35 protein-coding genes, 1 tRNA gene and 3 pseudogenes are annotated in these 44271 nt (G+C 43.0%); 21 read left to right on the plus strand and 18 right to left on the minus strand.

Translation table 11 applies throughout. The annotated features are described in order from the left end of the window. The 9 genes from ACGF7G_RS16180 to cynS all read left to right on the plus strand — a co-directional run. The coding region (locus ACGF7G_RS16180; RefSeq protein ID WP_387466810.1) for an HNH/endonuclease VII fold putative polymorphic toxin at positions 1 to 449 on the plus strand (449 nt) is incomplete at its 5' end. 9 nt (positions 450 to 458) lie between these two features. Beyond that, positions 459 to 839 carry a hypothetical protein gene (locus ACGF7G_RS16185; RefSeq protein WP_036814391.1) on the plus strand — a complete coding sequence of 127 codons (381 nt, stop codon included), beginning with the start codon at positions 459 to 461 and terminating at the stop codon, positions 837 to 839. A gap of 973 nt (positions 840 to 1812) precedes the next feature. Next, the gene (locus tag ACGF7G_RS16190; RefSeq protein WP_387466811.1) at positions 1813 to 3159 is read left to right on the plus strand and encodes an ISNCY family transposase; all 1347 of its coding nucleotides are present in this window, start codon (positions 1813 to 1815) and stop codon (positions 3157 to 3159) included. Between the two features lie 1276 nt (positions 3160 to 4435). Continuing rightward, on the plus strand, positions 4436 to 7705 hold the full coding sequence (gene pulA, locus ACGF7G_RS16195) for a pullulanase-type alpha-1,6-glucosidase (protein ID WP_387466812.1): 3270 nt from the start codon (positions 4436 to 4438) through the stop codon (positions 7703 to 7705). 308 nt (positions 7706 to 8013) lie between these two features. After that, entirely contained in the window at positions 8014 to 9474 is a 1461-nt protein-coding gene (locus ACGF7G_RS16200) for a DUF3375 domain-containing protein (RefSeq protein ID WP_387466813.1), read from the plus strand. A gap of 60 nt (positions 9475 to 9534) precedes the next feature. Continuing rightward, positions 9535 to 10443, plus strand: coding sequence for a DUF4194 domain-containing protein (locus ACGF7G_RS16205; protein ID WP_387466814.1), 909 nt, complete (start codon positions 9535 to 9537; stop codon positions 10441 to 10443). After that, entirely contained in the window at positions 10436 to 13834 is a 3399-nt protein-coding gene (locus tag ACGF7G_RS16210) for an ATP-binding protein (RefSeq protein ID WP_387466816.1), read from the plus strand. The genes ACGF7G_RS16205 and ACGF7G_RS16210 overlap by 8 nt, the downstream gene beginning before the upstream one ends. Beyond that, on the plus strand, positions 13831 to 15027 hold the full coding sequence (locus ACGF7G_RS16215) for a DUF3322 domain-containing protein (protein ID WP_387466818.1): 1197 nt from the start codon (positions 13831 to 13833) through the stop codon (positions 15025 to 15027). The genes ACGF7G_RS16210 and ACGF7G_RS16215 overlap by 4 nt, the downstream gene beginning before the upstream one ends. 471 nt (positions 15028 to 15498) lie before the next feature. Next, positions 15499 to 15969 (plus strand): cyanase, encoded by a 471-nt coding sequence (cynS, locus tag ACGF7G_RS16220; protein WP_387466820.1) that lies wholly within the window; start codon positions 15499 to 15501, stop codon positions 15967 to 15969. An 81-nt stretch (positions 15970 to 16050) separates the two neighbouring features. On the opposite strand, the gene ACGF7G_RS16225 is transcribed toward cynS, so the two are convergent. Both ACGF7G_RS16225 and ACGF7G_RS16230 read right to left on the minus strand, forming a co-directional pair. After that, complete coding sequence (locus ACGF7G_RS16225; RefSeq protein WP_387466821.1) at positions 16051 to 17577, minus strand: flavin-containing monooxygenase; 1527 nt, start codon at positions 17575 to 17577, stop codon at positions 16051 to 16053. A gap of 26 nt (positions 17578 to 17603) precedes the next feature. Then, a complete protein-coding gene (locus ACGF7G_RS16230; RefSeq protein ID WP_387466822.1) occupies positions 17604 to 18479 on the minus strand; it encodes an alpha/beta fold hydrolase in 876 nt (291 codons plus the stop codon). A gap of 886 nt (positions 18480 to 19365) precedes the next feature. Here ACGF7G_RS16230 and ACGF7G_RS16235 point away from each other — a divergent pair. Beyond that, the gene (locus ACGF7G_RS16235) at positions 19366 to 19863 is read left to right on the plus strand and encodes a hypothetical protein (RefSeq protein ID WP_387466823.1); all 498 of its coding nucleotides are present in this window, start codon (positions 19366 to 19368) and stop codon (positions 19861 to 19863) included. After that, complete coding sequence (locus ACGF7G_RS16240) at positions 19863 to 20336, plus strand: hypothetical protein (RefSeq protein WP_133814494.1); 474 nt, start codon at positions 19863 to 19865, stop codon at positions 20334 to 20336. The genes ACGF7G_RS16235 and ACGF7G_RS16240 overlap by 1 nt, the downstream gene beginning before the upstream one ends. 785 nt (positions 20337 to 21121) lie before the next feature. Here ACGF7G_RS16240 and ACGF7G_RS16245 read toward each other — a convergent pair. Continuing rightward, positions 21122 to 21343 (minus strand): helix-turn-helix transcriptional regulator, encoded by a 222-nt coding sequence (locus tag ACGF7G_RS16245; protein ID WP_133814493.1) that lies wholly within the window; start codon positions 21341 to 21343, stop codon positions 21122 to 21124. A gap of 289 nt (positions 21344 to 21632) precedes the next feature. On the opposite strand from ACGF7G_RS16245, the gene ACGF7G_RS16250 reads away from it, so the two are divergent. Then, positions 21633 to 21911: an NIPSNAP family protein gene (locus ACGF7G_RS16250; RefSeq protein ID WP_387466825.1), complete on the plus strand. Its 279-nt coding sequence runs from the start codon at positions 21633 to 21635 to the stop codon at positions 21909 to 21911. A 9-nt stretch (positions 21912 to 21920) separates the two neighbouring features. Here ACGF7G_RS16250 and ACGF7G_RS16255 read toward each other — a convergent pair. Both ACGF7G_RS16255 and ACGF7G_RS16260 read right to left on the minus strand, forming a co-directional pair. Continuing rightward, positions 21921 to 22687, minus strand: a protein-coding gene (locus ACGF7G_RS16255) for an IS5 family transposase (protein WP_387466826.1) whose coding sequence is annotated in 2 segments (ribosomal slippage) — positions 21921 to 22312 and positions 22312 to 22687 — 768 coding nt in all. Because the reading frame shifts where the segments join, the coding sequence is not laid out codon by codon here. Positions 22688 to 22839: 152 nt separating this feature from the next. Further along, the gene (locus tag ACGF7G_RS16260; RefSeq protein ID WP_387466828.1) at positions 22840 to 23151 is read right to left on the minus strand and encodes a hypothetical protein; all 312 of its coding nucleotides are present in this window, start codon (positions 23149 to 23151) and stop codon (positions 22840 to 22842) included. A 479-nt stretch (positions 23152 to 23630) separates the two neighbouring features. Here ACGF7G_RS16260 and ACGF7G_RS16265 point away from each other — a divergent pair, with 479 nt between their 5' ends. Together ACGF7G_RS16265 and ACGF7G_RS16270 are read left to right on the plus strand one after the other, a co-directional pair. Continuing rightward, positions 23631 to 23924 carry a S24 family peptidase gene (locus tag ACGF7G_RS16265; protein WP_387466852.1) on the plus strand — a complete coding sequence of 98 codons (294 nt, stop codon included), beginning with the start codon at positions 23631 to 23633 and terminating at the stop codon, positions 23922 to 23924. Beyond that, on the plus strand, positions 23925 to 24416 hold the full coding sequence (locus tag ACGF7G_RS16270; RefSeq protein WP_387466829.1) for a hypothetical protein: 492 nt from the start codon (positions 23925 to 23927) through the stop codon (positions 24414 to 24416). Here ACGF7G_RS16270 and ACGF7G_RS16275 read toward each other — a convergent pair. From ACGF7G_RS16275 to ACGF7G_RS16300, 6 genes and pseudogenes are all read right to left on the minus strand, one after another. Continuing rightward, positions 24409 to 25140 carry a metallophosphoesterase family protein gene (locus tag ACGF7G_RS16275; protein ID WP_387466830.1) on the minus strand — a complete coding sequence of 244 codons (732 nt, stop codon included), beginning with the start codon at positions 25138 to 25140 and terminating at the stop codon, positions 24409 to 24411. The two genes, ACGF7G_RS16270 and ACGF7G_RS16275, sit on opposite strands and share 8 nt — an antisense overlap. Further along, entirely contained in the window at positions 25140 to 25832 is a 693-nt protein-coding gene (locus ACGF7G_RS16280; protein WP_387466832.1) for a VUT family protein, read from the minus strand. Before ACGF7G_RS16280 ends, ACGF7G_RS16275 begins: the two co-directional genes overlap by 1 nt. 526 nt (positions 25833 to 26358) lie before the next feature. After that, positions 26359 to 26457, minus strand: coding sequence for a hypothetical protein (locus tag ACGF7G_RS16285; protein WP_387466833.1), 99 nt, complete (start codon positions 26455 to 26457; stop codon positions 26359 to 26361). A 303-nt stretch (positions 26458 to 26760) separates the two neighbouring features. Continuing rightward, entirely contained in the window at positions 26761 to 26946 is a 186-nt protein-coding gene (locus ACGF7G_RS16290) for a hypothetical protein (protein WP_387466834.1), read from the minus strand. 786 nt (positions 26947 to 27732) lie between these two features. Further along, positions 27733 to 28404 (minus strand): annotated as a pseudogene (locus tag ACGF7G_RS16295) (IS5 family transposase). 32 nt (positions 28405 to 28436) lie between these two features. Next, a complete protein-coding gene (locus ACGF7G_RS16300; protein WP_387466835.1) occupies positions 28437 to 30722 on the minus strand; it encodes an amidase in 2286 nt (761 codons plus the stop codon). Positions 30723 to 31176: 454 nt separating this feature from the next. Here ACGF7G_RS16300 and ACGF7G_RS16305 point away from each other — a divergent pair. Further along, positions 31177 to 31464: pseudogene (locus tag ACGF7G_RS16305) on the plus strand (XRE family transcriptional regulator); the annotation flags it as partial. 312 nt (positions 31465 to 31776) lie between these two features. Here ACGF7G_RS16305 and ACGF7G_RS16310 read toward each other — a convergent pair. Further along, on the minus strand, positions 31777 to 32961 hold the full coding sequence (locus ACGF7G_RS16310; RefSeq protein WP_387466836.1) for an NAD(P)/FAD-dependent oxidoreductase: 1185 nt from the start codon (positions 32959 to 32961) through the stop codon (positions 31777 to 31779). Between the two features lie 299 nt (positions 32962 to 33260). Here ACGF7G_RS16310 and pitA point away from each other — a divergent pair, with 299 nt between their 5' ends. After that, positions 33261 to 34751 (plus strand): inorganic phosphate transporter PitA, encoded by a 1491-nt coding sequence (gene pitA, locus ACGF7G_RS16315; protein WP_387466838.1) that lies wholly within the window; start codon positions 33261 to 33263, stop codon positions 34749 to 34751. Positions 34752 to 34805: 54 nt separating this feature from the next. Here the strand turns inward: pitA and uspB are convergent, their stop codons facing one another. From uspB to ACGF7G_RS16330, 3 genes are all read right to left on the minus strand, one after another. Further along, complete coding sequence (gene uspB, locus ACGF7G_RS16320; RefSeq protein WP_133814485.1) at positions 34806 to 35141, minus strand: universal stress protein UspB; 336 nt, start codon at positions 35139 to 35141, stop codon at positions 34806 to 34808. Between the two features lie 510 nt (positions 35142 to 35651). Beyond that, positions 35652 to 36029 carry a type II toxin-antitoxin system VapC family toxin gene (locus ACGF7G_RS16325; RefSeq protein ID WP_387466840.1) on the minus strand — a complete coding sequence of 126 codons (378 nt, stop codon included), beginning with the start codon at positions 36027 to 36029 and terminating at the stop codon, positions 35652 to 35654. Next, the gene (locus ACGF7G_RS16330) at positions 36029 to 36232 is read right to left on the minus strand and encodes a type II toxin-antitoxin system VapB family antitoxin (protein ID WP_387466842.1); all 204 of its coding nucleotides are present in this window, start codon (positions 36230 to 36232) and stop codon (positions 36029 to 36031) included. The genes ACGF7G_RS16325 and ACGF7G_RS16330 overlap by 1 nt, the downstream gene beginning before the upstream one ends. Before the next feature lie 425 nt (positions 36233 to 36657). On the opposite strand from ACGF7G_RS16330, the gene uspA reads away from it, so the two are divergent. Both uspA and gdhA read left to right on the plus strand, forming a co-directional pair. Next, a complete protein-coding gene (gene uspA / locus ACGF7G_RS16335) occupies positions 36658 to 37089 on the plus strand; it encodes a universal stress protein UspA (RefSeq protein WP_387466843.1) in 432 nt (143 codons plus the stop codon). A gap of 259 nt (positions 37090 to 37348) precedes the next feature. Then, positions 37349 to 38692: an NADP-specific glutamate dehydrogenase gene (gdhA, locus tag ACGF7G_RS16340; RefSeq protein WP_133814481.1), complete on the plus strand. Its 1344-nt coding sequence runs from the start codon at positions 37349 to 37351 to the stop codon at positions 38690 to 38692. 35 nt (positions 38693 to 38727) lie between these two features. Here gdhA and rsmJ read toward each other — a convergent pair whose 3' ends face one another. Together rsmJ and prlC are read right to left on the minus strand one after the other, a co-directional pair. Then, positions 38728 to 39471 carry a 16S rRNA (guanine(1516)-N(2))-methyltransferase RsmJ gene (gene rsmJ / locus ACGF7G_RS16345; protein WP_387466845.1) on the minus strand — a complete coding sequence of 248 codons (744 nt, stop codon included), beginning with the start codon at positions 39469 to 39471 and terminating at the stop codon, positions 38728 to 38730. A gap of 5 nt (positions 39472 to 39476) precedes the next feature. Next, positions 39477 to 41519 (minus strand): oligopeptidase A, encoded by a 2043-nt coding sequence (gene prlC / locus ACGF7G_RS16350; RefSeq protein ID WP_387466847.1) that lies wholly within the window; start codon positions 41517 to 41519, stop codon positions 39477 to 39479. 232 nt (positions 41520 to 41751) lie between these two features. Between prlC and ACGF7G_RS16355 the strand changes: the two genes are divergently transcribed. Together ACGF7G_RS16355 and ACGF7G_RS16360 are read left to right on the plus strand one after the other, a co-directional pair. Beyond that, a tRNA-Sec gene (locus ACGF7G_RS16355) sits at positions 41752 to 41846 on the plus strand. A 236-nt stretch (positions 41847 to 42082) separates the two neighbouring features. Next, the gene (locus ACGF7G_RS16360) at positions 42083 to 42418 is read left to right on the plus strand and encodes a hypothetical protein (protein WP_387466849.1); all 336 of its coding nucleotides are present in this window, start codon (positions 42083 to 42085) and stop codon (positions 42416 to 42418) included. Here ACGF7G_RS16360 and ACGF7G_RS16365 read toward each other — a convergent pair. Further along, positions 42404 to 43372: an IS30 family transposase gene (locus tag ACGF7G_RS16365; RefSeq protein ID WP_387466851.1), complete on the minus strand. Its 969-nt coding sequence runs from the start codon at positions 43370 to 43372 to the stop codon at positions 42404 to 42406. The genes ACGF7G_RS16360 and ACGF7G_RS16365 overlap by 15 nt on opposite strands. Positions 43373 to 44149: 777 nt before the next feature. On the opposite strand from ACGF7G_RS16365, the pseudogene ACGF7G_RS16370 reads away from it, so the two are divergent. Continuing rightward, positions 44150 to 44271 (plus strand): annotated as a pseudogene (locus ACGF7G_RS16370) (IS630 family transposase); the annotation flags it as partial.

Below are 44271 nucleotides of genomic sequence, written 5' to 3' on the forward strand. Positions count from 1 at the left end.
CCGAAGACCCCACGGGCCTCTGGGGTGGTGAGAATCCGTATGCATACGTCAAAAATCCCACAGGATGGATTGACCCACTCGGGTTAGCCGGATGTCTAGGGACTAAGAACAAGAAAACGACCTATGAAGGGAAAAGTCGTCGTGATGCGCTACGGCAGGCCAAGAGAGATTCGGGAATCCCTAATAGCCAGCATCCATTTGAAATATCCAAAGCTAAATTGAAAGATGGTTATGGTGATTTTATTCGTGATTCCAAAGGCGTTGCGATTGAAGCACGGCAATATCATTTTAAAGATAAAAATGGTTCTACGGTAATTATTCAAGAACACAGCTTAGGGCACGCAAAAGCAACACCTTTACATGGAGCAGAGCCTCATTTTAACGTCAGGCCACCCGATAACTTGAATACAGGTGATGTTCCGGGAACTCATGGTCACTATAACTTTTAGGGAAATAACATGAACATTATTGAAGTCATAAATAACAAATTCTTAACTTCACTTTTTCCTGAAGGATTAAAAGATGACATTCTTCTTGGACAAGTTGGACTCGATATAGCAGATCAGGTATCACTAAATATCCATGTAACACAAAGACCAGAAAAAGAAGTCGCTAAATGGGGAGTATGGGGGAAAGATTATAATGTCATTGTTATTAAAATCATTGGTCAGTTTTTGAGAAAAGTTGAAATAGTTAACTGGCAAAAGATCACTTCATCCGAATTAATTTTTTTAGAAAAAGGTGATTTTTACTCTTTCAATCTCAAAGGAGACGAGTGGAGTGTTTCTTTGGAGTTGGAAGCCTTAACGTTCCAACGATGTGATATATATAGTAAATAATGTTTAAGCCGGAAAGATCTCCATGATCTTCCGGCTCTTTTATCTAGTTCCCATTCAGCACATTAAACATTCTGTCTTTATAGTTACGTTCATAACCCGGTAAACTGGATAGATCGGTCGCGGTAGGAATAGCCGTTACCGGCTACCCCCCGCACAGATCCGGACGTGCGCGACTAACGCATCCGGCTCCTACCTCGGGTGTTTGGCGTAAAAGCGCTGAAAGGATAAGGATGCACAATTCGGGGGGACGGTATCCATTTATTCACCAGTGACGGGCCGGTGCTGACTCTGGGCTATAACCTGAGCGGGCAGCTGACGGAAATTACCTGTACCGATGAAAGTGTACGTAAAAGAATATTATCCAAATAGATGGGTATCAAACGTTTTATCGTCAGTTATTTAACAACGTCAGGAAAGATAATAAATGAATATAATCCGCGTTCGTTAAACATAAAACACGATATCCGATGATGATTAACCTTAAAAAAAGCAGGTGTTAAAAGGGATAAAAACAACGGTTAAAACTTTATACCCATTAAATCCATCAAGTAAAAAAACGATTTCCGATAACAGGTTAACTGTCATCATCATTTAAAAACGCGAATACCAAATCATTAAACCTTTTATATCAAAAACGGATTTAACGCAATAAATGTAACTTTTAAAAATAACCATTAATGGCATTTAATCTAAAATCATTAACCATTAATCCAAAGTTGAAAAGAAATCGCACGTAAAATAACATTACCCGAATAAACGGATATTAAAGCGCTTTCCCAGCAGTTATTTAACAGCATCATAAAAGATAAAAAGTGAATATAATCCACGTTCGTTAAACATAAAACATGATATCCGATGATGATTTGTAGCAGCAATATAGTAATGTCACTTTTTAGCCATTTAGAAATGTCACTTTTTGCGGCATAAAGGATAAAACCTTTTCTGCAACAAGGACATTCGGATGTTGGTGACTATGTCAGATAAAGAATTACGCCGTATTAATGTCATTCAAGCCGTTTGTGAAAAACGGCTCAGGCGGCGCGACGCTGCCGGACAACTGGGATTGACCGAACGACAGGTTCAGCGGCTTGTTAACCGCTATCGGGGCTCAGGCGCAGCCGGACTAACCCACGGCCACAGAGGAAATCAGGGCAACCGTTGCCTGCCGGAGTCTTTGAAATTGCGGGTACTGGCTCTGGTACGGCAAAATTACAGTGATTTCGGGCCGACACTGGCCGCTGAAAAACTCAGAGAACGTCATGATATTGTGGTTTCCGTTGAAACTCTCCGCAAATGGATGACCGCTGACGGCCTCTGGGTGCCTTACGTCAGACGCAAGCCGCGCATTTACCAGCCACGTAACCGGCGTGATTGTCTTGGTGAGTTGATCCAAATCGAGGGTTCCCCTCATGACTGGTTTGAAGGTCGTGCTCCGAAATGCTGCCTCCTGGTCTTTATTGACGATGCGACCGGTCAGTTGATGCACCTGCGCTTCGGGGAAACTGAATCTGCATTCGATTATATGCTGGCAACCCGTGAATACATTAACAAGCACGGTAAGCCTCTGGTGTTTTACAGCGATAAACACGGCATATTCCGGGTCAATCACCCGAACGGCGCACTGACGGGAACAACTCAGTTCGGACGGGTACTTCATGATATCGGTGTCGATCTTATCTGTGCCAACAGCCCGCAGGCGAAAGGCAGGGTCGAACGGGCTAATCAGACGCTTCAGGACAGGCTTATCAAAGAAATGCGCCTGGAAGGTATCAGCAGTATTGAGGAAGCCAACGCCTGGGTTGAATCCTTTATCAGTGACTTTAACCGCCGTTTTGCCCGCGCGCCCCGCTACCCTAAAAATCTGCACCGGCTGGTGACTGAAAGTGCTGAAGAGCTGGATGATATGTTCGCCTGGCAGGAAACCCGGAAACTCACCAAATCACTGACCTTCCGTTATGACAAAATGATTTATCTTGTTGACCCGACAGAAGAAAACTCACGTATTGCCGGTGAAAATATCATGGTCTATGACTATCCGGACGGCACCTTAGCCTTTAAATACGGCCACCGCGCACTGAGCTGTCAGGTCTTCGATAAACTGGACTGTATTGACCAGGGGAAAATTGTCGATAACAAACGCCTCGGTACGGTACTGAAACTGGCACAGGACAAAATGGACGAGCTGGAGCGTCAGGATAAGCGGAGCCGGAGTAAATCCATGCCAAGACGCAGGGCACAGGCCAGAGTTCAGGAGCAACTGAGAGCCGTCAATCCGGTACTGGCCAATCCTGAGGAGTTCAGAGCCAGCTTACGGAGATAAAATCCTTGTTCTTCAGAATAAAAGTGACATTACTATTTTGGAGAACAAGGTGACATTTTAAACTTGCAATAACATGATTAAACTTAACAAAAAACAGGTGTTAAAAAGGATAAAAACAACGATTAAAACTTTATACCCATTAAATCCATCAAGTAAAAAAACGACTTCCGATAACAGGTTAACTGTCATCATCATTTAAAAACGCGAATACCAAAGCATTAAATCTTTTATATCAAAAACGGATTTAACGCAATAAATGCCATTTTTAAAAATAACCATTAATAGCATTTAATCGAAAATCATTAACCGTTAATCCAAAGTTGAAAAGAAATCGAACGTAAAATAACATTACCCGAACAAACGGATATTAAAGCGCTTTCTAGCCAGTTATTTAACAGCATCAGAAAAGATAAAAAATGAATATAATCCACGTTCGTTAAACATAAAGCACGATATCCGATGATGATTAAACTTAATAAAAATAGGTGTTAAAAGGGGTAAAACAATGGTTAAAACTTTATACCCATTAAATCCATCGAGTAAAAAACGATTTCCGATAACAGGTTAAATAGGTTTTCATAATAGTGATACACCCATTTTTACTCTTCCCGATTTTTGCTGTTGTCATGATGCGGCGTTCCATGAATACTTTTACATGTTGAAGCCATTGCCACATAAATTGACATCGGACTGAGTTCCCTCCAGTGATCTACTCTTTTGAAATCTTATTTACATGAGAAATAACTTTGGTTTTAATATTGAAATTGTCCAGGCTGAAACATTTAAGCATGGGATGTTGAGGTTTTTTAGGTAACGAACTTCGCATTTGGTAATGATAGGCGTTTTTAATAAACTGCGTCAACGGTAGGTTTTAATTAATTTTTAGAAAATAGGTTCTGGCTTCCTTTTGGGAAAATTAGTAGAGAATTTTTTATGACATTCTCTATTAATGTTAGATACGAAATAGTTCTTTAAAGGAAAAGTGAGCATTGGTAGCGAGGGTAAAAGTAAAATAAAACCGGGGCGAAATAATATCATCAGCATGGAAAATACATGGAGTAATACATATAAAACTCACATCAGCCTTATGTAATAAAAGATTATTACATTATTATTGTGCGCGATATCACGAAAAAGCGTCTCCTCCTAACTCCTACTCCCTATCAGTATCAAAATTAGGAGGATGCTGCTTTATCTGAGACGTTATTTAATATTTCCAATTTAATTCATTCACAATAATATCGTCGATAATTTCTTACAATTAAAAGGTCTGATTATGGTAGTTCACTTCTTGAAAAAGGCTTACTCGGCCATATTAAGTGGTTCATTCGTTTTGCTGGCAGGCTGTGATAACAATGGTTCTTTACCTAATCCCCCTAAAGAACCGATAGCACATCTCCCTATCAAGATACCGGATGAAGCCGCCCGTGCCGGCGATCTTCAGGCCGTGATCCACTTGGTGGACATTGATAAATTAAGTCAACGCGATCCAACAACAAACCGTGATTACAGTACCAATACCCTCTACCTATGGAACGATGAAAGCTGTGATGCTCTGGCTTCTCCCTCATTGAGTTGGAATGATTTCAGTGCAATTCCTACAGGCAGCGATAGTTATGGCCCTTATTGGGTTGTGCCGTTAAACAAAAACGAGGGTTGTATTAATTTTATTGTGCGTGATGGCAACAACACTAAATTGATCGACAGTGACCTGAGAATTTCCTTCTCCGATTTCAGTAACCGTACCATTTCTGTGATACCCGGCAGTGATCAAATCTATAGTAGTCGGGCGGAAGCCTTTGAATCTGTGTTCGGTGTTTCCCAGGCTTCGGCACACTGGATCGACAATCAAACACTGTTGTGGTCAGGTGGAGCAGATAAGCCTTATGTCCGCTTATATCATAGCCGGAGCAAAGTCGTAGCCAATGACCAAGGAAACTTCACCGATAGCTATTTGGCATTAACACCGACCACCTTGAGCCAGAAAACGGCTGAACGATTCCCGCACTTGCAGAAATTAACCGCGTTCCGCCTGCCAGAAGAGACAGATATCGAGACATTACTCGCCGGTGATCTGGTCGCGTTAGCGACCAATAAAGAAGGTTTGTTATTATCGGCGACTCAAGTACAAACAGCCGGCGTGCTGGATGATCGTTTTGCCGACACAGCTGATACGCTGGAATATGGTGCGTTGATCAACGATGCAGATGTGACCTTCCGTTTGTGGGCACCTACTGCTCAGAATGTCGGGTTGGTTATCTATAATGCAGATAAACAGGTAATCAACAATTACGCAATGAACCGAGATCCTGCTAGTGGCGCTTGGTCATGGCAAGGAGATAAGGCGCTGGTTGGTGCTTACTACCGTTATGCCCTAACGGTGTTCCATCCACGTTCCCGTAATGTGGAACACTATGAGGTCACTGATCCCTATTCCCACAGTTTATCCACCAATTCAGAATACAGTCAGGTAATCAACCTGAATGATGAGGCACTGAAACCACAAAACTGGGATAGCTTGATCATGCCACGTTCGCAAAGTACACAGGCGGACATTGCGCGCATGGCCATATATGAAGCTCATGTCCGTGATCTCTCCGTTGCAGATAGCACGGTGCCAGAAGACTGGCGTGGTAAATATCTGGCTCTGACCGCTAACAACAGCGATATGTTCAAGCATCTTAAGGCACTGAGCCAGGCCGGAGTCACTCATATGGAGCTGTTGCCAGTATTTGATTTGGCTTCCGTTAATGAATTTAGCGACCAAGTGGCTGATCTTAATCATCCATTCAGTCGTTTGTGCCAGGTCAATACAATGGTGAGAAACAGCCGCTTTGCTGATTACTGTAATAGTTCACAAACCGTGGGTGAAGTGTTGCAGGAGTTACGGAGCGGTGATAGCGCCAGTAATCCACAGGTACAAGAGCTGAATGCGATGATTGCAGAAACTGACTCCTACAACTGGGGCTATGATCCGTTCCATTACTCAGTACCGGAAGGCTCTTATGCCACAGATGCGGAAGGTTCGGTACGTATAAAAGAGTTTCGCGCCATGATTCAGGCCATCAAGCAGCAACTGGGAATGAATGTGGTCATGGACGTAGCGTACAATCACACCAATGCTGCTGGTCCAACAGAAAGATCTTCCGTGTTGGATAAGATAGTCCCTTGGTATTATCATCGCTTGAATGAAATCAGTGGTAATGTTGAGTCCAACACTTGTTGCCACGATACGGCGCCAGAGCACCGCATGTTCGCTAAACTAATCGAAGACTCATTGGTTACTTGGGTTAAGGACTATAAGATCGACGCGTTCCGATTTGACTTAATGGGCTTTCATCCCAAGGTACAGATGTTATCGGCGCTGGCAAAAGTGCGTGCGATTAACCCATCGGTCTACTTCTTTGGTGAAGGTTGGAATTCCGGGCAGGGCGACCGTTTCGAAATCGCTTCACAGATTAATCTTAAGGGGACTGGGATTGGTACTTTCTCTGATCGACTGCGTGATGCAGTACAGGGTGGTGGACCGTTCGATTCCGCTGACAGCATTCGTATAAACCAGGGAGTGGGTAATGGTGCCGGAACGTTACCTAACGAACAGACTTGGTTAAATACTAACGAAGTGCGTCATCTGGCGGATCTGGTACGTTTGGGTATGGCGGGCAATCTGGCTGATTTCGTGTTGATCGATAAAGATGGGGCGGTGAAAACCGGCAGAGAAATTGACTACAAAGGGGCTATAGCCGGTTATGCTGCCGATCCAATTGAGGTGATCAATTATGTATCTAAACACGATAACCAAACATTATGGGACATAATCAGCTACAAAGCTGCACATGAGGCGGATCTGGCAACCAGAGTTCGTATGCAGGCAATATCCCTCTCTACGACATTCCTTGGGCAGGGGCTGGCCTTCGCTCAACATGGATCGGAACTATTACGTTCTAAGTCTTTTACCCGTGATTCTTATAATGCCGGCGATTGGTTTAACCGTGTCAGCTACGCTTACCAAGACAATAACTATGATGTTGGTATGCCGGGCCGGCGTGATGATGGTGAAAATTACGCATTGATTGAACGAGTAAAAAATGTAGTGGATAAACCAGGCCAAACTGAGTTATTGCAGATGACTGCTTTTTACCAGGAACTGTTGCGCCTGCGTCAATTTTCACCACTGATGACGCTCGGTGATGGTGCATCGGTTAAGCAACGTGTTGATTTCCATAACACTGGGCCGCATCAGCAGCTTGGGCTGTTCGTGATGACTATCGATGACGGTTCTGTTACCAGTGATGACCGCGATTTACGGTTCGACGGCCTTGTCGTGATGATCAATGCAGCACCACATACGGCTACAGTGAGAGAGTTTAAGGTCAGAGGATTAAAGTTGAACGATATTCAAAGCGAGCTGGGCAGCACCTCGCTGGCGGCCGGTATCAGAATAGCAGAAGATGGCGTGGTCACGTTGCCGGCTTGGTCGGTAGCGGTGCTGGTTTTACCACAGGATGGCGTTCGCGGTACTGGTTTACCTGTCCGCAGGAAGTAACGCGGAATTTTCTACTGTTTGCATCGGGGCGGTTTGTCCAGACCGCCCATCTTTAGCTTGAAAGGCTACTCCTACCGCTTTCTTCACAAAATGGATGGCTTTTATAAGCTTAATTCTTTCGCTGATCACCGCATTTAATCGTTTTAAGAGTCAATAATAGGCGTTGACACAATAAAAAATATGATGATATGGTTTTTATTTGATTGTGAATCATACAAAATTCTTAGTGGTGGCTTTTTGGAAAGGGTGATGACGGGCCAGTACTCATTTAATCGCTTTTTACTCATAATCACACAGATGGAGGCAAGTTGAACTTCCAAGGGTTACAGGCAAAGTACCGCCGTCTATTTCAGGAAAGTGCAGCCTGGAAACTGTTAAGAGCTGATAATTCCCCTTTAATTTTGGCATTTTTTGGGGAGTTATTTTCGGAGGATAGTGAAGTCCCTTTTAGTCGTGCCCGCGTGTCACTTGATGCAGAGCTGGTACGCTGTCGTGAACTTGGTCTTTGGGAAACGGAAACGGGTGCTGGCACTTATCTCAATAAATGGATTCGGGAAGGCTGGTTGCGTGAGATGGATGACACATTAACTAAAACGGATGCCAGTGAAATTGCGCTCCGTTTTAGCCAGGGACTTGATGAGCGCAGTTCAGGAACTACTGCGTCTCATCTTCGAATTGTTCAGGAAGCGGTCAGGGACTTTGCGGTGGCGATTAGCCCAAATATCGATGAGCGTGTCACGCTTTTGGAAGATAGAAAATCCGAAATTCAAAGAGAGCTTGATGCCCTGAAGGCAGGCATTGTAACCGAACTGACCGAGGTTGAGCAGCGGGAAAGAATTCGTGAGATCTACCAGTTGGCTTCTGTTTTAACGGGTGATTTCCGCCGTGTTGAAGATGAAATTCGTCGGTTAGATCAGGAAATTCGTATTCAAATTATTGAGGGAGACTCCACCAGAGGAGATGTTCTTCTTGCTGTTTTAGAAAAAGAAGCGCTGCTGGCTAAAACGGATGCCGGTAGTGCGTTTGAAAGCTTTTTTGATTTGTTATGTGATCAAAATAGAACTATGGAGCTGCGGGATCAGCTTCGAAGCATTTTAAATCGCCCGGTCGCAGAACACTTAAGTACCCCGCAACGGCAATTCTTAAGTCAGCTCATGCGAGAATTGAGCCGCGAGAGTGACAGAGTTTTTCAAATCAGACGAAGAACGGAAGAGAGCTTGCGTGCTTACATAGAGAGTGGCACTGCTCAAGAAAATCGTGCTGTTGATAGATTGCTTGGTCAATTGGAACGACTTGCTGTTGAATTGAAGAATGCTGATTGCGACTTGCAAACAACAACAGCTCTTTCATTGCCCGTTGGGGCGGCAAGTATTAGCTCTCCCGAAAGCATGCTCCTTAAATCACCTGATGAAAAGCTGGATACCTCAGGTGTTGAAGAGCAGCTTAACTCTCGAGAACCGAGTATACAGATGCTGGATTGCCTTGATGCTGTTCAAATCCGATTGATCGCTGAGAGGGCGCTAGAAACGTTAAAAGAGTTTGGTCCAATGACGGTTGCATCTATTGCACATTATCACCCGCTTAATTCAGGGCTGGAAGAGCTAGTTGCCTATTTGCGGGTTGCGAAATCTGTCGGAGCTGCATTATTGGAAGAGAATGAATCAATTGAAATTAGTGACAAACAGGGAGTTAGCTTGCGGGTGTCTATCCCCACTTTTCTTCTGAGTGCCGACCTGTTTCCAGACAGTTTGGATGAATTAGTTCTGTAATGGTGAATAGCGTAATGGTGAATAGAAAGTGGCTGTAGATCTCATAGTGTGGGGGTTGGAATGCATAAAGACAAAAAGCTGAATAAAGATAATGGTACCCCTGCAACCCTCGGGAAGTCTGATTCAGATCCTCAGAAAGAGCAGCAAACAGGGTTCTTCGATCAGTTGATAAAACATCATACTCAATCAGGGTATAACCCACTTACAGGCACATCCGCCGTTGAATCTGATGTTGCTACCAATAAAAGTTCATCCGTTGAAGTTGATGATGTGTTAGTCAGTGATCACTCTGAACGTTCAAATAGTGGTATGCCGCCTGATGCGCGCCGGGTGCTGGTTAGCTTGCTGCGTCAGGGCGTTATATTATCTTCGCAGAAAGCCAAGTTGTTTGAATCGCTTTGTCGATACCAATGTGCTGTACGCAAACATCTGTCAGAAGTCTATTTGAAGCTGGTTTTAGATGAGAAAGCGGGTGTTGCCTTTATAGCCGGTTTTCAAAATGAGGAAGATACCGAATCATTGGGTATAGATGATGAAGAGGTTGTATCTCTGATTAGCCGAAGGACGCTCTCTTTATACGATACGTTGTTGCTGTTAGTGCTGCGCAAACACTACCAGGATCGGGAAACATCGGGTGAGCAAAGGATTATCATTGATATCGAGCGTATAGAATCCCATCTGACACCGTTTTTACCGCTGACAAACAGTACTAAATCTGATCGGCGAAAACTCAAGGGGGCTCTTGAGAAAATGGTGACGAAAAAAATATTGAGTTCGGTGCGGGGAAGTGAGGATCGCTTCGAGATTACACCGGTGATCCGCTACGTAGTCAGTGCTGAATTTCTCGAAAGTATGCTGAATGAATACCTGAAAATGGCGGATGAGAAGGGTATTGAGCTAAATAAAAATGGCAGCAACGCTGTTGATTATCAAGACGAAGAGGAGGAAGCAGGAGATGAAAATGACTGATCAAACTCTTTCGGCTGATTCATTATTTAATGTTGGTCAAATCAGATTAGCCGAACTTTCAGTTTATAACTGGGGGTCATTTAACGGCTTGCATACCGCGTTGATCGATCCTATGGGAACTTTGGTCACTGGAGATAACGGCGCGGGAAAATCGACGTTTATTGATGGCCTTATGGCTTTGCTCCTTCCTGCCGGAAAGGCAACCTTTAATGTGGCTGCGGCGCAGGGTGATCGTTCTGACCGGACTTTACTTTCTTATATGCGTGGAAGTTTTGGATCTGCCCATGATGGAGCGGGTACGAGAGTCAGAAGTAAGCGTGAATCTGGAGTGGTGACTGGGCTTAGAGCTTTATATCAAGGGGATGACGGCTCAAAAATCACGCTTGCGGCACTTTTCTGGATCACTAAATCGACGAATGTGCTTGCGGACGTGACGCGAGTTTATATTGTTGCCAAAAGAGACCTGACTCTTAAAGAAATGCTTAATGCCTTTGGGGAAGGTAATGCCCGATCATTCAAGCAATGGCTCCGTGATGACCCGGCAATTACATGCTGTGATGATAATTTTTCCGATTATCAGGAGCTGTACCGAAAGCTTCTGTATATGGACAATAAGAATGCGCCTGCATTGTTGTCGCGGGCGTTGGGTTTGAAAAAAATTGATGATTTAACCGGGTTGATTCGTGAATTGGTACTTGAACCGAGTACAGTCAAAGATGATGCCAAAAAGGTAGTGGAAGAGTTTGCTGATCTGGTGGCAATTCATAGTCAATTAGTGGATGCAAGAGCCCAACAGGTGCATTTATCTAAATTACCTGAACTCAGCTCAATTATCGAAAAAACAACGAAAGAATTTGAGAAGCTGACGGTCGAAAGAAATAGTCTTCCGGTCTACTTTGGGGAAATCTTCGCACAATTGTGGAGTGAGAAAATTGCCGATATTGAGGCTGAACTTGAAGCACTATCCCTCGAAATTAAGCAAGCTGAAGGGCATAAAGTCGATGCGGATAAGCTGGTTGAACGAAGACATGAGGAATATCTTCAGTTTGGCGGGGATAAAATAGAGTCGCTTCGAAAAGAAATGGGTCATACCCAAGATCAATTAAATCGGGTGGTTCGAATTTCGTCGCAATATCAAACTCATGCCAAAGATCTGGCTCTCCCTGTTGTATTAGAGGAGGCTGTATTTCTCAAAAATCAATCCGAAGCATCAGCCAGGCTTGCCAGTATTCAGCGTGACGAAGAAGAGTATCAGGATAGGTTTGCCACCATCAGTGCCAAATTCAGTGAGTTGCAAGCAAATATCCATGATATCTCTCAGGAAATTCGGGAAATCGAGGCAAGGCCGGATTCTAATATTGATGTGAAATATCAGCAACTGCGGGATGAACTGGTTAACTCCTTAGAATTAAGTAAAGACCAATGTGTATTTATCGGTGAGCTTATCGACGTTGAAGATCATGAAAAGATATGGCAAGGCGCGATAGAGAGGGCGTTAGGCGGGTTACGAACAACACTGGCTGTGCCATATGATTGTTATTCGATGGTGACTCGCTGGTTAAATGCCCGGCATACGGGTTTACATGTACGTGTTCAAGTTGTGGATGATGCTGCGACTCACCGGGGTAAACCAGCGGAGTTTAGGCCTGATGGTTATCTAAGGAAATTAGTATGGCGCACTCACCCTTATCGGGAGTGGCTCAAGCATCACTTGCAGAGATTTGACCTGCAATGTGTTTCGAATACGGAAGAATTGGATCAAACCCCGTTTTCGATGACACAGCAGGGATTAATGCACATGGATAAGGGGCGCTTTGAGAAAAAAGATCAGCACCGGATAGATGATAGAAGACGCTGGTGTCTGGGTTTTTCAAACAAGTCACGTTTAGCCATTCTTAATAACGATAAAAAAGATTTAGGCTTGAAACTGGAGGAAACCGGAAAAAAGGTGAGCCAGGCCCGTCAGGATTTGAATGCTGTTTCTGATCGTAAAATACTTTGGGAGAAGCTCAAAAGTTACCGTTGGGATGATATTAATGCTCCTTATTGGCATGAAAAGCTTTCTGATTTGCAGGCTGACCTTAAGGTGTTAGAACAGTCAGGCGGTGATCTGGATAAGGCCAGAGAGCGTTGGGAATCGGCTAAAGAGCAATTGGCTCAAATTCAATCGGCATTAAATCAACTCAACTCTGATTCTGGTGGCGTTAAAAATACGCTGAGAAATGCACAAGAAGAATGGAACAAAGCGCAGGCAAAAGCGGAGAGGGGATTACCTGATTCAGCCAAGCAGTTACTTGCGATTCGGGTTGGCGTGCTTAATACAAACGATTTAAGCCGGATGGCTGAATTGGTGTCGAAAGTTGAAGAAGATTTGGATCGTCTATTAGATTCTAGCCGGAACAATAAAGACAGAGCGGAAAGATCAGTCATCAGCATTATGGTTTCGTTCAGGTCTAACGATAAATGGCAAGTCTTCACAGTTGACTGGCAAAGTGATATTGGCAGCTTACCTGATTATCTTAATCATTTACGACAACTGGAAGAGGAAGGGCTTCCCAACCTTGTGGAGCAGTTTATTGAACGTTTGAATAAGCATGCAACGCAGTCGCTGGCGCGGATTAAAACTAAGCTTGAATCTGAACGGGAAGATATCCTTGAGCGGATTGACATTATTAACCGGGTCCTCAAGCGTACAGAGTTTCGATCAGGTACACATTTAAAGCTGGGCTCAAAGAGGGAGAAATTTCCGCATGTTAATGAGTTTGAACAGCATCTGCGTAAGGTGCTTAGTCAGGTAACCAGTGATGACCATGAAGCACGGTTCCGTCAGTTGGCTAAAGTCGTTGAGATCCTTGGGAAAGCCAGTGCGCCAGGCTCCTCAAATACATTGGAAAGTTTAAGGCTGCTTGATCCCCGTTATCAGATGTCATTTTATGCCGAAGAATTGGATATCAATACGGGTGAGATTCGTGATGTATTGGAGTCATCCAGTGGAAAGTCTGGAGGAGAAAAAGAGTCATTCGCGGCGACTATTGTCGCGGCAAGTTTGGCCTACGTTTTGACGCCGGTTGGCTATGATCGGCCTGTTTACTGTACTGTTTTTCTGGATGAAGCGTTCTCGAATACGGCCGAAACGGTAAGCCGGCGTGTGCTTAGGGTGTTTAGGGAACTGCATATTCACGTTAATTTGATTACACCTTATAAAAACCTGAATTTGGCGAGAGAATCGGCCCGCTCGTTGCTCATTGCAGAAAGAGACCAGGAAAACCACGACAGCCATTTATGTGAAGTCACCTGGGAAGAAATTGACCGGAGAATGGGGGAAGAGAAGGAGAAAAAGTTAGCTGCCGAGGCTGCTGGTTTAGGTATCGAACTTGAGAAACGGGTATGAAAAGGGAGCAGAATGGGGTGCGCTGGGGGTTATTACCGGCGCAGGTTAACAACCTCATTAGGCAACGTGAGTGGGATAATCTTTCCTCACTAAAGGCTCGATTACTGGGCAGCAAAGCATTCCCTGTTCGCGTTGGTTTGAAACCCCCCAGAGGCAGTTCTGCCATATCAGATATGGTTCATTTTCAGCGATTTGTTGAAGAGTGGAAATCATTTCCCTATCAAGACGTTGTGGAGTGGTCTTCTAAAAATTTCCGGGATCTGTCTGAGCAGCGAATTCCGACTTTTGTTGTCATTGAATCGATGCAAAATTTGATTCAGTTTTTAGGGAATAATGCCCTTTCCCGAAGTAAGTTGTGGGAAAGAAATATGAAGCCATTCTTGCGGGTTGATAAAGATCTCTATCCTGCATTGGTTAATTGTATAGATATTGTGGAAAAACTCTCTCTGAGAGATGCGGAATTATTGGCAAAGCTTCTCCCGCAATTAAAGCAAGGCTTGGGGGAAGGGCAATATTTAAGGGCATTACCCCTCATTGGTATTGATACTAAGTTTCTTGAGAACCACCAAATCCTGATTGAAGAGCTGACCGATGTGATTCACAAAGGTGCCGTTTCAGCATTTGGAGGTCTTACTGCTTGGTTGGGTTGTTTAACAAATCCCAAGGGCTGGTTAACCATCAGACCGCTTTGCCATACGGCGACGGCTGCGCTTGGTGGAATTCCGATACTTCAAATACCGGGTGAATTACTTAAACAGCACGAACTTCCAGCATCGAATATATTAGTCGTCGAAAACTTACAGTCTGGTTTGGCGTTACCCGACATGCCTGACACAGTAGCGGTGATCGGAGGAGGGAAAAACGTTGCCTGGATGGATGCGGCATGGTTGAGAGGCAAGCGTGTAGGGTACTGGGGAGATATTGATACCTGGGGTTTGTCTATTCTCAGTGACGCCAGAGACAAGTTTGTGGATATTGAATCTTTGATGATGGATGTTGAAACCGTTAAAGTTCATGAAGATAGAATGGTTCCTGAACCAAATCCAGTTGAATCCAATCCTTCATCGCTAAATGAAGATGAAGCAAAGTTGTTTAATTACCTCATCTCTGACCGGTTCCAGTCTTCACGTTTGGAACAGGAGCGTCTTTCATCTGATTACATTAGAAACAAACTTATAGATTGGCTGTCTTAACTCGGAAGCGACCAAGCGCACTGTGTTTTCTGTTTATCAGGAATTATCACTTTCCTGGCGTATGTCGAAACGGTGCGTGATCAGATTGGCAAACACCTGACTTGCAGCGCTTCGATATGCGCCGCTGCGCCACAACAGCACGGCGTTGCGCTGCGGCAACGGAGGTTGAATGGCAATTCAACTATTGGAAAATACTATAGAGATGATAGTAATTCGATCTTTGACGCTATAGAAAAATTCGTTCATTCTTCATCCATCAGCTTTCTTATCGATCACGATGGAGTGAAGACATGCAAGATATTATTGAAGGCTTTTTACCATTCTAGCGCGAGATATTCCCGCAGCGTTGTGAGCTTTTCAAGCGGCCAGCTCGGCCAATTTGTTTCGCTTGCGGACTATACACAGGTTTTTGCAACCCAATCCATGTCTTACCACGGCATTTAACTAGCTCATTAATCCAAAGGAATCATTATGACACAATCTCAATACTCTCAAACTCCCCGCCAGATCCTTACCGATGCTATCATTGACGCCAAAACACACAAAAATTTGACATTTGAGGACATTGCACAGGGAACGGGTCTGAGTCTTGCATTCGTCACTGCTGCACTGCTCGGCCAGCATCCATTGCCAGCCGACGCTGCGAGAATTGTGGTTGACCGGCTTGAACTTGATGAGAATGCTTTCATTCTGCTACAAACTATCCCTGTGCGCGGTAGCATCCCAGGTGGTGTACCGACTGATCCGACTATTTATCGATTCTACGAAATGGTGCAAGTTTATGGCTCAACGCTTAAGGCGCTGGTCCATGAGCAGTTTGGTGATGGCATTATCAGCGCGATTGACTTCAAGCTTGATATCAAGAAGGTTGATGATCCTAATGGTGGTTCCCGTGCCGTGATTACCCTCGACGGGAAGTATTTGCCGACCAAACCATTCTAAAGTGATTGTTGGTATCGGCAAGGGAGATAAGCTCTCTCCCTTGCCATCTCAAAGAATGAATATCCAATCGCTGCTTAGAGCTTATGGGTTAGTGATTTCGGTTGTCGTATGAGACATATAAGGAGCAGGATCAAATTTGCTATTGTTCTGCCTGAAGGTATGAGCAAAATCAGGCCATATCAGTGTTAAACGCTTATTTCGGGAATCACGGTACCAGCTTGTACAATTATCTCCAACCCATACTGTGCCATTAACCTGTTCTTGTAATTCGGTTACATAACGATGTTGAGCTTCGGGAGAAACCTCAAGTACGCAGTTGTTATTTTTCGTGCTGTATTCAATAGCACCGAGAATGTACTCTATTTGAGACTCAATCATATAAATCATTGAATTATGAGTAAGAGTCGCATTCGGTCCGTTGATAATAAATAGATTTGGAAAACCTGTAACAGTGGTTGATGCAAATGCTTCCATACCCTGGGCCCAGTGATCTGCAAGGCTAAAACCATCACGGCCATGAACCAGGCGGGTATAAGGTGGTTGGGTGGTTTGAAAACCAGTACAGAAGATCAATACATCAAGTGGATAACTGTTGCCGGCCACTGAAACTGCATTTTGCCCGTCTATACGCTGTAAAGCTGATGTTTCGAGTTTAACGTTATCTCGTAGAAACGTAGGATAATAATTGCTTGCAATCACAAGCCTTTTACAACCCGCTTCATAGCTAGGGGTGAGTTTTGCACGTAATTCCGGATCGGGGATTTGCTGTTTAAGATGATCTGAGGCTATGCGCTTGAATTCTGCAAGATATTGCGGAATAGAACGACGGGCCGGATACAGAGATTCAAAATGCCAGAATATATCTGAACGAAGTGCGGGAATAGACTCTGGATCGCGTCGGAAACGCTGTTTTTCACTATCTGAATAACTTCGGTCAGGACGTGGAATGATGTAGGATGCGCTTCGCTGGAAAACAACAAGTTCAGAGACACTTTGAGCCACTTCTGGCACTATCTGCGTTGCTGAAGCACCCGATCCGATGATACCTACCCGCTTACCTTGAAGAGAGACATCATGTTTCCAGCAGGCTGAATGAAAAACTTCCCCAGTAAAGCTGCTCAAACCTTCGATCTGTGGAAGATTTGCATCTGTTAAATGCCCGGTGCCTGTTACCAAGAACCGCCCACTGAAAACACCTGCGGTGGTGATAATTATCCAACGCTCTTTTTGGTTATCCCAGTAGGCTTTTTCAACGTTGGCGCCAAAGCGGATATGAGGCAATAGCCCTTCATCCCTAGCTGTATCCTGAAGATAAGTGAATATTTCATTCCCTGGTGAAAAAATATGAGACCAGTCAGGATTGGGGCGAAATGAGTAAGAATAAAGGTGTGAGGGGATGTCACAGGCTACACCGGGATAAGTATTATCGCGCCAGGCGCCTCCTACATCATCGGCACGTTCGAGAATGAGGAAATTGTGCTGAGAACGGCGCTTAAGTTGGGCTCCCATACCAAGGCCGGCAAAACCTGCGCCGATGATAATAATCTCTGCATCTGTGACCTGCGATATATCTGCTTGTGGACTATGGTCTGGTGTACTTTTATTCATAATAGCTCTCCAAAGCGTAAAAGGGATTATATCTGGTCAGCGGGAATAATGGTCCCGGCAGGGTAAAGTGAAGGTGCCGCGCAGAACTGGTCAATAACCAACATTAATTGGGCAGGGCGTTCATAAATGACAGCGTGCCCGGCTTCTATCTCTATATAGCGTGCGTCCGGGATTGCGCCGAGAAGTGCTTTGCTGTGGTAAGTGGGGGTTATTTTATCGTGTGTACAGCCAATAATCAGCGTTGTGGCTTTTATCGTAGGAACAATCTGAGTGATATCAACCCGGGCATCAAGGTCTAGTTGCAATATATCGAATTCCCCCGAATTGATATTTTCAAATCCAGTTGGAGGTGGGTCTGGATACATATCCACATGACCAGGGACACCACCAACACAATACATGACAAATTCGGTAATAACCGGTGAGTTGGTCTCATATAAATGACGCCAGACAGCAACGAATCTTTCCATCTGTAAATCTGTTTTCATCCATCCTGCGAGCAGAACCAAATTACGAATCAGATCCGGACGTTTAGCGGCGACAGAAGCAGCAACGACAGAGCCCAGAGAATAACCTATCAGTGTGACAGATTCCCCCGGTGCAGCTGTTTCAATAACGGCTTCGACCTGTTTTCCAAGATGTTCAGGAGTCAGAATTTCGCCCGCTTTCACAGGTTGAGAAAAATCCAGTGATATAACAGAGTGTTTTGTGGCAAGTAGTGGAAATAGATGACTGAAATGCAGCGTTGTATTTCCGCTTGTACCATGCACTAACACTACAGTATTACTCTTGGCATTATCCTTAGTTAGGCTTGGAGGTTTAGCTGTGAAGAACCTGACATCCTTTCCATCTACCTTTACAGTACTTTCGTTAACATTAAATTCTTGATCGGATTTATTCATGGCAGTTATATATCTCCCTATAGATATGGGGTAATAGAATCTCAATATTGAGCTTTATTGGTTATCATGGTTGTCATTATTCTGTCTTGATAGTAATTAGTTCATTGAATAATTATCTTGTTGCTTCTTAAATAAAGTCATAACTAAGTATCAGGTTATTGTCAAATCCATAAGGTTGAAATTATGCCTATGCTTGAATATTTTTATTATAAAATTAAATGCTCTGAATTATTTATTCTATTTTAGCGATAAATAATCAAATCGCAAGTTATTAACCAGGATGAAATAATTATGATGCTAAGTATATCCGGGAATTGAGAGTTCAGAAATGAAAGTTATTGTTTCTTATAACAATAAATGACATCACCTTTTTTATCATTTGAAAGCCAATTCTTTGAGTGGGACAGTCAAGTTGGCAAGACAGAATAGGCGTGGCATTGTTTGCCAACTCAAGTTCAGTGTTTATTCCTGCTATTTATATCTGGAGATCAATATGATAATAACGCAAGGGCTCTGTCAAGCTGGCCGGAGAAAATATCAAAATATTAAGTCCATATATTGGACTGTTTTCTTAATTTCTTCTTTTACATTGACAGGTTTTCATCCTCATACCATAGTAATTACATCATATATGGTTTTTTTCTTTGACCTGTTGATTTTCTTGTATTCTCAAATAATTCATTTGATCTATTATTCTGATTTTATTCAGTAATAGTTAATACAATTAAGCGAAACTAATGATTGAAGCAAATTAGAGGTAATTTATGAAGGAAATACAATTTCCTCTGTTTTGGAAAAAAACAATTTGGATTCAGATTTAAAAAACACTATCAGACTATTTTCCGTAGTATTTTGTGATACTTAACGCACATTAAGGAGATGAAAAATGTCTAATCAAACTGTGAATGAACAATATCCGCGATATGCGGTGGCAGAAGGAGAAAAACGTGCTATACGCACGATTAAGTTATTTATCTCTCTGGGTTTTATCGCAGAGGCTGGATTTCTTTTAATGAGTTTTATTTTATTTCCCGACAATGGCCCGCTGGTATGGCGTCTGGTATGGGCTCTTGGTTTATGCGGTATTGGCATGGGGGCCGCGGTTGGGGGATTGACCTATCTGCTCTCAGCCCGTTTTATGCTTGGAAGCATTGGAGCTTATATCATGACCGCAGTGAGTAGCGCTCTGTTTTTCAGTGTTTGCCAGACACTTTGCTGGGGGCTGGATCACAACGTGGGGCTGAACTATTGGGGTTCAATAGAAATGCCGTTGTTATTCCTTATTAAGGGATACACTGCTGCACTCATTGCTGGCATTTTGGGCAGTTTTCTTCTTAACTCGATAAAAGGTGCAAGATTCCTTGACTGTCTAAAGGTGTTTTAGTGAATAAAGAATCGAGTTTGCCCAACAGCTTTGCTATTTCCGTATTTCTGGCTGTGCTGGCTGCGTGTCTGAATTTTATATTGTGGCGTGCCGATATTCTGGAAATGGCGCACAACACTGCGCTGAAAGGGTTAATGGCTGTTTGGTATATATTGGGCTGGGGTTTTGCTCCAGGTTGCCTGACCGCTCTCACCATCAATTCAATCAGAACAAGATTATCTCAGATGGTAGGGGCGGTGGTCGCCATGCTGATAAGTTTTCTGCTGGTGACGGGGATTTGCGGCCTGGTTTATGCCTACCTGACAAACTCTGCTTTCATGCAGATTGCTATGGGTGGCGAGGCTCATCATTATTCCCCGGTAAGCCAGGGAACTATTCTTGGTTTTATTGCGCAGTTGCTACCCAGTTTATGTGCGATCGTTATCTCGATAATAAATGCTTTTTCAATAAAAGTGGGAAAGCGGTTCAGGTGATAAGATTTGAATTTCTGGCACCGAAATTGTTGTTTTGGATTTATAGGTTATATAGGTCTATATATATTTCTCAAGCCAACTTCTGAAGCTCCATACAGTGAGCTTCAGGTCCTCCGACGTTTCTTTCCTTCTCTGTGTATTGAATATCATTTTGAATGTAGCCGTCATTCCGCACCTAATTCCTGATTTAAAAATAGTGTGATCTTTCGCATGTTTTGTGTATTTATTCTGGCCATCAACGAAATGGATAATGATGTGCTTGATATGGCAGCATTACTTTCCACTTACAAAGCCCAACAAAAGGTTGAGCGGGGCTTCAGCGCGTTGGGTGTTTTTAACCTTCGAAGGAATTAACACCTTTGAATTTCAAGAACACCGGATGGTGACGGGAATGCAGCCATACCAGAATGCATTGTTGAAAATATTGGGTCAATTATATGAGTCTTTTTATTCCCGAATGACAAAATCAGAAGGTGGCTGGATTGTCGCGATTTAGGTTTGGATGATGACACTTTGCAACGAGCCTTAACTACAAAAAGCCAAAATAGTCGTTTCAATGGGATGGAGTTTTGACGATCAGGGGAAAGAGTTTATCAGAATAAACTTAGGTTGTCCTCGTCAATATCTTGAAAAAGCAATCACTGGTTTAGTTCAGCTAACACCACTCGACAACAAAGCAGGGCGTTAATAGCCCTGCGTTAATTCTATTATCATACCTAAAGCTTCATAATAAAAGTTTCAGGTAATGCATTTCCTCTCATTGATTTTTATATGAGAAGTTCATGTTAATCTTGAAAACTAAGATATCTGCTCGGCCATATTTCGCAAGGCTCGCAATCCAAAGCAGTAGCAATGAGCCGTTCACCTTTAGGCCAAGGGCGGTGCATCGCATTACTTAAGGTGGATGATGCAAGCCCCGCTTCTCTTGAAACAGCAGATAATGACGTTCCCCGTTTTTTAAGCTCCGCAATAATATCCGCTGGGTGCCAGTCGTCTTTTACAATCATTCCTTTCTTTTCTCCTCAGTTTGGTTATTCAAAGTGCTATATTCATACTTTCTTCAAATTGATATTTTTATATTTCTCAAGCAGCATTAGATATGCTTAACCACTCATAATGAATAGATATTCATAATAATTTGAACGTATTTAAAAAAAATTTATAAACAATGTATTAACGTTTCATTCTTGTTTAAGAATAATGCGTATATCGAACATAATCCCTCTCTCAAAATCGTTACTTCAGGCTGTAGTATTCTTGGTTTTTCTGAAGGTTAATTTGCGAGGCAAGAACAGTATGGGGGCAGTGATAGAAGTGCTTCAATACATACTAAAACCTGGTATGGAAATAACATTTTACTCCGTCATGGAAAATCAAAGTGTTCCACTTCATCAGCAGTGTGGGATGAGGGGGCTGAGGTTTGGTAACTCTCTGCATGATGTTGATAGTTACTACCTGGCGCGAACATTTCAAAATATGTCAGACCAATTAAAACATTTTTATGATGATCTACGTTGGAAAAAAGGGCCGCAGGCTGCCATCATTGAAATGACCAATGATAGTCACTGTGTATAGATAGTATCGTCATAAAATGCTTAACCAAAGAGGGAGACAGCGGATCTGAACGCCAGCAAGAAATGAGCCACTATTTTTGGCATAACGGGTCGCTATACCACGCCAGCGTTTAAGATGCAGGAAAGCATTTTCAACTAAATGCCTGAGCCGATAGAGTTCCCGGTCATATTCTCGTCTCACTTTGCGATTTTTACGGCTGGGAATTTGCGCTTCCATACCTTGTTTTTCTGCTTGTTCAACAACGGCATTGCTGTCATAGCCCCGATCCGCCAATAAATGTGCCGCATCTATTCCTTCAATTAAGACCTCAGCTTGTGAGCAATCCGCTGTGGGACCGCTTGTAATAAGTACTCTGACCGGCATACCATGCGCATCCACGGCCAGATGTATCTTGGTATTGAGCCCCCTTTTGTACGCCCCATATCCTGATTGCCACCTTCCGCCCCTGCGGCATGGGGATGAACCTTAATGTGACTGGCGTCAATCATCAGCCATTCGAAATCCGGTTCAGAGATGAGTTCTTCAAGCAATCCTTCCCATACGCCTTTGTCACGCCACCGACAAAAACGGCGATGCGTATTTTTCCAATCGCCATAATCGGGGGGTAAATCTCGCCAGGGGGCCCCTGTCCGTAAAATCCAGAATACCGCATTAATAAATAGTCGATTATCATAAGCGACACGTCCCCAGGCGCCCTGACGTCCTGGTAAGTGAGGCTCAAGTAAATGCCAAACACGATCAGAGATATCGTGACGACGGTGTGCGGGTGTGCTCATGGTTAAGTCATCCATTCGTGTGATCAGGCGTTATTATGACATAAATTAATTCATGACGACACTATCTAGTACTACAGCCGTAATTCCCTTTTTCGACGAAATATATTCTCATAAGAAAACTTAATTCATGCGGTTTCTCAACGTTGTGAGCATCAGGAAAAATGCAGATTTCTGGCATCTACGGCTGTAGTACTAGTGATGTTTGACAACGAGAGCATAAAAAAGTGTGGAGCAATTACCACAAAATGAGTCCCGCTAACGATAAAATCTCTGACCCCTAAAGCAGCCAGAATAAGGGAGATATCGAAAGAAGACGGCAGTAAACGGCCATTGGCTATTTCTTGCATAGAGGACAAACTGCTCCAGCTCGCTACCAGCGATATCCTTTCAACCGAAACCCCAATAGTGCAGTGTGCATGTTTGCTACACTTCGAGATAAACACATAGTCCTCTGTGCTAGCCATGTGAACTCGAAAGAGCAGGTACTGATACAGTGGTAGCCCGATCCATATTTTTAAAGAGTGGTAGCTGGATAACGAAACTCTGCGGCGGAGCGCATAAATATTCAAAATAAACAACATCAATGAAAATAAGAGTCCTTGTGTTAAACCACTAGGTGCGTATTTACTCTTTGATTATTTTATCAATTCGGGGTGTAGCTGCACCTAAGCCCACTAATTGTAATTTTCAACAGCGATATCAGTTTCGCAACGTGCATAGATGAATCACTCCGTTAATGATAAACTGTCCGAAGAAGCGCGAAACCTAGCTAACAGATAATATAATAGCACGACAGGACATTTTAATTACACTTACCGATGTGGATTTTACCTCAGTGGGGGAGCCTCCAAGTAATATTAAGAGGATTCCTTTGATCCGATATAATGATATAGAAAACTATCTATCAAAAAAAACCAATTTTACAAGTAGTTATACAACTGAGGTGGACAATATTAATGATGATTCATTATGTGCTATTGAAATTACTAACAATGTCATGTCACCAGAATTAGAACGGGGAACACTTTGTATTATCTCGCAAAATGAGCTTTTCTGTGACGGAGACATAGTGTTAGTCAAAACAAAAAGTTACCCTATTTGCTTGCGAAGAGTTTTTGTTGGTGAGAATGGTTTTCAGTTTTCCAATATTTCCTTGGAATCTGATAGTTCACCCGTAGAATATACCGATTATACTATTTTTGGGGTTCTATTGAAAACAATTAAAAGGTTGAAATAGATGAAAATTAATATTTCCATATTTAAAGCAATTCAGAGAATATTTTCACCAGATTATATTTATACGATAGATAAAAGCATCAATTATAAGACAGAAAATTATTGGTTTTTCAAAGAGTTTGGTACACAAACGTATGTAAAGAAAACCTATGAACAACTTATTAATAGCGATTTTTTTCGTGAAGTAAATCCTAAAGATATTGCATTTATTGCCGAAACAGAGGCAAGAAAAAAGCTGATAGATACTAAATTATCCATCAGTGAAGAAACGAGATGCGGTGTTTACACAATAACTAACGGCAACAATGAAATCACTGTCACCGGAAAAGAGTTTATGAAAGACCGAGAATTGATCGATAATACCGCAGGCGTTGATGCCACGAGGATCGCCTTCTACACGGGATTGAGAAAAGGCAGAGAAATATCAAACAAGTTGGCACAACAAAAACCGTCAGATCACAAATTTAATCAGCCTTTGAAGTTGGTTAAATGAAGTAAGTTTCAACAAATACTGGTTCATTGAAAGATATGATATTAAAACCACTCGTATTTACCGTATTGACATAATTCGTTCCATTCTCCCACTGATAACATACAGCCGGGGAAACAGATAATAGAAGGTCGCCTATTTTTCGTTGAAAAAGTGTATGTGCATGACCTGAGCCAACAAATTTTACTGGGTATTTTTGGCACAATGTAAGTAATTCCTTTGTGTTCTGTAAGTTGCATATATCTACCAAAGGTGTACCGACAGGTAATAGATGATGATGCAAAAATAAAGCGATATTTCTATGACCAGAACGCCTCATTTTTTCTTCTAGTTTTTCAATTTCATCTTCATCTACCTTTCCGTAATCTTTACCTTCAACCACGCTGTTCAGACTGATAAAACTCCATTCATCATTAGATAAGTCTTCAATATTTTTAATATTTTTCTGACCAATACTGTTATGTAACAGCACCGCTGGATTATCATGATTACCCGGCAAAATAGCATAGGGCAGATTCAGACATGCTAGTTCCTGAAAAAAAATCTTATATGACTGCTCTCCGCCATCATGAGATATATCACCAGTGATCACTAACGCATCAATGTTCAGTATCCTCTTATGCTTAAGAATAAATTTAATAGTTTCAATATAGTGAGTATCGTTGTTTTCTTTAAGGTCACAGTAATTAGAAAAAATATGAATATCAGTAAGTTGAAGAATTCTCATTATGGTTTTCTCTCATTTTTTTCAGTAAAAACATTGAGAGGATTATACGATGTATTCCAATCGAAATAATCCGTCTTTTCTATTTTTTTAACCAAGTCAACCAAACAAACAGCAAGCGGCAACAAGCAAATTGACATAAATACTTTATAGTTCCAAGTTGTAGATATTATATTTATCAATTCATTTATGTTATATTTACCAGATAAACTTATAGGGTATGAAGTCAGCAATAATGCAGCCTGTGTAGACATTGAAGCTATCAAGTATCGGATGAAAAAATATTGACCGGAAAAAACTATTTTTAGTTTGGATATTACTATGCCGTTGAAAAAATAAGATATCGGGACAGAAAACCACGTACCGATCATCACCCGCCAGAATTCATGATAGAGAGCGTAGTAGTTTTCTGCAATAACATTATTTTCGCTTTGAATAACTGAGGTAATATTCAGCGGTAGTACATAAATGGTCTGACAGAAAACCATAATCCATACCGATCTCACTGCCAATTTATAGCCATATACTTCTGTTAATAATGTAGAGAAGAGAAAGCATAAAGAAAAAATAATACCACTGGCTGTAATTTTAAGTTGATAAATGTCATATACTTTATATACCAGTGTGTCACAGGTGATCATTATAGTCACAGTTAAACCAACAAAAAAACCATACAGCTTGTATGTAGAAAGCATTTACCTTGTCCTTACAGAAGATGAGTTTAAATATTAGCGAATTTTATTCTAATGAGTTTTTTATTATAATTCCAAGTTAAGCTGTTAGTTCCAATTTAGCACTGATAACATCCAGCCAGAGCGCTAAAAGTCATTTTTTTTCACATTCACTAAATCATTGTCATTAATTCAGCATTCCCATTGTAGCAGCAGACAGGTTGACAAGAGAGTTTTTGTTTGAAAGTTTTCAAGGCTGGAAACATTGCTACCACAAAGATCTTTAATAGTTTCCACCGTATACGAAAACGGCTTTTCGTGGCTACTGTAGAAGGCCTAGTGGAAACAAAGCTACGATTTGACAATTTTTATCTTATTTGTTGATATGTCAATTTATTATAGACAATGGTAGGAATGGTAGGACAGTGTACAAAAACTATGTCCGATAAATATGTGGTGTCCAAAAATCATTTTGTATATCTCAAAATGCAGTAACCGAAGCCGAACAGTTACGGGCAGAGTCAAATGTCGTCAAATCATAGCTTGGTTCCTAATAAGCCGATAACGGGCTTTCACCACTTTCTAGCCTCCTAGCGAAAATTTCATTATTTGTTTCCTGTTGCTTTAGCAATCGCAGAGCAGAGCGCATGACTTCACTCACAGAGCTGTAATGGCCGCTGTCTATTAACCGACGATAAAAGAATCAAGTTGTTCGCCAATCGTAACACTTGTTGTTCTGACCAGAACACCACTAGGCTAACTATCAACATAATGATATGAACACTTCCCCCTCGTGTCAATGTAAGACGGCAACTGGATTTTGTTCTTTTCCTGCCAAGCTGGGCTTTTAGCGATGGTTGACATGTTAGTAATGTTTAATTCGCTATGTGCCGTTGCAATGAGATATATCAGCGAAAGAGCTACCTAAAGGCATCCCATTACACACATCTCATCACTGTTGACGAGCAAAGCGCACGCCATCAACAAACACCGCAATGTCCGGCCTAGCCACATCAGCCGGTTGATCCGCCAGGCTACTACCAGGTACAGAGCCAGCGCTATCTCCCAACGCGCCCGGTACCAGTCCACGAGTATCCACTGCCTGCTCCAGCGTGTTCACCGGACGATTGCTCAACAAGCTCCACACCACCGTTTGACCCCGTTCGGCGGGTTCATCTCTTCTGCCACCACGCAGGTCACCGTCAAGCGGCCTTGTGCACCATCGTCCAGTTCGACCGATTCGGTGTGCAGTTGTTGAGTCACCTTACGTGTGCGGCGTCCGCGTCCGGGCGGCAGAGCAAAACTCACCTGGACCAGCACGGGGCCTGCGCGCGGGCTACGTGCTCGTAGCCTTCGAGCCAACGGGTGCTCTCCTTAATCCCTCCCCGCACGCCATCGGCATCCCGGGGCTCTCGTGCCCACATCCAAGCATTGAGCACACCCAGCGCTAATGTCTTGAATTCTTCTGTTACCCAGCTCATACGGTACCCCGAAATCTTTATGGACTATGGCGTGCAAGGTAAATTCCACTTTGACTCCGGTTTGTCCATCCGTGAACGCCGTTTATCCCGCGCTTTATCTTCCGGTTACCACTTGATTTTTCTGATTTTTTTTCCTGTGTACCCTTTTCTTTTTGCGGGCAATCGGCACAATTTGCTCCGGTAGAGACCCGATGCCTACGGCTTTTTTCAGAGGGTTTTACTGTACTGACATGAAGTCACTTATCATTAGCCGGACAGATATAAAGGTCTTGCTCCGCATGATAAATAAACCGCGATTTTGGGTAGATTTTTCTTGGGAGCCGGATGCGGTAATTCTGCAAGTCCGGTTCTGAGGAGGGGCTACCTGGGTGACCGAGTAGGTCTATTCACCCTTTGCCCCATTGCTGGTGGGAAAAATGATGATCTACTACTAGATAGTATCGTCATAAAATTCTTAACCAAAGAGGGAGACAGCGGATCTGAACGCCAGCAAGAAATGAGCCACTATTTTTGGCATAACGGGTCGCTATACCACGCCAGCGTTTAAGATGCAGGAAAGCATTTTCAACTAAGTGCCTGAGCCGATAGAGTTCACAGTCATATTCTCGTCTCACTTTGCGATTTTTACGGCTGGGAATTTGCGCTTCCATACCTTGTTTTTCTGCTTGTTCAACAACGGCATTACTGTCATAGCCGTGATACCCGCTTGTAATAAGTACTCTGACCGGCATACCATGCGCATCCACGGCCAGGTGTATCTTGCTATTGAGTCCCCTTTTGTACGCCCCATATCCTGATTGCCACCTTCCGCCCCTGCGGCATGGGGATGAACCTTAATGTGACTGGCGTCAATCATCAGCCATTCGAAATCCGGTTCAGAGATGAGTTCTTCAAGCAATCCTTCCCATACGCCTTTGTCACGCCACCGACAAAAACGGCGATGCATATTTTTCCAATCGCCATAATCGGGGGGGTAAATCTCGCTAGGGGGCTCCTGTCCGTAAAATCCAGAATACCGCATTAATAAATAGTCGATTATCATAAGCGACACGTCCCTAGGTGCCCTGACGTCCTGGTAAGTGGGGCTCAAGTCAATGCCAAACACGATCAGAGATATCGTGACGACACTATCTAGGTGTCCGCCTGTTTAACCAATATGTTGTGGGGTGCCGCCAGGTATACACGCAGGTATGTCTGCTGGTGGATGTACAGATGATGGCGTAGTCCCGTCGCCGATCTGTATTGCCGCTTTACTCTTGCTTACCGGCAATTTGATACTTTTGGTTGCCACGGCCGTATTACCATATTCGTCTTTAGAAATAACAACCACGAAAAGTGCTTCGGCAGCTAATGCTGTGATGTTGTAGTATTTTTTGGTGTCAACTTTCGCCTGCCAGTTAACCAAATCGCCATCAAATGGTGTCTTTATCCCATTAACATAAATACGCGTTGTCGCAATTTTACTTATGTCCTTCGCCGTACCAGAAATTGTAAGCGTAGTACCAGCAAGAGATGCATTCAATACTAACACCGGGGGCAGTTTATCTGTACGTTGCACCGGTGGAACTGTTTTTCCGTCTGAGTAGTCCAGTATTTCGTCGGCCAATGGGGGAACCCGGGTTGCTATGGTTCTGTTATTGGTGGCGAATTCATAAGCGTATGCGTACCGAAGAAGATCGTTGTCGCTGTAAGCTGGGCCAATGAATGTTAAGTTAACAGGAATACCAGTGTCCTTCATGGTCCCCATGCTCACTGAAACACTTGGGATGCCCAAGTGACGGAGAACATAGTTGGTGTTTGAGTAAAAGTTACCGTTCTGCAATGCTTCTTCGTACGAGATATCATTGACATCTGCGTTGGCCTTACCGATGTTGCTGTTTGCGGGAAAAACAATGAGATCAAGCTTCTCCGCCTTCATCCAGTCCTCAAGGTCTATCTTTCGCGTTTCTTCGAGGCCGCGGAGCATAGTCGCAAAACCCGGTAGTTTCTCAATGGGCTGGACCCCAGCTTTGATTGTGTCGATGAGCAATTTATAATCTGAATTTCGATTAAATCCGCGACACGCATCGACGGATCCTGGCGGGTTCGGAAATACTGTTGCCGGGTCGATATTAGTCCAAGAAGGGAAATTCGGGTCTCCTACGTTCTTGAGGAACTCTTCGGCCACATAGGAATTTATATAGTTAAACTCCAATTCCATCCAGTCGAGTGGAATAAGTCCGCGTTCTTCCATCGTTCTAGTGCCTACACGGTCCCCCTCATAATTATTCTGGAGTGGGAAATCGATTTCAATCACGTCAGCGCCAAGCGCACGAAGGTCTGTAGCAGCCTTATCCCAAAGTTCAATGATAGACGGCCTGATGCGAATGGGAGCACTGCCACCAAAATCTTTGCCAATGTATATCTTTGGAACGCCAACTCTTCGTCCCTTCAACGAATTTGTGTCTCTGAGTTCAAGATAGGTTTTAGGGCGTGCTGAAGTCACAGCAGGTAGTTTGACAACTTTCTGATGACGCCAGAGGTCTCCCTCTGTGATCGGATCATCAACCACTACCACATCCAGGACTCGAAGCATATCCTCAACAGTACGTGTATGCGGGACAACCACATCACGTATAGGGTACAGAGGCCAATTGCCTCGGATTGAGATCAATCCACGTGAAGGAGTATAGGCCACCAGAGCATTGTTAGAAGCAGGTGAACGACCAGACGACACGGTTTCCTCTCCCATCCCGAAGGCCGCAAAATTTGCAGCCGTTGCGGTAGCTGAACCGTTCGATGAACCGGAAGACCATGCGGCCGTAAGATAGTCGGCGTTGTAGGGACTTTCCGCACGACCATAAACACCTCGCTGCATGCCACCGGCTGCCATCGGAGGCATGTTTGTTTTTCCGATGAGAACCCCACCAGACTCCCGAATCTTTTTAATCGTGAAGGCATCATCTTTTGCTATCAGCTTTTTGAAGGCAGGCGATCCCGCAGCTACGGTGAGACCAGCAACCATATAGCTATCCTTAACAGTGTAAGGGATCCCGTGAAGAGGCCCGAGTATAATGCCTTCAGACCGCAGACGGTCTGCCTCCGCAGCCTCCTCAAACACTCTTGGATTTAAGACAGGAATGGAGTTCAGTTTTATACTATTGAGATCATAGGCATATACTCGGTTCAGGTACATTGTCGTCAATTCGACACTCGACAACGCACCAGCCTCCATCGCTTGCTGCATCTGTTTGATGGTTGCTTCTTGCAGCGAAAAAATCCGCGTGTTGGATGCATCAGCAGTTGGCATGAATACCATGTTCATGAATAATGAGCCCATCACTACTAGTACGTTGTTAGGTATGCTCCCGGTGAACTTCCTTAACCAGAATAGCCATGCATTACATGTAATAGGTTGACCTGACTGAATGGCAGTTATACTTTCTAAATCCATAATTAATCTCCAATAATGGATAAACGTAAGGATTCGTTAATTTTTTAATAGATAAATAAGTTATGTTTTATTTAATTTATATAACCATTAGTTGTCTTTTTTTGCTAAGGGCACATACTTGATGATGCCGCGCACGATAAATTTCACTCATCCGCTCGATAAATGAAGCGACAATTGCATTTCATCTATTGAAAAATTTTTACACAACTAGCGTCATAAATTACGGCTGCAATTTACCCATTTTTCCTTTGAATCTGTAGCACGGTAACCAATTCTGCACAGTTAGACGGTATATTTTGCACTCATTAAACGGGGTTAACACCTCTATCATAATGCACAGTACAGAATAAAATGCCTAATTAGATGAAAATGATTGGAATACATGCAGCTATGATTTTAGCTGAACTTGTACCTACTTGGGTGACCGGGTAGGTCTACTCACCTTAGACCCCTTAAAGATTACGAAGAATGGCTCAATATTGTTAAGGATAAAGCGTTTCGGGCTGGCGTTCCTCTCAGGGCAGAACTGCTCGCGTTAGTTTATAATTCTGGTGACAATCTCGGTCTTGAAGCCGAAGCAGAAAGTTTGGGGTTCAATTCTTCACGTATTCATCCAGATATTTATATGAACGAACTTCTGGTCGGTATGCGTATGATTCACCAGGTTCTTCCTGCGATATTGAAGAAGCTGGAAATTGACAAAGAATTTGAACTGGATCCATCTGCTTTTCATATAGGATGATTCTGTTATTAAACATAAACACCTAGTTCATCTGGCAGACTCCTAAAACCGGGATGTTTTGCCAGATGTATAACGAGCGTATAAGACAGAACTTTAACTGAAATAGCAATTATTCTTAAGTGCATCTTTCGTTATGAAAGCATACTGGAATCTGATGCCAGACAGCTGTGTATACAATTACATATGACTGTAAGAAAGTTTCGGTACAGTTAGAACGATTTTGCAGGCGAAGATGTATTGACATGCCCAGAATTCTCTTCTCAGTTAGCCACTAACACTTTATTAACGAATAATCCTACTCCTGCACAAAAGTTACAACGCCTGCGCACACGCCCAGGCGGAACTCCATGCCCACTGGAAATTGTAGCCACCAAGCCAGCCGGTGACGTCTACCACTTCACCGATAAAATAGAGTCCTTTTACCTGATTAGCCTCCATTGTTTTGGATGAAAGCTGATGAGTGTCCACGCCGCCCATCGTCACTTCAGCAGTACGATAGCCTTCAGTACCGTTGGGTTGTACTTGCCATGATTGAAGATTTGTCATCAATTGTTTTTGCTGAACTGAGTTCAATTGCTTAAGAGAAATATCTGGGAGTTGACCGAGTGTTTGCAGACATTCTGTCAACCTCTTCGGTAATAATTTTGCCAAGGTATTCTTTACGCTTTGGTTTGGGTGAGCACTCCGTTCTTTCTCCAGAAACGTTTCCAGATCAATATTTGGAAGTAAGTTAATACTCACAAACTCTCCCGGCTGCCAATAACTGGAAATTTGTAAAATTGCCGGGCCGGAAAGTCCTCGGTGGGTAAACAGGATATTTTCTTTGAATAGCGTGCCATTTTCAGCGGTGGCAATGGCGGGAACGGACACACCGGAAAGCATATGAAGTTGCTCCAGTAGTGGTTTATGCAGAGTAAAAGGCACGAGAGCGGCGCGGGTTGACAAGACTTTCAGGCCAAACTGTTCTGCAACCCGATAACCAAAAGGGGTTGCGCCAAGGCCTGGCATAGATAACCCACCGGAAGCGATGACTAGTGAGCGTGTACTTACTTCCTTTCCATTAACAGTGATAACGAAACCCAGCTCCTTTTTTTCTACGTGGTTAACTTCGCTACGCAGACGAACAGTGACCTGACCAGCCTCACACTCTTTTAGCAACATATCAACTATCTGTTGAGCTGAATCATCGCAAAAAAGCTGCCCCAGGGTTTTTTCGTGGTAAGCAATGCCATGGTGCTGAACCAGATCAATAAAATCCCACTGTGTATAGCGGGCTAGGGCAGATTTGCAGAAATGGGGATTAGCGGAAAGATAAGCTGATGGCTCCGTGTACATATTAGTGAAGTTACAACGCCCACCACCGGACATCAAAATCTTACGCCCGGTTTTTTTGCCATTGTCCAGAACCAGCACCCGTAAACCACGTTGTCCGGCTTGAGCTGCGCAAAACAGACCGGCTGCACCGGCACCAACAATAACTACATCAAATCTTTCCACTATTTCTCTCTTTATAACCGAATAATTTAGCGGGAACTTCCCTTAAAGTGTTGCATTTTTGATAATTTTGCGGGAAAAAGTTCCCGTATGACCTGAATTTGTCAGATAAACTTATTTTTTGTCTTAAAATTGTCAATTTTTTAAAAGATATGCAATTTTATGATATATAAGGAATATTCTCATTTCTTATTGTTATCTGGTTGTCATGAAATCAAAAAAAGTTCATATTTCACTTTCCCCGCTAGCATTTGTCACTGATAATGCGCCGCGTTCATGTCCAACTAACTGGCTTAACGTTTATGCTACATCTTTTTACTGGCCTGGATTTTCACACCAGCCTAATGTTAGTACTGGCACTGCTGTTTGTGCTGTTTTATGAAGCCATTAATGGCTTTCATGATACCGCGAATGCGGTAGCAACAGTTATTTATACCCGTGCTATGCGAGCACAGTTCGCAGTTGTCATGGCTGGGGTATTTAACTTTTTTGGTGTTCTTCTTGGTGGATTAAGTGTCGCCTACGCGATTGTACATTTACTCCCTACCGATCTTCTGCTCAATGTCAGTTCTGCTCATGGTCTTGCCATGGTGTTTTCCATGCTGCTGGCTGCCATTGTCTGGAATCTTGGTACCTGGTATTTCGGTTTACCTGCATCCAGTTCTCATACCCTGATTGGTTCCATTATTGGTATCGGCTTGACCAATGCCATCGTGACCAACTCTTCTGTGGTTGATGCACTGAATGTGCCGAAGATGATACAGATTTTCCTGTCGTTGATCCTCTCTCCTTTCATCGGATTGATCATTGCTGGGGCAATCGTGTTTCTGCTGCGCCGTTACTGGAGTAGCACCAAGAAACGCAAACGTATTCATCTGACACCCGCTGAACGTGAGAAGAAAGACGGTAAACGTAAACCACCTTTCTGGACGCGTACTGCGCTAATTTTGTCTGCGGTAGGAGTAAGTTTCTCTCATGGGGCGAATGATGGTCAGAAAGGCATTGGTTTAATTATGCTGGTGCTGATCGGCGTAGCTCCGGCGGGATTTGTCGTAAACATGAATGCTAATGGCTATGACATTGCACGTACTTACGATGCAGTTACTCACCTGCAACAATATTATCAGCAGCATGGTACTGCGTTATCTCATGCCATTGAACTGACGCCATTGGTTGCTGTTGTTGAAGATGAGCCGGAAGGGCGATTCCATTGTGACAGCACTCGTGCTGTAGTTGTTCTCAATCAGACAGAAAGCATATTGAAGGGCATTCAGAGCTATAGTGGGCTGAATCCTGAACAGCGTAACAATATGCGCCGCATGTTGATGTGTATTGCCGATACTGTGGAAGCTGTGGCTAAACTGCCGGAAACCAGTGCTGAAGATGCCCGTTTTCTGAATAAACTGCGTAAAGACTTATTGCATACTGTTGAGTATGCACCTGTCTGGATCATCATTGCGGTGGCACTGGCACTGTCCTTAGGAACTATGGTTGGCTGGCAACGCGTTGCGGTGACTATCGGCGAGAAGATTGGTAAGAAAGGTATGACCTACGCACAGGGTGTTTCAGCGCAGATGACTGCGGCTGTTTCAATTGGTGTTGCGAGTTATACCGGGATGCCGGTTTCGACTACACAGGTTCTTTCCTCTGCGGTAGCGGGGACGATGTTGGTTGATGGTGGTGGTGTTCAGGGTAAAACAATCAAGAACATCATGTTGGCTTGGATACTGACGCTACCGGTTTCAATTGGGTTATCTGGTATTTTTTACTGGTACGCTTTGAAACTGATTTAATTGTTTTGACGAAAAATTTGAAGGCGGTATGGGTTAACTATACCGCCTTTTGTTTTAGTACCAAATCAACATAGAAATCAGACAAACAACAACTAATCCACTCAGCGCGCTCGTCAGAATAAATTGCCTTCTCAGCCGTTCACAGCGGAGCACCACTTCTGGATCATGATGATCCAGGTAACGTTGTGAATTGATATAGTGTACGAGCCTTATCTGCTTATTGAGCTGTCCATGAGCAGTAAAAAAACCGTTACCGTCTACTGATTGATAAAGCAAGGGATCGGACTGGCGAAGAATAGACAACAATGCCCGCAGTGAAGAGAAGTAGCGCATCATATTCATAATGCAGACAAGACACAGCGCCCAAAACAGTACAATTGAACTGAACATAATCCCCCTCCTTAGAATGGTTTAGCCAAAGCTGTCACAAAAGGAAAAAAATCAAAATTGCAGGCGGTGATGCCTTATATTTATTGTAGGAAAGATAGTCAGATAGTACAAAAAACCCTTCCTTGGAGCAAAGTTATTGTCTTTCTTTAGCGTGGCGGTTAAGTCGTGGTGATTGTAGTATATGAGCATTTTTGGGTGGAAGTGGAGAAGCATAATTATTACATTAAATACGCCTGAAAAAGGATTATTAACATAATCGATAATAAAGAAAAATTAATTAAGATTTCTCTTTAAAGGCAAATTTTTTAAAAATAGATTGCTGTCATTACTCATTATAGATTTTTTTGCGCGCCTATCCAAAACACAAAATCAACGGTATTTGTTGAATCAACTGTTAATGAGGTGATAGCAAAGCGAATGGCAAAAAAACAGCAAATGCAATGACTGCGTAAAAAATACACATATTTTTATGTTCTCCTAAGCGCTCTGGAGACGCAGCCAGCGCTACGGTCAATGAATCGGCTGATAACTCGCATTAAGACGTTTAGCCAATCTCTCAAGTTGCTTATCCAATGTCCAAAGTCTTGCTCCTGGCGTTATCAGGGTTGATGCCAGCAACGTAATATCAACCAAACCACATCCAAGCCCGTACAGTTTTTCGTTTTCAATAAACGCCATCACTTCGGCAATACTGGCCTGATGGCTCGGAGGTAAGAGACCTAGATCACCAAGTGTTCGCAGTCTTGGAGCCGGAGGGGTACTACAGGCTATCTCTGCCAATACCATTGGATGAATCAGAACCAGATCCCAGCTCAGTAACTGAATCAACCCGTCATTCCGGTTTTTGAAATGGTCAACCCAGACGGACGTATCAACCAAAATAGTCATTATGCGGATGGCTCCTCGCGGCGGCGGGGAATCCTCTGCATTTCAGGCGATGTACCGCCGAGCGAAGCCAGCCTTTTTGCCGCCTGCACCCGAACAAACGTTTTCATCGCTTCCCGGAAAATATCAGCTTTGTCCATGCTAGGATCGGCCATTTCCAGCGCCTGTGCATACAGCACATCATCAATCGTGACAGTAGTTCGCATTTGATTACCTCATTGATTCAGATATTGATGTAATATTGCATCAATATCTGAATCAATGCAAGAGCATAAATCATCAGGTGCAATTGCGTTAACCTGTTGCCATTTTAGGTGATTTGGCAATAGCTTTTTGCAATGGATAAGTCACTGACCTACTGGTTTGCAAAATAGGATCCCACGCAAAAAACTCGATTTGAGCATGGAAAAACATGGATTGGACAAGAAAGACTATAAACCCAGGGCTTGATTTTGTTCTCTATCAAGTGGAAGGAATAGCGATTGTGGTATATGTTGTTTGTTTGGTGAATGTTCTTTGCTTGCGATAAGTTGTGATCGAAACAGCATCTTAAGGGCATTCTAAATAGGCATAAGATAGTGGCAATTTGCCCTGCCAACTCATTAATCGGCATTATGGAAGGAGTTCGCTTATGGCTTATAAACATATTCTTGTTGCGGTTGATTTATCCCCGGAAAGTCAGGTATTGGTACAAAAAGCTATTTCCATGGCAAAACCGTACAATGCCAAAGTTTCCCTGATCCATGTTGATGTTAACTATTCCGATCTCTACACCGGTTTGATTGATGTTAATCTCGGTGATATGCAGCAACGCATTACTGACGAGACTCGCAATGCGTTGAAAGATCTCTCCGCAGGGACAGATTATGGCATTCAGGAAACCCTGAGCGGTAGCGGTGATCTGGCTCAGGTATTGGTTGATGCGATTAAGAAATATGACATAGATCTGGTTGTTTGTGGTCATCATCAGGATTTCTGGAGCAAACTGATGTCTTCTGCCCGCCAGCTGATTAACACGGTTCATGTTGATATGCTGATTGTTCCTTTACGTAACGATGAATAGCTATAGATTGAAAATTTATTCGATAAAATCGCCTGCTTATGCAGGCGTTTTTTTTGATGAAATGAGGTGTTGTTTGGTTTGTGCCTGATGCAATCAAGAAATTTTTTTTACCTTTCTATAAAAAAACTTCTTGAAAGATGAATATAGAACAGTGATATATTCAAAGGGCAAACACAACTTACCTCACATTTTCGACAAAAATAATTATTAGAGAATTGCTGAGGAGACATTACAACCAAAGTAGAAATAAGGAATAACTATGAGCTGTTTACTCTCTTTGTCTTCATTTCTTGGATCGATTCAACGCAGGGATGAATATCAACCAGAATATCTTCAGGCTGTCCGGGAAGTATTTACCTCTCTTTGGCCGTTCCTTGAACAAAATCAGAAATATCGTGAACAAAGCTTGCTGGAGCGTATGATAGAACCGGAAAGGGTTATCCAGTTTCGAGTTTGCTGGGTAGATGATCAAGGTAAGGTTCAAGTGAACCGTGCATGGCGAGTGCAGTTCAACTCAGCTATTGGTCCGTATAAAGGTGGTATGCGTTTTCATCCATCGGTGAATCTCTCTATTCTGAAATTCCTTGGCTTTGAACAAACTTTAAAAAATGCGCTGACAACTTTACCGATGGGTGGTGGTAAAGGGGGTTCAGATTTTGATCCCAAAGGAAAAAGCCAAGGCGAAGTGATGCGTTTCTGTCAGGCGTTAATGACAGAATTGTACCGCCATTTGGGACCCGATACCGACGTTCCTGCGGGGGATATTGGTGTAGGTGGCCGTGAAGTGGCTTTTATGTCAGGTATGATGAAAAAGCTCTCTAATAACACCGCTTGTGTATTTACTGGCAAAGGTCTCTCTTTCGGTGGCAGTTTGATTCGTCCGGAAGCAACCGGTTATGGTCTGGTTTATTTCACCAATGCCATGCTAAAACGCCATGGTATGAGCTTTGACGGTATGCGGGTATCGGTTTCCGGTGCAGGTAACGTCGCACAGTATACTATTGAGAAATGCATGGCGCTGGGTGCGAAAGTGATTACTGCTTCTGATTCCGGTGGCACAGTGGTTGATGAAGAAGGTTTCACGCTGGAGAAATTGGCTCACCTTGAAGAGATTAAAAATCAGCACTATGGTCGAGTGGAAGAGTATGCCAAAGAGCGGGGGCTGACGTTCCTGAAAGGGTTACAACCCTGGTCTGTGCCGGTTGATATCGCTTTGCCATGCGCTACTCAGAACGAGTTGGATTTGGATGCGGCTAAGGTCCTTATCAAGAATGGCGTTAAAGCCGTAGCTGAAGGGGCGAATATGCCAGCAACCATTTCAGCGACTGAAGCCTTTATTGAAGCAGGCGTGCTATTCGCACCAGGTAAAGCAGCCAACGCGGGTGGCGTGGCAACATCAGGTTTGGAAATGGCGCAAAATGCAGCACGTTTAGGCTGGAAGGCTGAGAAAGTGGATGCACGTTTGCATCACATTATGCTAGATATTCATCACGCCTGTGTTGAGTATGGTGGCGAGAGCAAACAGACCAATTATGTTCAGGGTGCGAATATTGCCGGATTTGTAAAAGTGGCTGACGCTATGCTCTCTCAGGGTATCTTGTAAATTAAAGTGATCAGCCGCAATATGCGGCTGATATTTTAGCAAGGATAGATATCAAAACGGTGGTTTTTTGTGGTGATAGCCGCTGATGCAGCTATTCCAGCTAAAGGTTCTGCATAATCAGGTCGCTTTACCACGACACGGCGTTTTGCCAGAGCTCGTGCAGGGGATAGCAAATTATCAGCATCTTCATCGGCACCAACCAGAGACTGAAACACCCGCATCTCTTTCTTCACCAGTGCACTTTTCTGTTTATGTGGATACATAGGATCAAGATAAACCACATCAGGCTGCGGTGTAATATTGGTCAGTGCTGTGATGCTGGAGGCATGGAGTAATGTCATGCGTTCTCTTAGCCAGCCGCCGATTTCTTCATTCTGATAACCACGTTGAAGCCCATCATCCAGCAATGCCGCGACCACAGGATGGCGTTCCAGCATTCTTACATGACAACCCAGTGATGCCAGTACAAAGGCGTCACGTCCCAGACCTGCGGTAGCATCCACGATGGTTGGTAGATAATCTTTTTTGATTCCTACGGCTTTAGCAACGGCTTCACCTCGTCCGCCACCAAAGCGGCGGCGATGTGCCATGGTGCCTGAGATAAAATCCACATAGATGCCGCCCAGTTTGGGCTCATCCCTTTTGCGGAGTTCGAGATGTTGAGGTGTAAGAACCAATGCCATGACAGCACTTTCGTCATGTACCAGCTCCCAGCGTTTCGCCAGTTGAGATAAGGCGCTGCTATCAGCGCCTTGTTCACAGATTAAACAGATACCCACCCTGATTATCCCTTGATACCAGAACTACGCAGCATTGCATCCAGTTTGGGTTCACGGCCACGGAAACGTTTGAACAGTTCCATTGGATCTTCAGAACCACCACGGGACAGAAGATTATCAAGGAAAGATTGCCCGGTTTCACGGTTGAAAATCCCTTCTTCTTCGAAGCGTGAAAAGGCATCAGCTGCCAGCACTTCAGCCCACAGATAGCTGTAGTAACCTGCGGCATAACCACCGGAGAAGATATGACTGAATGAGTGTGGGAAGCGGCCCCATTTAGGTGAAGGCACTACGGAAACTAATTTTTTCACTTTCTTCAAGGTTTGCATGATCTGAGCACCTTTTGCTGGATCATACTCAACATGCAAACGGAAATCGAACTGACCAAACTCAAGCTGACGCAGCATAGCCATTGCTGCTTGATAGTTTTTCGCTGCTAAAAGATTATCTAGCATAGATTGTGGCAGGGGCTCTTTAGTTTCATAGTGACCAGAAATAAATGCCAGTGCTTCTGGTTTCCAGCACCAATTTTCCATGAACTGGCTTGGCATCTCAACCGCATCCCATGGCACGCCATTAATACCGGAAACAGCAGCAGTTTCAATCTGGGTCAGCATCAGGTGCAGACAGTGACCGAACTCGTGGAACAGCGTGTTTACTTCACTGTGGGTGAACAGAGCTGGTTTACCACCAACAGGTTTGTTGAAGTTGCAGTTCAGATAAGCGACTGGTTTTTGCAGCTCGCCGTTGGAATGGCGCATCTTGCTGATACATTCATCCATCCAGGCACCGCCCCGTTTATGTTCGCGCGCATAGAGATCCATATAGAAACTGCCGTGCAGCTCATTTTTGTCATCATATAGATCGAAGAAACGGACATCTGGGTGCCAGGTTTCTACATCATGGCGCTCTTTGGCTGTAATGCCATAGATACGGCGAACAACTTCAAATAGCCCTTCAACAGCTCGTTGTTCAGGGAAATAAGGACGTAACTGTTCGTCATTAATAGAAAACTTATGCTGCTTTTGTTTTTCGGCATAATAAGCCATATCCCAAGCTTCCAGCTCGTGGGCGCAATGATGCCATTTCGCAAAACATGTTAACTCATCTACTTCTTCTTCACCTTGTGGATGAGCGCGTTTTGTCAAATCATTCAGAAAACCCAAAACTTCCTTAGGCGTTTTTGCCATTTTGGTTGCAAGAGATTGTTCAGCATAATTTTTGAAGCCAAGCAATTGGGCTTGCTCATGACGTAATGCAAGGAGTTCAGCCATCACTTCGCTGTTATCCCATTTACCGGCATTTGGGCCTTGATCAGAAGCACGAGTTTGATAAGCGTGATAAATTTCCCGACGTAATTCACGGTCTTCTGCATAGGTAATAACCGGCTGATAACTTGGCGCTTCCAAAGTCAGCAGCCAGCCTTTTTTTCCTCTCGCTTCTGCCTGAGCTTTAGCTGCGGCAATCGCACTTTCAGGCAGACCAGACAAATCTTCCACATCAGTAATTAACTTGGTCCAGCCCATAGTGGCATCAAGCACGTTATTGCTGAATTGAGAACTTAAATCTGACAAACGTGCGCTGATCTCGCCATAACGTTTCTGTTTCGCCTCAGGCAGACCGATACCTGACAGTTTAAAATCGCGCAGTGAATTTTCGACAGCTTGGCGTTGAGGTTGAGAGAGTTTCTCAAACTCAGCACTCTCACGTAATGACTTATATGCTTGATACAGGCCCTTGTGTTGACCTAACCAGGTACTGAATTCAGACAGCAATGGTAAACTTTCTTCGTAGACTGCACGCAGCTCCGGACTGTTTTTAACCGAATTCAGATGATTGACTGGTGACCATGCACGTGACTGTTTATCATTTGCTTCAGCCAGTGGCTGACACAGATTGTCCCAGGTAAAAACGGTATTCTCGGCTAGGATCTTTTCGACAGTTTGGCGGTAATTTGCAATGACTTCTTTTACAGCAGGAACAACATGTTCTGGTTTAATAGAAGAAAATTTTGGTAAACCGGATGGAACGAGTAACGGATTAGTCATATAGGGTCCTGTTTGTGTTTGGGATACATGGCTGAATGAGCAGTGTATCGTAATGGGTATCGGCTAATAAGATGTAGGTAAAATTCGGTAAACTCAACGCGAATATCGAGTTTTTTAACAACAAAATTTAATGCTTTTTAGGAAATTGATGAATTGTTTCCACAGATCGGTTCAGAAGCCTTACAGCACGCGCTATAATCGGCATGTTTTCATAATTCTTTCGTATTGATATGGAAGATCATCGTCCCCGGTGGGGCGGCTGGACTTCAAATCCAGATGGGGCCGCCAGTGGTCTCTGGCAGGTTCGACTCCTGTGATCTTCCGCCAAAGCTTGTCTGGGGTTATCTCACCAAATCTGTGGCAAGGATGTATAATAACGGGTATAGATTTTTACTATGCACTTTTGAGCTATATACAGATGCCGTTAACTAATTATCCAGAATACCGCATTAATAACTACGGAAGATGTTATTGATCTTCTGGAGCAGTTATCTGATAGATTTGCTAAAGATTTTCGATTTGGCCTAGGCCTTCTTTGGGAATATCGATATATTTGCGAAATAATGGCAAGTTTAGAAGGTATTAGTATATTAATTATCCACAAGGGAAAAGATGCAAAGATAGATCCTCCATCCTCCATCCTCCATCCTCCATCCTTTATTCTTGGTATAAATAGATTCCATGCATTGCGTAAAGAGATAAACCGTATCACCTCTCGCTATCAACGAGACGCACGTAAGGAAAAACAATTTCACATTTACCAAAATCTCCTACAATTTTTTGATAAAAACAATAATAAAAACAATAATAAAAACAATAATAAAAACAATAATAAAAACAATAATAAAAACAAGAGGCGGATTCACATGATAAGTGCAACATCGTTAATCTGGAAGTAAACAAGTTCGTATTCCTTTAAATAACTCATTCGGTGTTTTCCCACCCCGTGTTTTTCGGGGGCGATTATTTAATCGGTTTACCACAAAATTTATTTCTTGATCAGAGACTTCATTAAAATCGGTTCCCTTTGGAAAGTATTGTCTGATTAACCCATTGATATTTTCATTGATCCCTCTTTCCCAGGGCGAATAAGGATGCGCAAAGTCAATTTGGGTTCCTAATTTTTCACTGATGGTTTCATGATCTGCAAACTCCAAACCGTTATCGAATGTGATGGTCTTAACCTTTTGTTTTAATGGGTATAATACTTTCACTGCCGCTTTCGCGACTTCTGATGCACGCTTGCTATCAAGTTTAACGATAATTGTATACAGTGTCTTGCGATCAACCAACGTTAATAAGACACTTTTTTTATCTTTTCCTATTATCGTATCTCCTTCCCAGTCGCCAATACGTTCTTTTTTATCAACAATTTCCGGGCGCTCATCAATACTGACCCGATTTTTAATTTTGCCTCTTCTTTCATAGCGACCATAACGTTTGCGATAGGGTTTTCTGGCAATTCGCAGATGTTGCCATAAATCACCCCCCTCTATTTTATCTTTATAAATCAGCCTATAAATCGTCTCATGATGCAAAGATATCCCTTTATGTTGTTTCAAATAATCAACCACCTGTTCAGGGCTTAAATCTTTCCAAATTAACCGTTTTATCCATTTTCTTATTACCGGCGTTATTTTCACGGCTTTCTTAGCAAAATGACGACGCGCCAATCCCTTCAAATGAGCCTGTTCAGGGCAGTATGTCTGGACTTCTTGATTTCTCTTCAATTCTCTGCTGATGGTCGATGGGCTTCGCTTAAGTGACTCAGCAATGAAGAGCTGTGAAAAACCCGCTTCTTTTAAGCTAAAAATCTGATATCTTTCTGTTTCGGTCAGTTGTATATAGGTCATAGTGCGTTTTCCTTTGGCGAGAAAGATGCCTACTATAGCAACTGACCGCCTTTCTGAAAAATTGCACTTATTAGTCGAATCCGCCAGACACTATTAAATCCAAAATATCGTTTTGATGGTGAAGAATTTATTTTAACCCGGTAACAACATGAAAAAAGAGGGTTTAACCCTCTTTGAACAGTAGATAATCTATTATTTTGTAATCAATTTAAACAAATAAAGAAAAAAGGGCTGTCCTAAATAATGATAAATTCTTCAAAATAACGCCAGAGCAGTATGCTGTTTTTAACAATAAAAATTATAATGATTAAACGGGTATTTAAGCGTTAACAGATCGCGAAAATAGCTTGTAAAAATAACGATATGAGTTGATTTTAGCGTTAAATCACATTAAAGGTATAAAAAGAGGCGTGATTTAAATAAAACCGTATAAAAGCAATGCTATTGGGCAGGGTAAAATAGTGTAAAACAAGTTTAAGTGAGCGTATTTAATGTATCTTGGTGTTGTATAATAAATGCAGGATAATAACACTGAAAGTAACCCAGTTCGTATTCGGTTAAATCGTGTGTTTGAGGATTTTGTTATTCTTATTTTGTCCTTTTTTTACTGGGTATATACTCAAGACACTTCAAAGTGCATGTTTGAAAAACGATTATGTTGTTGAATTTAAATGTTTTTATGTCTGGCGACTCAAGCATCTTGAAGTTCATTCGGTATATACTCGTAATCATTGAAGATGCTTGATTTTATCCGAAATGGAGATCATTATCCTCGCTATGAAAATATTTATTACATCAGAACAAAAAATCAAACTTGAACGTCTTCACGACACCACTCGTGATGGTCAAGTACGAGACAGAATAAAAGCTATCCTTCTGGCTTCTGAAGGGTGGAGTTC

Source organism: Photorhabdus sp. RM323S (genome assembly GCF_042879375.1).
Classification (GTDB): domain Bacteria; phylum Pseudomonadota; class Gammaproteobacteria; order Enterobacterales; family Enterobacteriaceae; genus Photorhabdus; species Photorhabdus tasmaniensis.

What these genes read in the sequence shown, in the direction of transcription:
- ACGF7G_RS16360 (WP_387466849.1), top strand. Translation starts at nt 42,083, where the DNA reads ATGGCAAGTTTAGAAGGTATTAGTATATTAATTATCCACAAGGGAAAA.
- pulA (WP_387466812.1), top strand. Translation starts at nt 4,436, where the DNA reads ATGGTAGTTCACTTCTTGAAAAAGGCTTACTCGGCCATATTAAGTGGT.
- ACGF7G_RS16365 (WP_387466851.1), bottom strand. Translation starts at nt 43,372, where the DNA reads ATGACCTATATACAACTGACCGAAACAGAAAGATATCAGATTTTTAGC.
- ACGF7G_RS16260 (WP_387466828.1), bottom strand. Translation starts at nt 23,151, where the DNA reads ATGGCTAGCACAGAGGACTATGTGTTTATCTCGAAGTGTAGCAAACAT.
- cynS (WP_387466820.1), top strand. Translation starts at nt 15,499, where the DNA reads ATGACACAATCTCAATACTCTCAAACTCCCCGCCAGATCCTTACCGAT.
- ACGF7G_RS16235 (WP_387466823.1), top strand. Translation starts at nt 19,366, where the DNA reads ATGTCTAATCAAACTGTGAATGAACAATATCCGCGATATGCGGTGGCA.
- ACGF7G_RS16285 (WP_387466833.1), bottom strand. Translation starts at nt 26,457, where the DNA reads ATGCGCTCTGCTCTGCGATTGCTAAAGCAACAGGAAACAAATAATGAA.
- ACGF7G_RS16270 (WP_387466829.1), top strand. Translation starts at nt 23,925, where the DNA reads ATGAAAATTAATATTTCCATATTTAAAGCAATTCAGAGAATATTTTCA.
- ACGF7G_RS16250 (WP_387466825.1), top strand. Translation starts at nt 21,633, where the DNA reads ATGGGGGCAGTGATAGAAGTGCTTCAATACATACTAAAACCTGGTATG.
- ACGF7G_RS16325 (WP_387466840.1), bottom strand. Translation starts at nt 36,029, where the DNA reads ATGACTATTTTGGTTGATACGTCCGTCTGGGTTGACCATTTCAAAAAC.
- ACGF7G_RS16215 (WP_387466818.1), top strand. Translation starts at nt 13,831, where the DNA reads ATGAAAAGGGAGCAGAATGGGGTGCGCTGGGGGTTATTACCGGCGCAG.
- ACGF7G_RS16210 (WP_387466816.1), top strand. Translation starts at nt 10,436, where the DNA reads ATGACTGATCAAACTCTTTCGGCTGATTCATTATTTAATGTTGGTCAA.
- gdhA (WP_133814481.1), top strand. Translation starts at nt 37,349, where the DNA reads ATGAGCTGTTTACTCTCTTTGTCTTCATTTCTTGGATCGATTCAACGC.
- ACGF7G_RS16275 (WP_387466830.1), bottom strand. Translation starts at nt 25,140, where the DNA reads ATGAGAATTCTTCAACTTACTGATATTCATATTTTTTCTAATTACTGT.
- uspB (WP_133814485.1), bottom strand. Translation starts at nt 35,141, where the DNA reads ATGTTCAGTTCAATTGTACTGTTTTGGGCGCTGTGTCTTGTCTGCATT.
- ACGF7G_RS16230 (WP_387466822.1), bottom strand. Translation starts at nt 18,479, where the DNA reads ATGAATAAATCCGATCAAGAATTTAATGTTAACGAAAGTACTGTAAAG.
- ACGF7G_RS16245 (WP_133814493.1), bottom strand. Translation starts at nt 21,343, where the DNA reads ATGATTGTAAAAGACGACTGGCACCCAGCGGATATTATTGCGGAGCTT.
- pitA (WP_387466838.1), top strand. Translation starts at nt 33,261, where the DNA reads ATGCTACATCTTTTTACTGGCCTGGATTTTCACACCAGCCTAATGTTA.
- ACGF7G_RS16190 (WP_387466811.1), top strand. Translation starts at nt 1,813, where the DNA reads ATGTCAGATAAAGAATTACGCCGTATTAATGTCATTCAAGCCGTTTGT.
- uspA (WP_387466843.1), top strand. Translation starts at nt 36,658, where the DNA reads ATGGCTTATAAACATATTCTTGTTGCGGTTGATTTATCCCCGGAAAGT.
- ACGF7G_RS16280 (WP_387466832.1), bottom strand. Translation starts at nt 25,832, where the DNA reads ATGCTTTCTACATACAAGCTGTATGGTTTTTTTGTTGGTTTAACTGTG.
- prlC (WP_387466847.1), bottom strand. Translation starts at nt 41,519, where the DNA reads ATGACTAATCCGTTACTCGTTCCATCCGGTTTACCAAAATTTTCTTCT.
- ACGF7G_RS16330 (WP_387466842.1), bottom strand. Translation starts at nt 36,232, where the DNA reads ATGCGAACTACTGTCACGATTGATGATGTGCTGTATGCACAGGCGCTG.
- ACGF7G_RS16225 (WP_387466821.1), bottom strand. Translation starts at nt 17,577, where the DNA reads ATGAATAAAAGTACACCAGACCATAGTCCACAAGCAGATATATCGCAG.
- ACGF7G_RS16205 (WP_387466814.1), top strand. Translation starts at nt 9,535, where the DNA reads ATGCATAAAGACAAAAAGCTGAATAAAGATAATGGTACCCCTGCAACC.
- ACGF7G_RS16185 (WP_036814391.1), top strand. Translation starts at nt 459, where the DNA reads ATGAACATTATTGAAGTCATAAATAACAAATTCTTAACTTCACTTTTT.
- ACGF7G_RS16300 (WP_387466835.1), bottom strand. Translation starts at nt 30,722, where the DNA reads ATGGATTTAGAAAGTATAACTGCCATTCAGTCAGGTCAACCTATTACA.